The organism is Nonomuraea sp. NPDC004186 (assembly GCF_053603495.1).
This window is the reverse complement of the sequence record NZ_JBSGFQ010000075.1, coordinates 1-57352: the sequence shown is the minus strand read 5'-3', so window position 1 is coordinate 57352 and position 57352 is coordinate 1. Positions and strand designations below refer to the sequence as shown.

At 68.8% G+C, this 57352-nt stretch carries 48 protein-coding genes and 1 pseudogene (1 of these 49 cut by a window edge); 25 read left to right on the top strand and 24 right to left on the bottom strand.

What is annotated here, in order from left to right; genetic code table 11:
* Nucleotides 1-449 carry the 5' portion of an SDR family oxidoreductase gene (locus ACWEPL_RS43460; protein ID WP_452439640.1) on the bottom strand. 295 nt of this gene lie to the left of the window's left edge, so only the first 449 of its 744 coding nucleotides appear in the window; the start codon lies at nt 447-449; its stop codon lies beyond the left edge, outside the window.
* Nucleotides 450-531: 82 nt separating this feature from the next.
* Here ACWEPL_RS43460 and ACWEPL_RS43455 point away from each other — a divergent pair, with 82 nt between their 5' ends.
* The 3 genes from ACWEPL_RS43455 (at nt 532) to ACWEPL_RS43445 (ending at nt 5207) form a co-directional block, all read left to right on the top strand.
* A complete protein-coding gene (locus ACWEPL_RS43455) occupies nt 532-1032 on the top strand; it encodes an RrF2 family transcriptional regulator (protein ID WP_363978676.1) in 501 nt (166 codons plus the stop codon).
* A 61-nt stretch (nt 1033-1093) separates the two neighbouring features.
* Nucleotides 1094-1588 (top strand): hypothetical protein, encoded by a 495-nt coding sequence (locus ACWEPL_RS43450; protein ID WP_350724303.1) that lies wholly within the window; start codon nt 1094-1096, stop codon nt 1586-1588.
* Nucleotides 1589-1661: 73 nt separating this feature from the next.
* Entirely contained in the window at nt 1662-5207 is a 3546-nt protein-coding gene (locus tag ACWEPL_RS43445) for a WD40 repeat domain-containing serine/threonine protein kinase (RefSeq protein WP_452439639.1), read from the top strand.
* On the opposite strand, the gene ACWEPL_RS43440 is transcribed toward ACWEPL_RS43445, so the two are convergent.
* Both ACWEPL_RS43440 and ACWEPL_RS43435 read right to left on the bottom strand, forming a co-directional pair.
* Entirely contained in the window at nt 5208-6020 is an 813-nt protein-coding gene (locus ACWEPL_RS43440; protein ID WP_452439638.1) for an alpha/beta hydrolase, read from the bottom strand. It abuts the gene before it with no gap.
* A gap of 21 nt (nt 6021-6041) precedes the next feature.
* Nucleotides 6042-6587 (bottom strand): helix-turn-helix domain-containing protein, encoded by a 546-nt coding sequence (locus tag ACWEPL_RS43435; protein WP_452439637.1) that lies wholly within the window; start codon nt 6585-6587, stop codon nt 6042-6044.
* A 52-nt stretch (nt 6588-6639) separates the two neighbouring features.
* Here ACWEPL_RS43435 and ACWEPL_RS43430 point away from each other — a divergent pair, with 52 nt between their 5' ends.
* Nucleotides 6640-7800 carry a pyridoxal phosphate-dependent aminotransferase gene (locus ACWEPL_RS43430; RefSeq protein ID WP_452439636.1) on the top strand — a complete coding sequence of 387 codons (1161 nt, stop codon included), beginning with the start codon at nt 6640-6642 and terminating at the stop codon, nt 7798-7800.
* Between the two features lie 96 nt (nt 7801-7896).
* On the opposite strand, the gene ACWEPL_RS43425 is transcribed toward ACWEPL_RS43430, so the two are convergent.
* The 6 genes from ACWEPL_RS43425 to ACWEPL_RS43400 form a co-directional block, all read right to left on the bottom strand.
* Nucleotides 7897-8652, bottom strand: a complete 756-nt coding sequence (locus ACWEPL_RS43425; RefSeq protein ID WP_452439635.1) for a hypothetical protein — start codon at nt 8650-8652, stop codon at nt 7897-7899.
* Between the two features lie 65 nt (nt 8653-8717).
* Nucleotides 8718-8984, bottom strand: coding sequence for a hypothetical protein (locus ACWEPL_RS43420; RefSeq protein ID WP_350724289.1), 267 nt, complete (start codon nt 8982-8984; stop codon nt 8718-8720).
* Nucleotides 8977-9522 (bottom strand): RNA polymerase sigma factor, encoded by a 546-nt coding sequence (locus tag ACWEPL_RS43415; protein WP_350724287.1) that lies wholly within the window; start codon nt 9520-9522, stop codon nt 8977-8979. Before ACWEPL_RS43415 ends, ACWEPL_RS43420 begins: the two co-directional genes overlap by 8 nt.
* Before the next feature lie 249 nt (nt 9523-9771).
* Nucleotides 9772-10737 (bottom strand): MarR family transcriptional regulator, encoded by a 966-nt coding sequence (locus tag ACWEPL_RS43410; RefSeq protein ID WP_363978695.1) that lies wholly within the window; start codon nt 10735-10737, stop codon nt 9772-9774.
* A 130-nt stretch (nt 10738-10867) separates the two neighbouring features.
* Nucleotides 10868-11293 carry a roadblock/LC7 domain-containing protein gene (locus tag ACWEPL_RS43405; RefSeq protein WP_350724283.1) on the bottom strand — a complete coding sequence of 142 codons (426 nt, stop codon included), beginning with the start codon at nt 11291-11293 and terminating at the stop codon, nt 10868-10870.
* Entirely contained in the window at nt 11290-14049 is a 2760-nt protein-coding gene (locus tag ACWEPL_RS43400) for a nitrate- and nitrite sensing domain-containing protein (protein ID WP_452439634.1), read from the bottom strand. The genes ACWEPL_RS43405 and ACWEPL_RS43400 overlap by 4 nt, the downstream gene beginning before the upstream one ends.
* 413 nt (nt 14050-14462) lie before the next feature.
* Here ACWEPL_RS43400 and ACWEPL_RS43395 point away from each other — a divergent pair, with 413 nt between their 5' ends.
* Genes ACWEPL_RS43395 through ACWEPL_RS43380 form a run of 4 tightly spaced genes read left to right on the top strand, consistent with a single transcriptional unit; the run spans nt 14463 to nt 18014 of the window.
* Nucleotides 14463-15443 carry an ABC transporter substrate-binding protein gene (locus ACWEPL_RS43395; RefSeq protein WP_452439633.1) on the top strand — a complete coding sequence of 327 codons (981 nt, stop codon included), beginning with the start codon at nt 14463-14465 and terminating at the stop codon, nt 15441-15443.
* Nucleotides 15440-16216 (top strand): ABC transporter permease, encoded by a 777-nt coding sequence (locus tag ACWEPL_RS43390; RefSeq protein ID WP_452439632.1) that lies wholly within the window; start codon nt 15440-15442, stop codon nt 16214-16216. The genes ACWEPL_RS43395 and ACWEPL_RS43390 overlap by 4 nt, the downstream gene beginning before the upstream one ends.
* The gene (locus ACWEPL_RS43385) at nt 16213-16992 is read left to right on the top strand and encodes an ABC transporter permease (protein WP_350724275.1); all 780 of its coding nucleotides are present in this window, start codon (nt 16213-16215) and stop codon (nt 16990-16992) included. Before ACWEPL_RS43390 ends, ACWEPL_RS43385 begins: the two co-directional genes overlap by 4 nt.
* Nucleotides 16989-18014 (top strand): methyltransferase, encoded by a 1026-nt coding sequence (locus ACWEPL_RS43380; protein WP_452439631.1) that lies wholly within the window; start codon nt 16989-16991, stop codon nt 18012-18014. Before ACWEPL_RS43385 ends, ACWEPL_RS43380 begins: the two co-directional genes overlap by 4 nt.
* A 35-nt stretch (nt 18015-18049) precedes the next feature.
* On the opposite strand, the gene ACWEPL_RS43375 is transcribed toward ACWEPL_RS43380, so the two are convergent.
* Nucleotides 18050-18694, bottom strand: a complete 645-nt coding sequence (locus ACWEPL_RS43375; protein WP_363978710.1) for a TetR/AcrR family transcriptional regulator — start codon at nt 18692-18694, stop codon at nt 18050-18052.
* Between the two features lie 129 nt (nt 18695-18823).
* On the opposite strand from ACWEPL_RS43375, the gene ACWEPL_RS43370 reads away from it, so the two are divergent.
* The gene (locus ACWEPL_RS43370; protein ID WP_452439630.1) at nt 18824-20005 is read left to right on the top strand and encodes an MFS transporter; all 1182 of its coding nucleotides are present in this window, start codon (nt 18824-18826) and stop codon (nt 20003-20005) included.
* Here ACWEPL_RS43370 and ACWEPL_RS43365 read toward each other — a convergent pair.
* Nucleotides 19941-21170, bottom strand: coding sequence for an MFS transporter (locus ACWEPL_RS43365; protein ID WP_452439629.1), 1230 nt, complete (start codon nt 21168-21170; stop codon nt 19941-19943). The two genes, ACWEPL_RS43370 and ACWEPL_RS43365, sit on opposite strands and share 65 nt — an antisense overlap.
* A gap of 31 nt (nt 21171-21201) precedes the next feature.
* On the opposite strand from ACWEPL_RS43365, the gene ACWEPL_RS43360 reads away from it, so the two are divergent.
* The 4 genes from ACWEPL_RS43360 to ACWEPL_RS43345 all read left to right on the top strand — a co-directional run bounded on the left by ACWEPL_RS43360 (nt 21202) and on the right by ACWEPL_RS43345 (nt 25194).
* A complete protein-coding gene (locus ACWEPL_RS43360) occupies nt 21202-22236 on the top strand; it encodes a LacI family DNA-binding transcriptional regulator (protein ID WP_452439628.1) in 1035 nt (344 codons plus the stop codon).
* 93 nt (nt 22237-22329) lie between these two features.
* Entirely contained in the window at nt 22330-23625 is a 1296-nt protein-coding gene (gene nhaA / locus ACWEPL_RS43355; RefSeq protein ID WP_452439627.1) for a Na+/H+ antiporter NhaA, read from the top strand.
* Between the two features lie 155 nt (nt 23626-23780).
* Nucleotides 23781-23936, top strand: a complete 156-nt coding sequence (locus ACWEPL_RS43350; RefSeq protein WP_452439626.1) for a hypothetical protein — start codon at nt 23781-23783, stop codon at nt 23934-23936.
* Between the two features lie 40 nt (nt 23937-23976).
* Complete coding sequence (locus tag ACWEPL_RS43345) at nt 23977-25194, top strand: esterase/lipase family protein (RefSeq protein ID WP_452439625.1); 1218 nt, start codon at nt 23977-23979, stop codon at nt 25192-25194.
* Between the two features lie 65 nt (nt 25195-25259).
* On the opposite strand, the gene ACWEPL_RS43340 is transcribed toward ACWEPL_RS43345, so the two are convergent.
* Nucleotides 25260-25970 (bottom strand): hypothetical protein, encoded by a 711-nt coding sequence (locus ACWEPL_RS43340; RefSeq protein ID WP_452439624.1) that lies wholly within the window; start codon nt 25968-25970, stop codon nt 25260-25262.
* Between the two features lie 380 nt (nt 25971-26350).
* On the bottom strand, nt 26351-27229 hold the full coding sequence (locus tag ACWEPL_RS43335) for a potassium channel family protein (protein ID WP_452439623.1): 879 nt from the start codon (nt 27227-27229) through the stop codon (nt 26351-26353).
* Nucleotides 27230-27601: 372 nt separating this feature from the next.
* Between ACWEPL_RS43335 and dnaE the strand changes: the two genes are divergently transcribed.
* On the top strand, nt 27602-31156 hold the full coding sequence (gene dnaE, locus ACWEPL_RS43330) for a DNA polymerase III subunit alpha (RefSeq protein ID WP_363978733.1): 3555 nt from the start codon (nt 27602-27604) through the stop codon (nt 31154-31156).
* Nucleotides 31153-31494 carry a DUF6300 family protein gene (locus ACWEPL_RS43325; protein WP_452439622.1) on the top strand — a complete coding sequence of 114 codons (342 nt, stop codon included), beginning with the start codon at nt 31153-31155 and terminating at the stop codon, nt 31492-31494. The genes dnaE and ACWEPL_RS43325 overlap by 4 nt, the downstream gene beginning before the upstream one ends.
* A gap of 42 nt (nt 31495-31536) precedes the next feature.
* Here ACWEPL_RS43325 and ACWEPL_RS43320 read toward each other — a convergent pair whose 3' ends face one another.
* The 3 genes from ACWEPL_RS43320 to ACWEPL_RS43310 are packed head-to-tail and all read right to left on the bottom strand — an operon-like array spanning nt 31537 to nt 38206.
* A complete protein-coding gene (locus tag ACWEPL_RS43320; protein WP_452439621.1) occupies nt 31537-34002 on the bottom strand; it encodes an NACHT domain-containing protein in 2466 nt (821 codons plus the stop codon).
* Nucleotides 33999-34652, bottom strand: a complete 654-nt coding sequence (locus ACWEPL_RS43315) for a hypothetical protein (RefSeq protein WP_449909920.1) — start codon at nt 34650-34652, stop codon at nt 33999-34001. Before ACWEPL_RS43315 ends, ACWEPL_RS43320 begins: the two co-directional genes overlap by 4 nt.
* Nucleotides 34653-34681: 29 nt before the next feature.
* Nucleotides 34682-38206, bottom strand: a complete 3525-nt coding sequence (locus ACWEPL_RS43310; protein ID WP_452439620.1) for an nSTAND1 domain-containing NTPase — start codon at nt 38204-38206, stop codon at nt 34682-34684.
* 183 nt (nt 38207-38389) lie between these two features.
* On the opposite strand from ACWEPL_RS43310, the gene ACWEPL_RS43305 reads away from it, so the two are divergent.
* From ACWEPL_RS43305 to ACWEPL_RS43285, 5 genes are all read left to right on the top strand, one after another.
* A complete protein-coding gene (locus ACWEPL_RS43305; protein WP_452439619.1) occupies nt 38390-39688 on the top strand; it encodes an NB-ARC domain-containing protein in 1299 nt (432 codons plus the stop codon).
* A 467-nt stretch (nt 39689-40155) separates the two neighbouring features.
* Nucleotides 40156-40512 carry a hypothetical protein gene (locus tag ACWEPL_RS43300; protein WP_452439618.1) on the top strand — a complete coding sequence of 119 codons (357 nt, stop codon included), beginning with the start codon at nt 40156-40158 and terminating at the stop codon, nt 40510-40512.
* 132 nt (nt 40513-40644) lie between these two features.
* Complete coding sequence (locus tag ACWEPL_RS43295; RefSeq protein WP_452439617.1) at nt 40645-41124, top strand: hypothetical protein; 480 nt, start codon at nt 40645-40647, stop codon at nt 41122-41124.
* 316 nt (nt 41125-41440) lie between these two features.
* Nucleotides 41441-42784, top strand: coding sequence for a tyrosine-type recombinase/integrase (locus ACWEPL_RS43290; RefSeq protein ID WP_452439616.1), 1344 nt, complete (start codon nt 41441-41443; stop codon nt 42782-42784).
* Between the two features lie 75 nt (nt 42785-42859).
* Nucleotides 42860-43537 (top strand): DUF2637 domain-containing protein, encoded by a 678-nt coding sequence (locus tag ACWEPL_RS43285; RefSeq protein ID WP_452439615.1) that lies wholly within the window; start codon nt 42860-42862, stop codon nt 43535-43537.
* 248 nt (nt 43538-43785) lie between these two features.
* On the opposite strand, the gene ACWEPL_RS43280 is transcribed toward ACWEPL_RS43285, so the two are convergent.
* Nucleotides 43786-43992, bottom strand: a complete 207-nt coding sequence (locus tag ACWEPL_RS43280; RefSeq protein WP_452439614.1) for a hypothetical protein — start codon at nt 43990-43992, stop codon at nt 43786-43788.
* Nucleotides 43993-44162: 170 nt separating this feature from the next.
* Nucleotides 44163-44555 (bottom strand): hypothetical protein, encoded by a 393-nt coding sequence (locus ACWEPL_RS43275; RefSeq protein WP_452439613.1) that lies wholly within the window; start codon nt 44553-44555, stop codon nt 44163-44165.
* A gap of 1050 nt (nt 44556-45605) precedes the next feature.
* On the opposite strand from ACWEPL_RS43275, the gene ACWEPL_RS43270 reads away from it, so the two are divergent.
* On the top strand, nt 45606-46469 hold the full coding sequence (locus ACWEPL_RS43270) for a universal stress protein (protein WP_452439612.1): 864 nt from the start codon (nt 45606-45608) through the stop codon (nt 46467-46469).
* 33 nt (nt 46470-46502) lie between these two features.
* On the opposite strand, the gene ACWEPL_RS43265 is transcribed toward ACWEPL_RS43270, so the two are convergent.
* Nucleotides 46503-47384, bottom strand: a complete 882-nt coding sequence (locus tag ACWEPL_RS43265) for a universal stress protein (protein ID WP_452439611.1) — start codon at nt 47382-47384, stop codon at nt 46503-46505.
* 413 nt (nt 47385-47797) lie between these two features.
* On the opposite strand from ACWEPL_RS43265, the gene ACWEPL_RS43260 reads away from it, so the two are divergent.
* Both ACWEPL_RS43260 and ACWEPL_RS43255 read left to right on the top strand, forming a co-directional pair.
* Nucleotides 47798-48649 carry a universal stress protein gene (locus ACWEPL_RS43260; protein WP_452439610.1) on the top strand — a complete coding sequence of 284 codons (852 nt, stop codon included), beginning with the start codon at nt 47798-47800 and terminating at the stop codon, nt 48647-48649.
* A gap of 543 nt (nt 48650-49192) precedes the next feature.
* Entirely contained in the window at nt 49193-49480 is a 288-nt protein-coding gene (locus tag ACWEPL_RS43255) for an SHOCT domain-containing protein (RefSeq protein ID WP_452439609.1), read from the top strand.
* 63 nt (nt 49481-49543) lie between these two features.
* Here the strand turns inward: ACWEPL_RS43255 and ACWEPL_RS43250 are convergent, their stop codons facing one another.
* A complete protein-coding gene (locus tag ACWEPL_RS43250) occupies nt 49544-52096 on the bottom strand; it encodes a cation-translocating P-type ATPase (RefSeq protein ID WP_452439608.1) in 2553 nt (850 codons plus the stop codon).
* Nucleotides 52097-52306: 210 nt separating this feature from the next.
* A complete protein-coding gene (locus ACWEPL_RS43245) occupies nt 52307-53644 on the bottom strand; it encodes a phosphoribosyltransferase family protein (protein WP_452439647.1) in 1338 nt (445 codons plus the stop codon).
* Nucleotides 53645-53925: 281 nt separating this feature from the next.
* Between ACWEPL_RS43245 and ACWEPL_RS43240 the strand changes: the two genes are divergently transcribed.
* The gene (locus ACWEPL_RS43240) at nt 53926-54366 is read left to right on the top strand and encodes an anti-sigma factor antagonist (RefSeq protein WP_452439607.1); all 441 of its coding nucleotides are present in this window, start codon (nt 53926-53928) and stop codon (nt 54364-54366) included.
* An 87-nt stretch (nt 54367-54453) separates the two neighbouring features.
* Here the strand turns inward: ACWEPL_RS43240 and ACWEPL_RS43235 are convergent.
* The 3 genes and pseudogenes from ACWEPL_RS43235 to ACWEPL_RS43225 form a co-directional block, all read right to left on the bottom strand.
* A pseudogene (locus ACWEPL_RS43235) lies at nt 54454-55366 on the bottom strand (IS982 family transposase).
* A gap of 192 nt (nt 55367-55558) precedes the next feature.
* Nucleotides 55559-56134: an SRPBCC family protein gene (locus ACWEPL_RS43230; protein WP_452439606.1), complete on the bottom strand. Its 576-nt coding sequence runs from the start codon at nt 56132-56134 to the stop codon at nt 55559-55561.
* A 2-nt stretch (nt 56135-56136) separates the two neighbouring features.
* The gene (locus ACWEPL_RS43225; RefSeq protein ID WP_397371993.1) at nt 56137-56445 is read right to left on the bottom strand and encodes an ArsR/SmtB family transcription factor; all 309 of its coding nucleotides are present in this window, start codon (nt 56443-56445) and stop codon (nt 56137-56139) included.
* A 697-nt stretch (nt 56446-57142) separates the two neighbouring features.
* Between ACWEPL_RS43225 and ACWEPL_RS43220 the strand changes: the two genes are divergently transcribed.
* Nucleotides 57143-57337 (top strand): DUF1918 domain-containing protein, encoded by a 195-nt coding sequence (locus tag ACWEPL_RS43220; RefSeq protein ID WP_449907996.1) that lies wholly within the window; start codon nt 57143-57145, stop codon nt 57335-57337.
* The last annotated feature ends 15 nt before the right edge of the window (nt 57338-57352 follow it).

Sequence of the window (57352 nt, the reverse complement as noted above, 5' to 3'; positions counted from 1 at the left end):
GCCACGCCGTCCTGCTCGGTCCAGCCGGCCACCATCTCCGCGAAGTCATGGAACTGCGTGGCCGGTACGACCGTCCACGGCACCGGACCCGCGGCCACCAGGCGTTCCTGCTCCCGCTTGCCGGCGTAGTGCGCATTGCCGTCGATCCGGCCCACCCCGGCGATCGACAGCAGCACATGGTGGCGTACGCCGGCCCGTTCCTCGGCGGCGAGCAGGTTACGGGTGGCCGCCGCGAAGTAGGCCACCGTCTCGGCCCGATCCCCCTCCGGCCCGTTGGTGACGTCGATGACGGCCTCGACCCCGGCGAGGGCGTCGTCGAGCCCGTCACCGGTCAGCAGGTCCAGGCCGAGCGAACGGCTGACGCGCACGACGTCGTGCCCGTCCCGTTCGAGGGCGGCCACGGTCAGGGAACCGATGTTGCCGGTCGCGCCGGCGACGGCGATCCGCATGATGATCACTCCTTGTCCACGATCAACCAGGACCATATCTCGGACTTAACAGGTCCGCAATATCCACGATATCCTGGCGATCGTGAAGCTGCCCGTAAGCACCGAATGGCTGTTGCACTGCGCCACCTCGCTGGCGCAGCTCGAACCGGGGACCACCGCATCGGCCGCCCAGCTGGCGGACTACTACGACCTGCCCGCGCCCTACCTCGCCAAGCAGCTCCAGTCGCTCGTCAAGGCGGGCGTGCTGTCGGCGACGACAGGGCCGCGCGGCGGGTTCCGGCTCGCGCGCGAGCCCGCGGAGATCACGTTGCTGCAGATCGTGGAGGCGGTGGACGGCGCCTCCGCTCCGTACGAATGCCGCGAGATCCGCAGGCAGGGCCGCGGCGCGCTTCCGGCCGAGGATTGCCGGCAGGCCTGCATCCTCGCCGTGAAGATGGCCGAGGCGCATCGGGTGTGGCGCGGCAGCCTGGCCGGAGTCTCGCTCGCCGATGTCCTCGCCGACCTGCCTCCGTCGGCACCGGCCCGCACTCGATCGCTGCTCACCGGGCAGACCCGTCCCCCTGGAGAAGACGCCCTCCGCTGAGAGATCCATCCCATTGCGTCATGGCAGGATCTGTGGGGGACTGCGAAGTTCGGAGGACGTGATGAACGACGAGACGGCCACGTTGCTCTTCGACGTGATCGGCCGGCTGGAGAAGAGCATCCTCGCCCGCGACTGCCCGGCCATCGTCGCGCTCCAGGGTGAACGCCAACTCGTGCTCAGCGACTACGACTACCTTCGCGACCAGCAGTCGGCCACGGACTTCGAGAATCGAGCCGCCACCAGGGCCCAGGAGATCGCCGCGACGCGATGGATCTTCGCGGTCCCCCAGGTGTGGGTGATCACGCCGGACAAGGTCTTCAGCCGGGCCGTCTCCAACCTCCCGCTGCTCGAAGGGGAGCAGGAGGCGATCACCTGGATGAGCTTCGACCAGAGCGACGGCGTGGACTACGGGCGCGTCCCGTACGCACGCCGCCCGAACGGAGAGCCGGTGTTCGACGAGCCGGAGATGTTCACCGTGAGCGTGCGTCCGGCCGAACGCATGCCGGGCTACACGCTCCTTCAGGGGCTCTTCCCCGACCATGGCGCCGCCGGGTGATCGACGAAGGACAACTTCCGCCGCGGGGGCCGCATCTAAGGACGTAGAAGATCCGAGATGACGGGGTGATCAGATGGCGTCGGCCCTGCTGCCTGGGGATCCTCTTCGGCTGGGGGACTTCTGGCTGGCCGGGCGGCTGGGCGCGGGGGGCCAGGGGGTGGTCTACGAGGCGTACGACGCGCAGGGCGACCGGGTGGCCATCAAGGTGCTGCACGGTGATGCCGCCGGCGATCCGGATCTGCGGTCGCGCTTCGGCAAGGAGGCCACGGCGGCCCGGCGGGTGGCCTCGTTCTGCACGGCACGAGTGCTGGCGGTCGATCTGGACGCGCCCAAGCCGTACATCGTCAGCGACTACGTCGAAGGGCCGAGCCTGCGTCAGGCCGTCGCCGGCGGGCGCCGCTTCAGCGGCGACGAGCTGCACCGCCTGGCCACCGCGGTGGCCACGGCGCTGACCGCGATCCATGACGCCGGCGTCGTGCACCGCGACCTCAAGCCTGACAACGTGCTGCTCGGCCCCGACGGTCCGCGCGTCATCGACTTCGGGGTGGCGCGGACCCTGGAGATGTCGCTGACCGCCACCGGTCTGGTGGCCGGCACCCCGACCTACATGGCGCCGGAGGTGTTCACCGGCCAGCGTGCCGGTGCTCCCGCCGACGTGTTCTCCTGGGGTGCGATCGTGCTCTACGCCGCCAACGGCGACGACCCCTTCCGGGCCGAGAGCCTGGGCGCGGTCATGCACCGCGTCCTGTCCGCCGAACCCGACCTCTCCGCGTTGCCGCCTTCGCTGCGGCCGCTGGTCTCGGCGGCCCTGGCCAAGGACCCGCTCGCCCGGCCTACCGCGCGCGAGCTGTTGCTCGGCCTGATCAGCGGGTTCCAGGGCGGCCAGGCCGACCTGCTCACCGTCGGCAGCGCCGAGGCCGGGCTGCTCAGCCGGGGAGCCGCGGCCGATCCCGCCCTCGGCACGCTTGCGGAGGACGCCTACGGTTTTCTCAGCCCCGGCGAACGCGACCTGGTGCCCGACCTGTTCCTGCGCATGGTGGCCGTCACCGACGCAGGTGAGGTGACCGTACGCACCGCGTCGCATGAGGAGCTGTTCGAGGCGAGGACACCGGACGAGCGGGCCGCGCTCGAACGGGTCCTGGAGGTCTTCTCCTACGTGATCGCCGTTCGAGGCGACGACGTCGCGCTGGCCCGGCCCGCCCTGTTACAGGCCTGGCCGCGGCTGCGGTCCTGGGTCGGCGACGAGCGTGAGGGCCTGCCCACGCACGACCTGATCCGCGCTGCCGCGCGCCACTGGAACACCCACGGGCGCCGTGAAGGCGACGTCTTCCAGGGCAGCCGCCTGGAGACGGCGCTGCGCTGGGCTGCCACCGGACGCCGCCATCTCACGCTCAGCAAGCTCGAACGCGACTTCCTCGACGCCTGCAACGCCGCCACCCGCCACCGGATCCGGCGCCGCCGCCTCCTCACCGTCACTCTGTCCGCCCTGCTCGTCCTCGCCCTGATCGGCGGCGCCGTCGCCGTTCGGCAGAGCCTCGTCATCTCGGAGCAGAGCAGGGTCGTCGCCGCGCAGCGGGACGAGGCGGTCGCGGGCAAGGTGGCGGCCCAGGCCGACGCGATGCGCACGGCGGACCCGGTACGGGCGATGCTGCTCAGCGTCGCCGCCTGGCGGCTGGCCCCGGTCACCGCGACGCGGGCGACGTTGCAGAACGCCTGGGCACAGCGCGAGCGCGCGGCGTTCTCCGACCCGGACTCGGGCGCGGAGACCGTACGGCAGATCACCAGGGACGGGCGCACGTTCGTCAGCGTGTCCCCGCAGGGGGTGCGGATCTACGACCTGCGGACCGGGAGGAAGACCGGCGGCTGGGACGACCTGAAGATCGGCAGGGAGAAGTTCCTGGGCGCCGGCCTCAGCCCCAGCGGCCGGCTGCTGGCCGTGGCGGCGGGCGATGAGATCCATGTCTGGGACACGAGCACCGGCAGGCAGACCGGAGCCAGACGAAGGATCGATATGCCGGAAAACTTCAACGGGGTCAAGTTCCAGACCGGCGACCGGTACGTCAACGTGCTGGGATCCCAGGCCGGCGGCCTCTGGGACACGCGGACCGGCGCGGACATCGAGGCGGGGGACGGCATGCTCGAACCCTCCGTCACCCTGGCCAACGACCTGGTCGTGAACGGGGGTGTCATGGGCCGGTTCAGCCTGCTGAGGCTGCCGAGCGGGAAACCGGTGGCACCATGGCCCCGCTCGAACGGCTGCGCCAAGAAGGTGTGGACGGCGGCCATCAGCCCGGACGGGCGGACCATCGCCTGCGCCACCGATTCAGGGGTCTCCCTCGTCGACGCACACACGGGACGCGACCTCGCCGGCCAGCCGGCGCTCGGGGGGAACGGCTACGGCGGCACCAGAATGTGGTTCAGCCCGGACGGCCGCTACCTCGTGGTCAGGAAGAACAACAACCTTGAGCTTGTCCGGGTCTCGGACGGGAACACCGTGCTCTCCTACCGGAGCGCACCCGAGAGCGTGGGCTTCGACGGCACGACCCTGCGTTACCTGACCGACGAGACCGTGGTGAGCCTGGACATCTCCGATGTCCTCCACCTCACGCGGCTGCCCGGCCACGCCCCTGAGACCGCTGTGTTCAGCACTGATGGACGACTCCTCGCCACGCACCAGTACGAGGCGAAGCAGCTCGTGCTCTGGGACGCGGAGAAGCTCCGCCCGCTGGGATCGCCCCTGAAGATAAGGATCGGGGACGGCACCCTGGGCTTCGCGTTCAGCGGAGACGGGCGGCTGCTGGCGGCCTTCAGCGGCATGGGGAAGCCGCTGGAGATGTGGGACACCGCGCAGCCGTCGCGCGTGACCAGGGCCCAGTTGCCGGGTGAGTGGATGGCGGACGCCGTGGCCGTGAACGAGCACGGGACGCTTGTCGCGATCGCCGCCACCGATACCAGCGGCGCATCCCGAAACCGGCTTTTCGTCTGGGACGTGCCGCATCACAAGTGGTTGCGGCCCATCGACACGAACTACCTGGTGGGCATCGTGTTCCGGCCGGGCGGCACGATCATCGCTCCGATGAGCGACTCGGCCAACCACCTGATCGATCTCTCCTCCGGGCAGCCGGTCGGCCCCGCCTTCGGCCCAGGAGGGCTGAGCAGCGGTTTGAGAAGCATCGCCTTCAGTCCTGATGGAGCGAGCCTCGCCGCCTACAGCCAGTCGGGCAGGCTCGCGTTCTGGGATCTGCGCACGGGTAAGAGGCGTGGTCCGACGTTGCGTCCGTACCCCGGTGACAACAGCGGGATCATCCAGCTGGTCTTCTCCCGGACGGGCGACGTGGCCGCATCCATCACTGAGGGGGAGGTCCAGCTCTGGGACCCCATCACGCCTCGCAAGCTCGGGTCGTCGATCGCAGGGGCGGACGAGCCGCTGATGGCGACCGGGTTCGGAGCCGGTGGCGCGGTGCTCCGTACCATCGACGAGGCGGGGGTGCTGCGCGCGGTCTCCGTCGATCCGGAGCGCACGGCCGCGGCCGTCTGCGCCCGGGCCGGGCGCTCGCTGACGCGCGCGGAGTGGCAGGAGTATCTGCCCGGCCTGCCGTACCGGAAGATCTGCCCCTGATCACCGGCTTCGGCGCGTCAGGATCCTGATGTCCTCGAACAGCCGCTCGTGCGCGGCGGCCGCCTCGGCGGAGGTCAGGTCCATGTTCTGGATGAAGCCGTGCTCCAGGCCGGGCTCTTGCCGGTGCGTCACGTGGACGCCGGCCTGCGCCAGCCGGCGGGCGTAGGCGTCGCCTTCGTCGCGCAGGGCGTCGTGTTCGGCGGTCACGATGAGGGTGTCCGGCATGCCGGACAGGTCTGCGGCCAGCAGCGGGCTGGCGGGCGCGCGGTCGGCGGGGTCCGGTGTCCACAGCTCGATGGCCCAGGCGAGGAAGTCGGCGTCCAGCGAGTGGCCGGAGCCCTTGCCGACGATGCTGGGCTGGGAGAGCGTCAGGTCGGTGTTGGGGCAGATCAGGATCTGCAGGTCGGGCACCGGCTCGCCGGCGTCGCGCAGCCGCAGGCAGGCCATGGTGGCCAGATAGCCGCCGGCGCTGTCGCCGGCCACCGCGGTCGGGCGGGCCCAGCGCAGCACCGCGGTCACGTCCTCGACGGCCGCCGGGTACGGATGCTCGGGCGCGCGCCGGTAGTCGATGGCCAGCACCTCGACGTCGCAGGCGTGGGCGATGCGCCGGCAGGTGCGGTCATGGGTCTCCAGGTCACCGATGACGAAGGCGCCGCCATGGGCGAACACCATCAGCGGCCTGGCCTGTTCGGAGGGCCGGTAGTGGCGTAGCGGCAGCCCGTCCGGCCCGTGCAGGTCTTCCACCCGGGCCAGTGCGGGGCCTTGGGGGCGGTCGGCGGCTCGCCGGCGTGAGCCTTCACGGAGTTCGGACACATCGGGGACGGTCATAACGGGTCAGCCCTCCGGGTGGACCATGAGAAGTACGGCACGATTGTCCGGGGTGTGGCCTCGGTACAGGTGCGGGTGAGCGGCGTCGAACCGGATGGAATCGCCTTCGGCCAGGTCGGTGAGGGAATCAGCGGGTCCCGTGGTGACGCTTCCGTGGGTGAGCACGAGGCACTCCTCGACGCCGGGCAGGTGGGCGTCGGAGTGCTGGGTGCTCTCGGCGACGGCGATGTCGTAGACCTCCACGGTGCCGCGCACCCTGATGCGGTGCAGGAGACGCGCGCTGACCGCGTCGCCCTCGACCCGTGGCCGCCGGTCGTCGGCGCGTACCACCTCGACCGTCGAGGCGGGCGCTTCCAGCAATTCGCCGAGGGACGCCTTCAGCGCGGTGGCCAGGGCCCACAGGGTGCTCAGGGTCGGGTTGCCCTGGCCCTGCTCGATGCCGTGCAGCGTGGTCTTGCTGATGCCGCCGGCGGACGCCAGGTCGGCCAGCGATATCCCGGCCGCCGTACGCAGCCGGTGCACGTTCGTCCCCACCACTTGCGCGAGCTCCATGCGTATCAGCATAGTGGTATGGACGTACCAATAGAATGGTTTTGGAGGCGAGATGACGGTGACGCGGCTGCGCGACATCCCGGGCATCGGCGTGGACGCCGTCGGCGACGCGGCCGACGCCGTGGGCGACCCGGAGTTCCTGCGGCTGGAGAACCTCGACACCGACCTGCGGCCGCCCGCCGTCGCCATCGCCGCCACGCATGCCGCCGTCGACGACGACGCGGCCAACAGCTATCTGCCCTTCCAGGGGCGCCGCTCGCTTCGCGCGGCCGCCGCGGCGCACGTCGGGCGCATCTCCGGGCACGTCTACGACGCCGACACCGAATGTGTCAGCGTGGCCGGCGGGCTCAACGGCATCCTCAACACGCTGCTGGCGACCGTCGAGCCCGGGCAGGAGGTCGTGCTGTGCGACCCCATATACGCCGGCCTGGTCAACCGGGTCCGGCTCGCGGGCGGCGTCCCCCGCTTCGTCCCCGCGCAGCCCACCGCGGACGGCTGGACCGTCGACCCCGAACGACTAGCCGACGCCGTCGGACCCGGCACGGCGGCGGTCCTGATGATGGGGCCGGCGATGCCGACCGGCCTCGTCCTGGACGAGCGCCACTGGTCCGCCCTCGCCGACGCCTGCGAACGCCACGACGCCTGGTTGATCTACGACGCGGCCATGGAACGCATCCGCTTCGACGGCCGCCCTCCCAGCCACCCGGCGGCCCACGAGGGCCTGGCACGACGCACCATCACCGTCGGTTCGGCCTCCAAGGAGCTGCGGCTCATCGGCTGGCGCGTCGGCTGGGTGACCGGCCCCGCCGACATCGTCGCCGACATCCGCCTGGTGGGCCTGACCAACGTCGTCTGCCAGGTCGGCCTGGGGCAGGACGCCGTGGCCGCCGCGCTGGACGCGCCCGACGCCGATGCCGACGTCGCCGCCGCCACGGCCGAGTGGCAACGGCGCTGCGAGACGGTCCTGCGCCGGCTCGCCGCGTACCCGGTCGTCCGGCCGCACGGCGGGTGGTCGCTCCTCATCGACACCAGACCCCTGGAGCTGACCCCCGCCGAACTGTCCCGGCGCCTGTTCGACCGGGCAAAGGTCGCGGCCACCCCCATGGACGGCTGGGGCCCCAGCGGGGGGCACTACCTGCGGCTCGTGTTCGCCAACGAACCCGTCGAACGCCTCGTCGATCTCGGCGACCGCTTCCGCCTGGCCGTCGGCTGAACCATGGACGTTTGCGCCGCTGTCCCGGCTGCTACGTCGCCGGAGGGCTGTTCGTAGCCGTCCGGCGGAGCCGTGGGTGACCTCATCGAGCGTCCGTCAGTCGGCGTGAGTCAGCCGGATGTATCCGTACGGGTTGAAGAACAGATCGTCCTCGTCATAGCGGTCGCACGCGCCGGTGCGCAGCAACCAGCGCGGAGCGTCCTCGGCCATCCGGAACCCGGCGCCGTCCTCGATGTCCTCCGCGCGCGGATCGGTCAGCAGGTAGATGGCGAGCGTGTCCAGGTGCGCGACGAGCTCGGCCAGCCTGTCCTCCGTCGGAAGCTCCGCACCGACCTCGATCTCCACATCGGGCGCGCCGAGCAGGTGCATGCCGCAGCTGTAGAGCACCTGACCGTCGTGGAGCGGTCGCTGCACCCAGGCGCTGACCAGCGCGTCGGCCAGGGCCTCGTCCGTGGCGTCGGCCGCTCGACCGGCCAGCGCGAGCCAGCGGTCCCGGCCGTGCGCGATCCCGCTGCTCTCGTTCTTCACCGCCGTGGCTCCGGACCGCAGCAGCGCGGCCGTCACCGCCAGCAGCCGCCGGGAGGTGTCGAACGCCAGCTCCCGCATCATGGGAGCGGACAGCAGGTAGCCGACGGTGTCGTGGGACTCCACTGCGGCCCAGTCCGCCTCGTCGAACGAGGCCGCCGCCATACTGGCCTCGAACGCCTCCGGCATCCGAGGGTCGGGTTCGGCCTCGGAGTATTCGCGGTCGAGGACGAAACCGCCGAAGCCGGCCGCAGTCCGCTCGATCTCCGAAAGATCCAGCCCGGCGCCGAGCACGCACAGCACGTGCCGAGGAAACGCATCACTCATCCCGGCACGTTATCGATCATTGCCGACGCCTCGGGGCGATTCCCCCGATCTCCCGGAAGGGCCGGCTACGTCCGCTTGGCAACGTGCAGCTCGCACACGCCGTCCGTACACGACCGCCGCAATCGTCCCATCGAGACGGTCTGCGCCAGGCCGATCAGCCAGCACGTCGGGCACCCGCGGAAGGCCAGGAGCGCCACCGGCGCCAGCACCAGGCTGACCGGCCCGATCACCGGGATCAGCGCGACCGAGCCGATCAACGCCCCGAACCCCACCACGCCACGCGCCAGATGCCGGGGCAGCGAAGCGCTGGCGAACTCGTGTCCGTCAGTCATCGCACACCCCCTCGCCCAGCCGGTCCTGCACGGCCGCGCGGGCGCGGTGCAGGCGCGACTTCATCGCCGCCACGCTCAGGCCCAGCGCGTCGGCGGTCATCCGGCCGCTGAGGCCCTGGACGTCCCGCATGATCAGCACCTGCCGCTGGTCGGCCGGCAGCGCCGCGATGGCCGCCGCCACCCGCGCCGCCTCCAGCCGCTCGAACACCTCTTCCTCCGCGGACCGCATGGCGGCGCCGTGGAGGGGAGGCGGTGGCCGCAGCGCCAGCCTGGCCCGGCGTACGCATTCGTTGCGGATGATCCGGAACATCCACGACACCAGGGCGCCGGTGGCGCGCAGCGTACCGATCTTGCGATAGAGGACGATCAACGCCTCCTGCGCCGCGTCCTCGGCGTCCTCCGGCGTGGCGCACAGGTGGCGCGCGAAGCGCCGCACGTGCGGGTGCGCGCCCGACACCAGCGCGGCGATCGACTCGGCGTCGCCGTCGCGGGCCGCCGCGATCACCGCCTCGTCCGGCCAGGTCGTCGTCTCAGCCACGCGTACGCCTCCTCCGCCGCAGCACGACCACGCTACAGGTGCAGATGAGTACGACGGCGACCGCGACTCCCACAGCAACGATCACGACAACCTCTCCTTCGTCGGTGACGGAACGCATATGAGAGGCGCCGGACCCGCCAGAGGATTCACCCGCCACGCGCGACATCGATGGTGCGGGTTCGTGCCGGGGCGGCCACGCAGGCGGTGGGCCGGGACCGAGGCCGCGGTGTCGACGCCGTCGATCCGGGGTCAGGAGGTGAAGAGATCGAGAAGGGCCGCGCCGCGCCTGGTCAGGTGGACGTAGATCTCCCTGCCGTCGCGCCGCCGGGTGACCAGCCCCGCCGATTCGAGGCGCTTGCAGTGGTAGGTGATCACGCTGGGGTGGCATTTGATGCGCCTGGCCAGAACGCCCATCGACATCGGCTGGTCGACGCTGGCCAGGATGGTCGCCCGTGCGTCGCCGAAGAGGAACTGGAGCTGCTCCTCGGTGTCCTTCGGCCGGGGCGCCGTCAGGTACGGCGGGGGATAGCCGATCCAGACGGCGTCCGGACCGTCGAAACGGACAATGAGCGCGTCCGGCCCGGCGAGCATGGGGATCAGCACCAGGCCCCTGGACTCGATGGAGAACTCGTCGGGACCATAGTCGGGGACGCTCAGCGCGCCCTCACTGAAAGTGCAGTCTGCGTGCACGTCATTGAGCACGACATCGAGTGCTCCTCGGGCGCTGGCCACGGCGATCCGCTCGACTTCGCGATCGAACAGCGCGCGGGTCTGCTGCCATTCCGGATACATGGCGGACCATGCCTGCCCCAGCAGGTCGGCAAATCCGTGCAGCCAACGGCGAGGGTGCTTCATCGCGGGCTGCCAGTGGGGCGGCGGTCTCCCGTCGGTGATGGAGTCCAGCTCTGTTTGTAACGCGTCGGGCGACAGATCGCGAAGCATTTCGAGCTGCGTGGGAACGTCCAGATCTCGGCTGAAGTCTCCGGGGAACGCGACATCGGGAAATATGGTGTAACCGGGTGCCGAGAGCGAATCCACCACCATTCCGTCGGGTGCCACCGCGGCAGAGCGCACCAGTTGCCGCCATCGTTCGGGGGCACCCCTGTCCCGGCCCGCGAGCGCATCGCAGATCAGCGCGAGCATGGACAATCCGGGGACCATCGTCACGGTCACGGGTACCCGATCAAGTCGCTCAATGACCAGGCGCGTGCGCATTGGTAACTCTTCCTCTCGAGCTTCGGCAAATAGGAAGCAGCGTCTCACGGTGGCGCATACAAACTTGCTTCAGCGGTCGGCCGGGATACCGGAAAGCGGTGATCGCCCGCGTCCTAATCACACGTCCGCATCACCTGATCTGGCTGGCGCGCAGATGTTCGCGTACGGCGGGAGTCAGCACCTGACCCGCACGGTCCGCCATGAGCGTCATGTGGTACGCGACAAGCGCCGCGTCGCAGTCGGGCTCGGAGAGCACGGCCAGGCAAGCGCTTTCGCCGATCGACATGGTGGTCAGCATCATGCCGTTCGCCATCTCCACCATGCTCTGAACGACCCCACCCCCGTCGAGGGCGCAGGCCGCGGCCACCGACAGGCCGACCAGCCCAGAGGTGATCGCGGCCAGCCGGCCGGCCCGGTCGACGGGGAAGCCCGAGGACGTCGCCAACGGCAGACCGTCGGCGGAGAAGAGGACGACGTGGACGACTCCTGGAACGATGCCGACGAATTCGCTGATCAGCCAGTCGACCTCGTACGCCATGTAGCTCACGTCGTTCATGCGCCCTGTCCTCTGTGCTTCGGGTCAGGGGCGGCCCTGCCCATGCTGATGTCGTCGCGAGCGGACCGGTAGCCCTGCTGGAAGCTGGACAGGCGGCTGCGTACCCGGTCCGCCGAGACGGACGGCATCGGCGGGACATCTTGGGGCGTGGAGGCCGTGGTGGCCGAGCCCGGCACCAGGTTGGCCTTGGGCACCCGCTTGGGCAGCCCGGTCGCGGTCTCGCCGTCGCGCACCGGCTCCACGGCGGCGGCTTTGGCGGCGTTCCATCCGGCGTCGGCCGCCCCCCAGCTGACTCCCTGCTCGAACCACGCCGACTCGATCGAGGCGTAGATCGGCAGATACTCGTCCGAGGCTGCTTTGGCGGCCGGAATGGGACCGGTGGACGCCGACGCCGTGTCGGGGAAGTCATAACCGGACGGCCGCTGCGGCGCGTCGTCCATGCCGCCGCGCAGGCCCAGGTTGGGACGCCTGGGGAAGAGCGTTTCCTGGCTCGGCGGGTCGTACGGTCTCCTCGGCGGCGCCCACGGGTCGGCGGTGGCGTACGAGCCGGTGTCGGAGGACGGCCAGCCGCCGGATCCCCCCGGCCTCTCCGACGGCGTGAGCCAGGCGCCGGACGGGTGGGACGGGTGGGACGGGTACGAAGGATGGGCCGGACCCATCTGGAACGAGCCCCACTGCGGTGGGGTGGGGACAGCCTCGGCGGAGCCGCCGGGATAGCTGGGCGCCTGCGCGGCGAGCATCGCCTCGGGCATGAGGATCATCGCGGTGAGCCCCCCGGATTCGTGCGGGCGCAACTGCACCCGGACGCCGTGTCGGTGGGCCAGCCGCGCGACCACGAACAGGCCCATGCGCCGCGACACCGACACGTCCACGGTGGGCGCGTCGATGAGGCGGTCGTTGGCGATGGTGAGCTCGTCCGGGGTCATGCCGATGCCGGAGTCGGTGATCGACAGCATCATGCCGCCCCCGTCGATCCTGCTGCCCGACACCGTCACCTGGGTCTCCTGCGGCGAGAACGACAACGCGTTCTCCACAAGCTCGGCGAGCAGGTGAATGATGTCGTTGACGGCCTGGCCGGCCACCGCGACGCCGTCGGGCACCTGGAGGATGACCCGCTCGTAGTTCTCGACCTCCGACAGCGAGGCGCGGGCGACGTCGACCAGCTTGACGGGCTTGCTCCAGCGGCGGGGCGTCTCCTGGCCGGCGAGAACCAGCAGGTTCTCGCTGTTACGCCGCATACGGGTGGCCAGGTGGTCCAGCCTGAACAGGTTGCCGAGCCGCTGCTCGTCCTGCTCGCCCTGCTCCAGCCCGTCGATCAGGGTGATCTGCCGCTCCACCAGCGTCTGGCTGCGGCGCGACAGGTTCACGAACATCGCGTTGACGTTGGCACGCAGGCGGGCCTCCTCGCCCGCCAGCCGGACCGCCTCACGGTGGACCTCGTCGAACGCCCGCGCCACCTCGCCGATCTCGTCCTTGGAGGAGATGGCGATCGGCGGCACGTGTATCGCCTTCGTGTCGACCTCGCTGTTGCGCAGCTGCCGCACGAGCTCGGGGAGCCGCTGGCTGGCGATCATGAGCGCGTCCCCGCGCAACCGCCTGAGCGGCCGGACGAGCGAGCGGGCCATGACCGCGGTGATGGCGAGGACCAGGAGCAGCAGCACGGCGAGGATGATGATGTTGAGCGTGGCCGCGGACCGGTCGCTGGACTGAATGTCGGCGCTTCGGGTGCCGACCTGCTCCAGCAACGCCCGCTGAACGGTGTGCAGCCGGTCGACGGTGTCGCTGATGGCGTTGAACCACAGGGTGACGTCGTTGGAAGTCGAGGTGTCGAGCCGCCGCAGGGGCAGGCCGGCATTGGCGAGGAACACGGCCCTGTTGATGTAGAACTCGCCCCGGCCGACCTCCACGCTGGCGACCGTGTTGTCGTGGAACTGCCGCTGCGCCAGCGTGGCCACGGCGCGAAATGAGGCGCGTTCGCTCTCGCGGTTGGAGCGGGCGTCGAGAAAAGCCTTGCGCTCGGGCTCTTCGAACGACCCTTTGACAAGCGCGATCGTCAGCAGCCCTCGCAGCTTGGCGGCCTCCTCCTCCGATCGGGCGACGGCTCGCAGCGCGGCGCTGGTGGAGATCAGCTGCTCGTCCGTCGAGCCCTGCCCCACCTCGTCGTACAGTTGCAGCATCTCCGCGATGACCTCGGAGTACTTCTCCATCGTCGGGAGCGGCGGCAGCTGCGCGTTCTGCCCGGACACGGTGGCACGCAGCGAGGCGAGCTGGGTCAGCCTGATGCGGACGAGGGCCAGCTTCCTGCGACCGAGATCGGACAGCGAGTCCTCGACCTCCGCGGCCGTCGCGCTCGTACGCTGCACGCTGGAATCGACGATCCGCCGCTGGGCCGTGAGCCGCTCCAGCTGCGCCGATGCCCTGTCGGAGGCGACATAGTACGCGGAAAGGTCTCGCTCGAGTGCCATTTCGCGGGACAGCTCGCCGAGCTGCGTCACCAAGGAGCCCACATTGCTGATGCGCTGATTCTGCTCCGCGCTGCTGATCGATATGCCGACCCGCAGCGCGCCCAGGACCACGGCCACCAGGGTCGGAATGGCGATAAGCGTGATGAGGCGGGTTCGCACCCGCCAGTTCCGCAACGCCATCGGGTTCCCATGAGCGGGAACCTGCTCCACCGACGCCTGCTCCGGTGACTTCTCGTCGGCCACGAACCGTTCCTGCAGAACGGGAACGCCGGCACGACCAACTTGGGTCATCTTTGTCCTTACCGATGGCAAGCGTCCCCCGGACGGCCTGCCTCGGGAGACTTCAGCCACGTCGCTGACTGAACGCGGGCAAGCTCCGGCGCCACTGACCGAGCACGGGCAAGCTCCGGCGCAATTCGACCACAAACCCCATTAGCTGGCCAACGCCAATCAAGGTACTAGATAAATCAACATTTGCACGTCTCTGCAAACATCACACACAGTAACTCGGCAGTTCGATCCCAGGAGCATCGGATCATTCGGCGCCGCACCCGCTGTTAGCGCTGGTGACGCAATTCATTTGCAGAGAAATCCAAGAGAAACGTCATCCGTCGCGCTTCAGCATCGATCTCGCCTTCGGTAATCTTCACGCTCGGTGCCCCGGTGCCGATCACCGGAGGCTTCCTGTGTTAGGAGAACCTCAAATGACCTGCAAAGTGCGCCGTCGCACTCTCGTGCTCGGCGTTACCGCCACTCTGTTATTCACCGGCTGCGGCGGAAACGGCCAGTCGGCCGGCTCGGGCGGCAACGGCCTGGAGAAGGCCACCATCAGGGTCGGCGCCATGCCGATTCCCGACCCCGTCTCCCTCTACATCGCCATCAACAAGGGCTTTTTCAAACAAGAGGGCCTGACGGTCGAGCCGGTCGCCATCGTCGGCGGCGCCGCGGCCCTTCCGCAGATCAAGAGCGGTCAGCTGGACATCACCCAGACCAACTACGTCTCGACCTTCCTGGCGGTGAGCAAGGGCGAGAAGTTCAAGCTCGTCGCGGACATGTACCAGGCCGGCCCGAACACCTACAACATCATGGTCCCGAAGGATTCGCCGATCAAGACCGTCGCGGATCTCAAGGACAAGACCGTCCTGGTCAACAACTTCCGGAACATCGCCACGTTGGCCGTCACGACCCAGCTGAAGGTGGCCGGTCTCACCGAGAACGACGTCAAATTCGCCGAGAAGCCCTTCCCCGACATGGGCAACGCGCTCCAGGCCGGACAGGCCGACGCCGCCTGGATCACCGAGCCGTTCATCACCGCCAACCAGAGCAAGCTGGGCTTCCGCAAGATCGCCGACACCATGACGGGGCAGACCGAGGACCTGCCGATCGCAGGCTGGATGGCCTCCGACGACTGGGTCAAAAAGAACCCGAAGACGCTGGCCGCCTTTCAGCGAGCCATCGCCAAGGCGCAGGAACTCGCGTCGAACGACCGTAAGGAGATCGAGGCGATCCTGCCCAAGTACACGAAGATCGATGCGAAGACCGCTTCGGTCATCACCCTGGGCACCTTCCCGAGCGCGCTGAGCGCCAACAGGCTGCAAAAAGTCGCCGACCTCATGCTTGAGTACAAGTACCTCGAGAGTCCGATCGACGTGAAGTCGGTCATCGCGACGCCGTCGGACGGATGAGTCATTCGCGGTCATTCCGCAGCGTCGCCGGCGTTGCGGCGTTCCTCGTCGCGGGAGAGCTGGTGATCCGGTTCGGGCTGGGCGACGGCGTGATCTTCCCCGCGCCCTCCGTCATCCTGATGGAGGCCGTGCGGCTGGTGGTCGACGGAGAGTTCCTGCTGGGAGCGCTCACGACGCTCACGAACTGGGCACTCGGCCTGCTGGTGGCGGTGGCGGTGGCGGTCCCGGCAGGCGTCCTGCTCGGCGCGCTGGCCCCGTTGGAGCGCGCCGCCCGGCCCGTACTGGAGTTTCTGCGGCCCATTCCCTCGGTCGCGGTCATCCCGCTGGCGATCCTGCTGATCCCGGTGGACGGCCTGATGAAGGTCGGCGTCATCGTGTACGCGTCCGTCTGGCCGATCCTGTTCAACACGTTGTACGGCATGCACGACGTCGACCCGCTGGCGAAGGATTCGCTGCGTAGCTTCGGATTCGGGCCGGTGGCCGTGCTCGGCAGAGTGAGCCTGCCCAGCGCCGCGCCTTTCGTCGCGACCGGCGTCCGGATCGCCTCCGGGGTCGCGCTGATCATCGCCGTCAGCGCCGAGCTGTTCGCCGGTGGAACCGCGGGCCTGGGCGTCTTCGCCATCCAGGCGGGCAGCGCAAACAGGACCGACCTCGTCATGGCGGCCACGCTGTGGGCCGGCATGTTCGGCCTGCTGGCCAACGCCTCGCTGCGGGCGGCCGAGCGCCGTCTGTTCGGCTGGCACCTGGCGCGGACGGGTGCGGCGCAGACGTGAGATCACTTGCCGGGGTCCTGGTGATCCTCCCTGTCATCGCCGCCTGGGAGCTCGTCACGCGACGGCTCGGAGACACCGACTTCCCACCGCCCACGAGCATCGTCGCCCGCATGCACGAGCTGTGGTTCTCAGGCCCGGCCGCGCGCCTGTTCCTCACCGACGACGCCGTGGACAACATCCTGCCCAGCATGGGACGCATGTTCTCCGGCTGGTTGCTGGCCGCGTTCATCGGAGTGGTGGCCGGCGTGGCACTGGGGCGCTCGCGGGTCGCGGCCGACTACGTGGACGCGCTGATCGAATTCGGCCGTGCCGTTCCGCCGCCCCTGCTGCTGCCGCTGTTCCTGGCGCTGTTCCAGGCCGGCCTGGCCATGCAGCTCGCCGCGATCGTCTCCGGCGTGATCTGGCCCGTACTGCTCAATTCGATCGACGGAGCCAGAAACGTCGACCGCACCTACACCGAGACCGCCACGGTCTTCGGACTGTCGAGACCGCAGCGGCTGCACCGGATCGTCATCCCCGCCGCCTCGCCCAAGATCTTCGCGGGCCTGCGACTGAGCCTGTCCCTCGCGCTGATCCTCATGGTGATCTCCGAGGTGTTCGGCAGCACGAACGGCATCGGCTACCAACTGCTGGTGGCGCAACGGAGCTTCGACACACCCGGCGTCTGGGCGACGATCGCCCTGCTGGGCATTCTCGGTTATATCGTCAACGCGCTGTTCGTGCTCGCGGAGCGCCGGCTGCTGATCTGGCACAGGCAGGCGAACCGTACGCCATGACTTCTGGAAAAGGACACATGCCGTCATCCGACAAGCTCCTCTGGGAAGCGGTCTCCGGTATCTCCCGATTCGCTGCACTCTTGACCATGGCGGAGCTCGGCGTGGCCGATCAGCTCGCGCATGGGCCGCTCGACACCGAAGAGCTCGCCGCACGGTGCGGGGCGCACGCTCCCTCGCTCCGCCGGGTCCTGCGCGAGCTGGCGGGCATCGGAGTCGTCCGTCCGTCCGGCGCCGACCGATACGCCCTCACCGAGGAGGGCTCGGCGCTCCGCTCGGACATCCCCGGCTCGATCCGCTCCTCCATGCGCATGCTGGGCGAGGAGAGCTTCTGGTACGCCATGGGCAAACTGCCGGACACAGTACGCGAGGGCAGCTCCGCGTTCGTCACCAGGTATGGAGAGCTCTACGAGCACCTGGCCCGCCATCCCGACATCAGCCACATCTTCGACGACTACATGACCGCCAGGGCCGACGCCTTCACGCGGGGCCTGGTCACGCGTTATGACTTCACCGGCGTCGGCACCATGGTCGACGTCGCCGGAGGCAGCGGCTCGATCCTGGCCACGGTCTTGCGCGCCAACCCCGGCATGCGGGGCATCCTCCTCGATCTCGACCACGTGGTGGCCCATGCCGGGGACGTGCTGGCCGCCGAGAACCTGGCTGATCGGTGCGAGGTGGTGGCCGGGAACTTCTTCGACTCGGTGCCCTCGGGAGGGGACGTCTACCTGCTTGCCAGCGTCCTGCACAATTGGGGCGACGACGACGCTGTGCGCATTCTGCGAAATGTCCGGCACGCCATGAAACCCGGCGGGCGCGTGCTGATCCTGGAAGTGGTGCTGCCCGACGACGCTGAGCCGCATCTGGGCAAGGACCTGGACCTGCGGATGCTGGCCATCTTCAACGGCGGCTCGGAACGGAGCCGACAGGAGTACGCGCAGCTCTTCGCCTCGGCCGATCTGGAACTGGGAGAGGTTGTGGAGTTGGGCGCGGGAGCAAGCCTCCTCGAGGCCAAGCCCATCTGACCCGGTCCGCATCGGGTGGCGCCTCAGGGTTTGTGCTACGCGGAGGAGGGAGCGTAGCTACGGAGGAAGGCCCGCACGCCCGCGGTGACGAGCCGGTCGACCTCCTCCTGGGGTAGGGGGACGGCGCCGTAGAACGTCCGCTGGTTCACGTCGGTGATGGTCAGCAGGGTGAGGTGGGCGGCGGCGAGGTCGGCGTCGTCGATCCGCAGCAGGCCGCGCTCGGCGATCTGGCGCAGGTACGGGGCGAGGCGCAGGTGCCCGGTCTGCGGTCCGGCCGCGATCCACGCCTGGAGGATCGGCGGCGGGATGTGGGCCGCCTCCGCCTCGATGGCCCGTACCAGGGCGAAGTGGTCAGGGAAGGCGGTGACCGCGGCGACCCTGTCGAGGGAGAAGTCGATGAGGTCCCGCTCCAGATCCACGATCTTGTGCAGGTGCCGGTCCATGATCTGCGCGATCGCGGCGGTGACCTCGTCGGCGCCCTCCAGCGCGACGGTCAGGAACAACTGCTCCTTGTCGGCGAAGTGCCGGTAGATCGTCCGTTTGGACACCCCCGCCTCGGCGGCGATCGCGTCCATGCCGGCCCGGGTGTAGCCGTCGCGGCCGAACACGCGGCGGGCGGCCCGGGTGATCGCCTGACGCTTCTCCGGTCGGCCGTACGGCTCGGCCTGGCGCAGGGTCATCAGCGTCCTTCCGGCTGGAAACTCCTCGATGCAGTGTAGGGGCGACCCGCGCGCCGGTGGGGCCTTGCGGGCCAGTCAAAGTATACCAATCAGTGTCATTAGGAAACTATCTGGTGTACTTTGGGCCGTGTGATCGCCGAACCCCTACACAAGGGACAAATCGCAGTCCGGTACCTCGCACTCCTGGCCACGCCGACCTCACTCAGCGCCAACAGCACCACCACCGCCATCCCCGATCTGGCCCGAGCCCTGGGCGTCTCGGCGGCCGACGCCACCTGGGCCGCCACGGCGTTCGGCTGGGGCGGAGTCCTCGGAGCCCCGCTCACCGCCGCGCTGCTGCGCACCCGCGGCATCCGCGCCGCCACACTCGTCAACAGCGCCCTCGTACTCCTCGGCACACTCCTGGTGGCCGGCGCACCGACGCTGCCGATGCTGCTGGCCGGACGCGCCGCCCAGGCCGCCGGCGGAGGGGGCCTGGTCACCATCGCCATCTCCCTGGCCGGGACCGCCTCGCGAGCAGGCGCCGTCACCGCCGGGGTCGGCCTGATCGGCGCGTTCGGCCCGCCGGCCGGCTCCACCCTGTCGGGGATCTCCTGGCGGCTGCCGCTGCTGCTGTCCCTGCCGGCGCTGCTGGCCGTCCCCGCCGTCCTACGCCACGCCCCCGTGCACCACCACCAAGCCGCCGCCACCCGTACCGACACCATCGGGATCCTGCTCGTGATGACGCTGGTCAGCACATTCGTCCTGATCCCGCGCCTGGAGCTGGTGGCCGTTGCCGCCTCGGCCGTCGCGGGCCTGCTGCTGACCCTGCACGTCCGCAAGAAGCCTGCCGGGTTCATCCCTCATCCGGTGATCCGCTCCCGGGCGTTCGTGACCGCGGCAGCGGTGGCGAGCACGCTGTCCACCTCCTACTTCGCCCTGCTCTACACCGTGCCCCGGCTGCTGGAACACCACTGGACGACCGGGCGGATCGGGCTGGTGACGCTCATCATGCTGGCCACCGGCTCCATCGCCTCGCTGTCGTTCACCCGGCGGGCCGCTCGGCTCGGTCCCGCCGTCACCCGATCCGTCCTGCTGACCGCGGGCGCCACGGCCGTCGCCCTGCCGTCGATCGCCCCGTGGCCGGTGCTCGTCGCGGCGTCCACAGCGTTCGCGGTGTTCGCGGCCACAGCGGCGATGGCCTGGTACGCGCCCCGCGTCGGCGCCGTCGTACCGGACGAGCACCGGGCCACCGCCGTGAGCCTGCTCACCCTGTGCTACCAGCTCGGCGGCGCCTTCGGCCCCGCGCTGGCCATCCTCCTGCTCGCTTGAGCGCCGGCAGCGCCGGGATCGCCGCCAGCACCACGGCGGTCAGCGCGGCGATACCGAGGAACGTCCTCTGCACCCCGGTGGCATCGGCGAGCAGCCCGAAGTACGCCGGGCCCGCGAGGTAGCCGAGATAGGCAACCGTGGAGATGGCGGACGTGGCCCGTCCTCGTGACCCGTCGGGAACGGGCCGGAGCCCGTAGGACAGCAGGGTGGGAAAGAGCGCCGAGGTGCCGACGGCGGCGGCGATGACGCCTCCCAGGGCGAGCGGCAGCGTGGCCGCGAACGCCGTCAGCACGCCACCGGCCGTGGCGATCGCGCTTGCCACGACCAGCGTGGCGATCGGGCGGCGCAGCGTGACCGTACCGGTGGCGAAACGGGTCAGTGCCGCCGTGGTGGCGAACGCCGCCGGCGCGACGGCGGCCAGCGCCGGCGAGGCGGTGAACGCGTCGGTCAGCAGGACGGCGCTCCAGGACTGGTAGGCGTTCTCCGCCGCGAACGCGAACGCGCCGATCGCCCCGACCATGACCAGCGCGATCCACCCCGACATGCGACCAGGACGCGTGGCGGCGCCCTCAGGTGCGGCGGCGTCGTCATCAGCAGGGGCCGGTCGCGTCGCGATGACGACGGCCAGACCGAGCGCCACGACCACCACCGCGCCCGCGGCGAAGTTCGCCAGCAGGCTGTCCGCGATCGCGGTGAGTGCACCGGTGGCCAGGCTCGAGAGCGCGACCGTGGCGGAGAACGCCGCGTGCGAACGGGTCACGACGGGACGTCCGGTTCGCTTCTCGACCGTCGCCGCCAGCGTGTTGAGCGCCACATCGGCCGCTCCCGAGCAGGCTCCCATCAACAGGATGCCGGCGCACAACGCGGCATAGTTCACCGCGGCGGCGGAGAGCACGACACCCATGACACCCAGCAGCGCGAGCAGTACTCCGGTGACACGCAGACCGAGCGCGTCGACGAGCCGCCCGGCCAGCAGCATGGCGGGCAGAGCTCCGGCGGCGATGAAGAGCAGTACGACGCCGAACCCCGCATCGCTCACACCGGCCTGGTCTCGCAGCAGGGGCAAACTGGCACCCCACACACCCCAGAAGGCGCCGAACCCTGCGAAGCCGAGGAACGGCGCCGCGCGAAACATGCCCGCGGAGCGAGCGATCACTGTGGACACCTGTGTAACGCTACACAACTAGAATGGCACCGTGCCAACCGACCGCAGACGCGTGACACTGAAAGATGTGGCGGCTCGTGCCGGGGTGTCACCCATGACCGCCTCCTACGCCTTCACCCGGCCTGCCCGGGTCGCGACCGACACCCGCGAACGCGTGCACCGCGCCGCCGACGAGCTGGGATATCACCCCGACGCCGTCGGCCGCGCGCTGAAATCCGGTCGAACGCATCAGATCGGGGTGGTCTTCAGCGAGCATCTGGCGTACGCCTTCGACGATCCCCAAGCAGCGCAGTTCCTGGCCGGGGTCGCGGAGGTCTGCGTCGAGGAAGGCCGGGGCCTCACGTTCATCCCCACGCGGGGCGATGCCGCCGACGCCGATCGCGTGCTGTCCGCGGCGGTCGACGGCTTCGTGCTGTGGACCACCGCAGAGGACGACCCGGTGCTGGCGGCAGTCGCCGACGACCCCCGGCCCGCTGTCATCCAGGGCGGCCCACCACGCCAGGGGATCGCGTGCGTCACCCAGGACGACTACCGGGCCGCGCTCGCGGTCGCCTCCCTGGGACTCCGTGAAAGCCGTACGCCCGTCGTGATCTCGTTCCCGCTCGATCGCGACCGCGAGCACATGGTGACGACCGGCGCCGATCTGCCGCCACGCGCCCCGTTTCCCGTCACCGACGCCCGCCTGCGTGGCTACCGCACCGCCATCGAACAGGCCGGGCTCGACTGGACGAGCACGCCGATCGCCGTCGTGGCCCGCAACACCCAACAGGACGGCCTCGTCGCGGCACGAGAACTCGCCCCCCAGCTCACCCCCACCGCGCTCATCATCGCCATGAGCGACGAACTCGTCCTGGGAGCCCACCAGGCCCTCCAGGAGACTCACCCGGAGGCTGCCTACCTCGGCTGGGATGCCTCGCCGGCCGGCCGCCGGCTCGGCATCACGTCCGTCACCAACCCGCTGCGAGACCAGGGCCGCCGCTGCGCGCAGCTGGCACTCAACCCCGGCCACCCGAACGACCAGGAGATCCCGTGGACCATCCGAACCGGACGAGAGTCCGTTATGTAGCTCTTTACGTGTCCTGATACCTTATTTATAGGTGTGCCGGGAAGTCTGGTCGGCAAGTGAGCGACCCGACCCCTGCCGAAGGAGCGGAGTTCCATGCCCGGCACCAGCGCCACGCGCGTTCCCCGCCTGTTCAACCGGAGCACCTGGCCCGAAGCGCGCCGCATCGCCGACATCCTGCGCAAGGAAACCATCGGCGGGGCACTGCTGCTCGCCGCCGCGCTCACCGCGCTGATCTGGGCCAACTCGCCGTGGGCGCAGACCTACCAGGACCTGCGCGCCATCGAGGCCGGCCCTGCCGCGCTGCACCTGAACCTCGACCTGGCCACCTGGGCCGCGGACGGGCTGCTGGCGATCTTCTTCTTCGTGGCCGGTCTGGAGCTGAAACGGGAGTTCGTCGCCGGCGATCTGCGTGACCTGCGCCGGGCCGTGGTGCCGGTGGCCGCGGCAGTCGGCGGCGTGGTGGCGCCCGCACTGGTGTATCTGGCGGTCGCCGGCGGAACGGCGGCCAGGGGGTGGGCGATCCCGACGGCCACCGACATCGCCTTCGCGCTGGCGGTGCTCGCGGTGATCGGCCGCTCCCTGCCGGACGCGCTGCGCACGTTCCTGCTGACCCTGGCGGTGGTGGACGACCTGATCGCCATCGTCATCATCGCCACCTTCTACACCTCGCACCTGTCGGTGCTCCCGCTGCTGGCCGCTGTGGTGCCGCTGGCGATCTTCGCCGTGCTGGTACGGCGTGGGGTACGTGCGTGGTGGCTGCTGCTGCCGCCGGCGTTCGCCTGCTGGGCACTGGTGCACGCCTCAGGGGTGCACGCCACCGTGGCCGGGGTGCTGCTGGCTCTGACCGTCCCCGTGCTGTCCCGGACACCGCCGGGCGGCACGGAGGGACCGGGCCTGGCCGAACATTTCGAGCACCGGTTCCGCCCGCTGTCCGCCGGTGTGGCCGTGCCCGTGTTCGCGTTCTTCTCCGCCGGGGTCGGCCTGGGTGGGTTTGGCGGGCCAGCAGGAGCGTTGAGTGACCCCGTGGCGATGGGGATCGTGGCCGGGCTGCTGGTCGGCAAGCCGGTCGGCATCCTGGCCGCCACCTGGCTGGTGGCCCGCTTCACCCGCGCCACTCTGGACGAAGGGCTGGCCTGGATCGACATGGCCGGGCTGGCCGTCCTGGGCGGCATCGGGTTCACCGTGTCGCTGCTGATCGGGGAGCTGGCGTTCGGCACGGGCGAGGCCGACGCGCGGTTCAAGATCGCGGTCCTGGCCGGTTCCCTGACCGCGGCCCTGCTGGCCACGGTGATCCTTCGGCTGCGCGCCCGCGTCTACCGGCGCATCCACCGATCCGAGACCGCCGACTCCGACCATGACGGGATCCCCGATCTCTACCAGCGGCCCTAGCTCGTCGCCCGCGACACCCTGGCTGCCCTCCGCGGATGTGCCGCACGCACACGTCCGGTGCGGCAAAGGTGTGGCGGGCGGCACTGGAACGGCCGCGGCGCTCAAGTGACGATGGCGGCCGGTCTCGGGGTTGCCGACCGACTCAGGGAGCACTCATGCCCGACACGACCGTCATGCCCGCCCTGCCGGCCTCCACGGCCTCGCCGCCATGCCCCGGCCCCCGGATGCCGGCGCGCACCGTCGACGACACCGGCCACCACACGATCCTGCTCGCCGCGCGCGTTGCCGCCGCGGTCGCCGAAATCCCGTAGACAGGAGGCCCGAATGCGTTGCTTATGGACGGTCGCGGTGATGCTGACCGCACTGCTGGTACCGACCGCGGCCCATGCCGCGACCCCCTCGTACCTGACGCTGGAAGCCACGTACGCCAACGTCGCGAACGGTTGGTCCTCGGTGGAGCGGTACCTGGACACCACGTCCGGGTTCACCCAAGAGAGCTACCCGCCGGACGGCCGCGGAGATCAGGACGGCCAGCGGCTGAGCTTCTTCGGCGGCGTCAAGCGGCCGTTCTCCGGCCGGTTCCTGCTGTACCACGCACCCGGTTGGAACGCCAACCCCAAGGCCACTCCGGTGCTGCTGGTCCACGGCGCCAACGACAATCCGGACCGGGCGTGGGCCAATCCCGGCGAGTCGGGCGGCTTCGGCTGCGGCGCCATAAGCTGCCCGAGCACCGGCCTGATGCAGCACCTGTCGAACGCCGGATACCGGGTCTTCGCCATCGGGTTCGCGCACAAGGAAGGCGACAACCTGATGCAGGCCCAGGAGGTCGGCGACGCGATCGCGATCATCAAGGCCAAGCTCGGTGTGTCCGCTGTGGATCTGGTGGGCTGGAGCAAGGGTGAGATGTCGGCGCGGATGTACGTGTCGTCGGTCAAGCCGAGCTGGGGCCGTTCGTACGCCGGCGACGTGCGCAAGCTCATCACGCTCGGCGGCCCGAACGCCGGCTACGACTATCCGTTCGCTCACGGCTGGGCGCACGACTTCTCGATCTGGCCGGAGTGCGGCGGCAGCGTCAACTCCCCCGCGCCGCACACGTACATGACCTGCTACGGCATCTACGCCAACCATCCGGAGTTCTCGTTCGTACCCGCCGGCGGGTTCGACTGCTATCCCGGGCAGCGGCAGATGCTGGCGCGCTTCGACGGCACCTACGGCATCGACCAGACGCAGCAGGACTGGTACACCACGTACTACGGCGGACAGGGCTTCTACACCTCCGGGCCCGGCATCCAGGCCGCGATCAACGCGGGCTCGCTGATCTCGCGCATCCAGCAGGCGGGTGTGCCGGCGTCGGTGGCGACGTACCTGCTGGCCGGCGGGTCGCCCAGCGTCGTGGGCATCTACAACGAGAACCGGGGACCCAGCGACGGCGTGGTGTTCGTCAGCAGTGCGCTGTCCACGGTGGGCATCGGTACGGTGGCCGGCACCGCGCTGATCGCCGGTGCCAACCATCTCCAACTCGGCTGGTACCCCGCGGTCGAGTCGCAGGTCGCGAGCTGGCTCGGCTGACAGGAACCGTACGACCTCTCGGACCCCTGGGGCTTCAGTGGCCTATGCAGCCTCCCCCGCCACGTTCAGAAGAGCTTTATGTGCACGGTGCCCGGCGGCGTGGCGGCGGGCGAGCCGGCAGGCCCACCCTGACCCGGCGCCGGGGGCTGCCTGGTCACGTCGGGAGTCCCTTCGGAAGTGGAAGGTTCGGACGGCTCCGGCACGCTCTGCGTCGGCTTCGGCGTCAGGGTGGGTGCCGGCGTGGGGGTGCGGGTGGTCGGTGACGTGGAGGGGGTGGAGGACGGAGACGCGCCTGTCGGCGTCGAGGTGGCTGACTCCCGGTACGGCGCCGGAGCCGGGGGCTCGGCGTGCCTGCTCTTCTTGGAAGATGGTTTGCGGGGTTCGGCCCGTTTCCGGGACTTGCCGGTCACCTGGTCGGCCACCGTCTGATCAACGATCACCTGGTAGGTCAGGATGCCGCCCATACTGACGCAGAACACCAGCGCGGCCGCCACCCCCAGCTTGGCCCACGGCAACGCCTTCAGAAGTGCCCCGGCCCGCGCGGACCGCCGCGCCGCGCCATCACCCGCCTCGGCTGTCCGCTCGTGCCACGCGCTCACGGCATGCTGCCTGACCTTGTCGCCGGTGCGCTTGAGATAGTGCGTGTAAACGTCGGTGGCCACCGTGCTGGCCAAGCTCATCACGGCGGCGCCGATCACCGTGCCGGCGACGCCCAGGTACGACGCCGCGACCGCCGCCGTGACCGCGGCCATCGCGCTTCCCACGATCTGTGGCACGCTGAGCGCCAGCCTCCGAGGCTTTCTGCCCGCTTCTCGGATCCGGTCCCTCTTGGTCATGCGTGTGGTGGAAGCCTTCTCGTTCATGGACGCGCACGCGCCCTGTCGTGCCTGTGTCGTGCGGACCTTTCAGGGCCACGCGTGGCTCGGCGGACCGGTGGTGGAGACCGGGGTCCAGACCCGCTCGCTTGAAGAGGCAGCTGGCTCGACCACTATGGCCCGGCGGACAGAGGCGGCTGATGCGACACACGGCGCCATGTCGGATCGTGACGGCACCCTTGCATTTATGCGGAATTCGCCCGCCGCACCGCCCCGAGTCCGGCACACCCGTGCTGGAGGCGTTGCCGAGCGGGTCGCCGTACCGATGGGATGGGCAGCGCTCAGGCTCCGGTGAGGGCGCGGCCGTGGTCGGCCGCGTACGCGGCGAATACCTCCGCAGGTGATCCATTCGTGTGGAGGAAACGCTGGTCAAGGATGGTGGCGAGGTCGTCCAACGCACCGGCGAGCAGGTCGGCCGTCAGGCGCACATCTGCCCGTCGGGCCGCCTGCCCGCGCTGGGCGAGGCGGGTGGCATGGCCGATCGTGGCCGCCAGGGACGAGTGGTCCTCACCGTCATGGAAGTAGTAGGCCTCCGCGTACTGGGTGAAATCGATACGGACCCGCACCACCTCGGTGGCCAGGCTTCCCAGCAATGACGCACCCGCAGCGCAGTCGAGCTGCCGCATGGACGGGTCCGAGCGGTGCAGCAGCGCCAACCGGATCGCGAGGACCCGCCGGCGGGTCAGCGTCGGATAGATCTCCAGCACCCAGGAGACGGTGGCCGTCAGCAGGACGAAGCCGACGAGGGCTTCGACGGGCGAGACCACGCGGAGCCAGCCTGCGACAGGCACGATGTCCCCGAGCCCGAGGGTGGCGACCATGACGAGCGACAGGTAGACGGAGTCGAGGAGTGCCGGCTCCTGCGACAGCCCGGAACCGGGTGCGAAGGCGAACGCCTCCGGCATGTGGGGCCAGTAGACGATGGCCCAGCCCAGGATGATGGTGACGGCCCACATGCCGACCACCGTCGCCATGGCGAGCGGACCGACGAGCCCCACAACCCGCCTGCGCGCTCGGAGATGCCGGGCCAGTTTCCACAACGCCGCCATGACGAGCCGGCTCAGCCCTCCGTGGCGGGTGGGGTGCCAGAGCGTGTGGAACAGGTCCCGTAGGGCGGCCATGATGAGCGCGGCCCCGAGCAGCGAGACCAACCACTCCATTCGTCTCTCCCGCAGTGGCTGTCCTGTGGAGCGGCTGGACGATCCGTGCAGCCAAGGCCGGGGGGATCTGCCGCCCGAGCCGGGCCGCGCTTGGAGCCTAAGCCGCGGGCACCGTGGGTGAACGCAGACTCGCCGAATCGGAGGTGGTCGGGCTGCGTAGCTCGCTCATACGTTCGAGTCTGCCGAACAGCGGGTATGGACCGAAGACGCAGGCGTTTCCCCAGCTCACGGTCGGTGTGGTATGCCCTTCACGCAGCGTCAACAACAGCCTGGCAACAACCTTCCCGCCCTCCGGGCGCGATGCCCCATGAGCCTCGCGAGACGGAATAGGCTCATGCGAGGATCCGGGCCGATGCGAAGTTGGGGGAACGGGTGAGCAAGTCGTTCGTGCATCTGCACGTCCACACCGAGTACAGCATGCTGGACGGGGCGGCCAAGCTGAAGCCGCTGTTCAAAGAGGCCGAACGATTGGACATGCCGGCGATCGCCATGAGCGACCACGGCAACATGTTCGGTGCGTACGAGTTCCAGAAGGTCGCGTCGGGCACACCGGTCAAACCGATCATCGGGATCGAAGCGTATGTGGCCCCGCACAGCCGGTTCGTGAAGAAGCCGGTGTTCTGGGGGCAGCGGGCCGAGACCGGCGTGGCGGACGGCGAGGGTGGCAAGGACGTCTCCGGCGGTGGCCGGTTCACCCATATGACCATGTGGGCCAAGGACGCGAACGGGCTACGCAACCTGTTCCGGCTGTCGTCCCTGGCGTCGTTCGAGGGCTACTACTCCAAGCCGCGCATGGATCAGGACCTGATCTCGCAGTACGCGACCGGGATCATCGCCACGACCGGCTGCCCGTCCGGCGCGGTGCAGACCCGGATCCGGCTGGGCCAGTACGACGAAGCCGTCAAGGTCGCCGGCGAGTACCAGGAGATCTTCGGTAAGGAGAACTACTTCCTGGAGCTCATGGACCACGGCATCAGCATCGAGCGGGAGGTCCGGGAGGACCTGCTCAGGTTGGCCAAGCAGCTCAACATTCCGCTGCTGGCCACCAACGACTCCCACTACGTGACCGAGGACCAGGCCGACGCCCACGACAGCCTCCTGTGCGTCGGCGTGGGCAAGAACAAGGACGACCCGAACCGGTTCCGGTTCAACGGATCCGGCTACTACCTCAAGCCCGCCGACGAGATGTACGCCCTGTTCCCGGAACTGCCCGAGGCATGTGACAACACGCTGCTCGTGGCCGAGATGATCGGCGACTACGGCGACGTGTTCGCCCAGGTGGACCGGATGCCCGACTATCCGGACGTGCCCGAGGGGGAGACCCAGGAGTCGTGGCTGCGCAAGGAATGCGAGCGCGGCCTGGAGATGCGGTACGGCACCCCGATTCCGGCCGAGGTGATGGATCGGTACGAGACCGAGATGAAGGTCATCGGTCCGATGGGGTTCTCCTCGTACTTCCTCGTCGTGGCCGACATTTGCAAATATGCCCGTGACAACGGCATCCCGGTCGGGCCCGGCCGTGGATCGGCGACCGGTTCGATCGTGGCGTACGCCACCCGCATCACCGAGCTCGACCCGCTGGAGCACGGCCTGCTGTTCGAGCGGTTCCTCAACCCTGAGCGGATCAACCCGCCGGACGTCGACCTCGACTTCGACGACCGCCAGCGCGATCGCATGGTGGCCTACGTCACCCAGAAGTACGGCAGTGAGTTCACCGCGCAGGTCAACACGTTCGGCACGATCAAGGCCAAGGCCGCCGTCAAGGACTCGAGCCGGATTCTCGGCTATCCGTTCGCGATGGGCGACAAGATCACCAAGGCGATGCCGCCGGACGTCATGGGCAAGGGCGTCCCCCTCGCGGACATCTTCAACGAGAGCCACCCCCGCTACAACGAGGGCACCGAGCTTCGCGCCCTGTACGAGAACGACCCCGACGTCAAGAAGGTCATCGACACCGGCCGCGGCATCGAGGGGCTGATCCGCGGCACCGGCGTGCACGCCGCCGCTGTCATCCTGTCCTCGACCCCGCTGCTGGACCTGATCCCCATGCACATGCGGGACAAGGACGGCGTGGTCATCACAGGGTTCGACTACCCGTCCTGTGAAGACATGGGCCTGGTCAAGATGGACTTCCTGGGACTGCGGAACCTGGGCATCATCGACCACGCCATCAAGATCATCAAGCAGAACCGGGGCGTCGAGCTCGACACCCTGACGATGCCGCTCGACAACGCCAAGACCTACCAGCTTCTGGCCCGCGGCGACACGCTCGGCGTGTTCCAGCTCGACGGCGGCCCCATGCGATCGCTGCTGAAGCTGATGGAACCGACCCGGTTCGAGGACATCGCCGCCGTGCTCGCCCTCTACCGGCCGGGCCCGATGGCGGCCAACGCGCACACCAACTACGCCCACCGCAAGAACGGCCGCCAGGACATCGAGCCGATCCACCCGGAGCTCAAGGAGGCGCTCGAACCCATCCTCGGCCCCACCTTCCATCTGCTCGTCTACCAGGAGCAGATCATGGCCGTCGCCCGCGAGCTGGCCGGCTACTCCCTCGGCGGCGCCGACCTGCTGCGCCGCGCCATGGGCAAGAAGAAGCCCGAGATCCTGGCCAAGGAGTTCGCCAACTTCCAGGCCGGCATGCGCGGCAACGGCTACAGCGACGAGGCGATCCAGGCGCTGTGGGACGTCATGCTGCCCTTCTCCGGGTACGCGTTCAACAAGTCCCACACCGCCGGCTACGGTCTGGTCGCCTACTGGACCGCGTACCTGAAGGCCAACTACCCCGCCGAGTACATGGCCGCCCTGCTCACGTCGGTGGGCGACGACAAGGACAAGGCGGCCGTCTACCTGGCCGAATGCCGCAAGATGGGCATCCAGGTGCTCCCGCCCGACGTCAACGACTCCCAACTCGACTTCGTCGCGGTCGGGGACACGCAGGTCCGGTTCGGGATGGGCGCGGTCCGCAACGTCGGGGAGAACGTCGTCGAAGGGATCGTGAAGGCCCGCAAGGAGAAGGGCCGCTTCACCGACTTCAACGACTTCCTCGGCAAGGTGCCGCTCACCGCCTGCAACAAGCGCGTCATCGAATCGCTGATCAAGGCGGGCGCGTACGACTCCCTCGAACATCCGCGCAAGGGCCTGCTCATGATTCACGAGCAGGCCGTCGAGTCCGTCATCGACATCAAGAAGAACGAGGCGCACGGCCAGGACTCGCTGTTCGGCGGGATGGACGACACCGGCGACGACGCGGCGTTCACGATCGCCGTCCCCGAAGGCGAGTGGGACAAGAAGACCAAGCTCGACTTCGAGCGGGAGATGCTCGGCCTGTACGTGTCCGACCACCCGCTGGCCGGCACCGAACGCCTCCTGGCCAGGAACCGGGACACCACGATCGCCGACCTGCTGGACAGCGGCCGCGACGACCGCGGCGACGTCCAGGTGTCCGGCCTGGTCACCAAGGTGGACCGGCGGGTGAACAAGGCAGGCAACACGTGGGCCATCCTCACGGTCGAGGACATGGACGCCGCCGTCGAATGCCTGTTCTTCCCCCGCAACTACGAGCTGTACGGGCCGGAGCTGCGGCCGGACATCGTGGTGTCGGTGAAGGGCCAGATCAACAACCGGGACGGCGCCATCTCGGTCTTCGCCCAGGAGATGGCCCTCATCGACGTGTCCGGCGTCAACAGCGAGTCCGGCGCCCCGATCACGCTTCTCCTGCGGGAAGAACGCATCACTCCGACCCTGCTGGACGAACTGCGCCAGGTGCTGAAGATGCACCAGGGCCGCGTACCGCTGCACATCAACCTGCGGCGGCCGGCGGGCAAGGTCATGGTGATGTCGCTACCGGAGTGGCCGGTCAACGCCGAACCGAGCTTCGCTGCCGACATCAAGGCGCTGCTCGGGCCTGAAGCACTGTCGCTTTGAGCCGGCGGATCGAGGTCATCAGCTCCGACGACGCGCCGGGGTGCCCCCGCTGCGGCCGAGCGGGGTTGCTGTACGCACGCGTGCCGAACGGCTGGTACAACGCCGTCGGCACGCGGGTGGAGGGCTACACCGGGGTGGTGCTGTGCTCGGACTGCGACACGGATGATCTGCACGCCGCCCCACTGATCTCGTGGTTCCACGTCAACGGTGAGCCGAACGACGAGGACCACGAGTTCGTGCGGTTGTTCACTGCATGGGCGACCAACGTGTTCGTACCGATGCTGAATGAGCAGGCGTTGGAGGACGAGATCGAGCAGTGGCGGCGCAGCGAGCTTTGACGCCCGGCCAGGCGAGCCGCACGCAGCCGAGCGGCCCTGAGCTCACCGGTCACCGTCGGAGGGGGTCAGGAAGTCCTGGAGCTCCCGGTGCCGGAACTGGTACGTGGCGCCGCTGACCCGGAGCAGCCGGGCCTCGCAGGCCCAGTCGAGAAAGGCCCACAACCGCAGCGGCAGCAGGCCGCGCATGGCCGCGACGACCAGCCCGATCATCGTACGGGCCCAGGCGATCGCCCCGAAGGACAGCCCGAAGGTCACGCCGCCGACGAGCGCGCACACCAGCGACTCCACGACGCCGGTGTTCATGACGAACACCAGGAAGGCGCCGACGCCGCCGGTGAGGCCGAAGGCCAGCCCGATCGTCGGGTTGCGGTGCAGTGCCTCCCGCGGGTGGGCCAGCTCGGCATCCCTGCTCCAGCCCCCGGTAGCGATCTTGAAGACGACCCCCAGCGTGAAGGCGAGGGCGAAGGTCCCGGCGAGCCCCACGGCCAGCGGCAGCGGGCCGGCGTGGGCCAGCCGCAGCGGCACCAGCCCGATGATCGCGCCGCACAACCCGAAGCCCAGCAGCGTGATGGGCTCGGCGTGGAGCACCTCGGGGACGGTCATCCGCTCGGCGCCCCGCTGCCCTGCCGCGGTCAGCCCGATGACCGCGCCCAGCACCAGCCCTCCGGTGCCGCCCGCGGCGACGGCGAAGACGGGCCCGAAGACCTTGCCCCCGGTCAGCACGAGTCCGGCCAGGCCGCCGAGCACCCCGACGGGCGTGCCCGCCAGGGCGCCCAGCAGGCCGCCGATCACGCGCCGCCGGCGGGGGACCTCGCTGCGCCCACCGGCGGCGGCGGGCCAGGGCGACAACGACAGGCCGGTGGCGATCACCACCCAGCCCGCCATGAGCGTCAGGGTGAGCAGCCGCTCAGGGCCGGCTCCAGCATCGTCAGCCGCCGACCCCGTCCAGTACGCCAGCATCGCGACGACCGCGAAGAGCGCGCAGACCAGGCAGTGCAGCGCCCAGACCCGCCGCCTGCCGCCGATCGGCCACAGCAGGTGCGGAACGATGTCGATCGCCGTCAGGCCAGGCGGCGGCCGGTCCACCTCGGCGCCCCGGGCGGCCTGCCAGCGCAGGTGGGCGGCCAGGTGCACGAGCCACGACCGCACCTGTTCCGCCTGGTACGGAGCCCCGTAGGCGGTACGGGGCGTCAGCACGGTCGCCGCCGGCACGTACGCCTCCAGCAGCCTCCTGACGATCCGCGCCACCCCTTCACCGGTGTCGAGCCCCGGATCCACGCGGAGCAGCCCGGCGGGATCGGCGCCGGACTCCACGGCGGTCACGGTCAGCACCAGCCGCCAGGGCGTGGCGAGAGCGGCGTGCACGGCCTTGCCCGCCGGCCCGGACAGCGCCCCGTGGATGGCCTCGCGGTGCGCGCCGTAGGGGTGCCCGTCCGGCCAGCGGGTGCGCAGGTACGCGCCGATCTGCTGGCCGGTCAGGTTGTGCAGGTGGATCCTGGCGGCGTTGTCGAGCCCGGCCCCGGCCTCGCGCAGTTCGGCGTGACGGTCGGCGCGGCAGGTCACGACGACCGCCCCCGGTCGCCGGCCGGACAGGTCGCTGTAGCGGTTGAGCTCGGCCAGCAGCCCGATCGCCCGGCGCGGCGGGCCCCACGCCGGCTCGGGGTCCAGCTCGTCCAGCCCGTCCACCACCGGCAGCACCCGGCGATCGCGTACCAGCCGTTGCGCGTCCCTGGCCGCGAGCCCGAAGTCCTGCGCCAGTTGCTCGGCCAGCCAGGCCTCGAACGGCCTGCCGAGGGTCCAGCGGGCCGCGCTCAGCCGTACCGGCACCAGTTGCCCCTGGTCGAGCCGGCCGCCGGCGGCGAGCACGGGCTCCAGCAGTTGCAGCACCAGCTCGATCGCCAGCACCGTCTTGCCGGCCCCCGACTCGCCCACGACCAGCAGGCGCCGCGGGCCCAGGTCGCCGAAGAACCGGCCGATCGTGTGCAGGTCGCACTCGGTCTCGCCGGTGTCGCCGTACAGGCTGAAGGAGAGCGCCGCGAGGTTGTAGCCGCCGAGCAGCCCCTTGCGCGCCCGGTCCTCCTCGCGGACCACGCGGCGGGTCAGCAGCTCGACGGCGGGATCGGGCGTGGAGACGGCCGGCGTCGCCGGCGGCTCGGGGACGGGGGCGGACGGTTTCGCCAGGGCCGTCCTGGCCGCCCGCCAGCGTTCGAGCTCGCCGGGGATCAGCTCGGCCGGGTAGTCGCAGTAGTGGAAGCAGGCGGTGACGAAGGCGCGGACGAAATCCCACCGCGGCAGCCGGTCCTCCTGCCGCAGGACGTGCGAGACCGTGCTCTTCGGCAACGCGTCGACCGTGGCGCCGTCCGTGGCCGTCGTCTGGCCGCCGAGCGAACGCAGCTTGCTCAGGGACGGCTCGCCCGCCCACTGCTTGAGCCGGGCCAGCGACCGTACGAAGTCGGCCGTGCTGCCCGCCTCGGCGGGATCGGGCGGACGGGGACGCTCCTCGATCATCCCTCTCCCGCCCGCACCAGCGCCCAGCCGAACTCGTCCCTGCCGCGCCGCGGCCACCGGCCCTCCAGGCACCGGCCCTCCAGCGTCTGCACGTGGCGCGACTCCATCAGGAAGTTGCGGGCCTCGTCGGCCTCCACCAGGTCACGGCCGACCGCGATGGGCACGAACCCGTGCCGGGGGATGTACACCCAGCGGCCGCGGTCCCAGTCGTAGGGGTCGAACCAGCGGTGGCGAACCGTGCCGGACACGCGTACCTCCGGTCCGTCCCTGGTCAGCACGAACGACCCCTGCGAGCGCAGCAGGCTCATCCTGCTGACGTAGAACAGCTCCGTACCGATGAAGGCGTTGATCCGCGCGTCCCAGTAGTCGTGCAACCAGCTCGACTCCCCCTCCCGCAGCTGCCGCGCCGTGCGGGCGAGCTGCCGTTCGAACCGGCGCTGATTCTTGCGCTCGGCCTTCTTGATCACCTTGAACGAGCGCAACCACCGCAGTGACATCGTCCTCGACGCGCCCGCGCCGTCCATGAAGTGCTCCAGGAAGTCGGACGCGATCGGGTGGAAGTCGCGACCGCCCTCGACGATCGAACGGAACAACGCGACCAGTTCCGGGACGGGCCTGCCTGTCCGCCGCCGTAAGCCTCGCAGGAACATCCTTGTTCTCTCCGTGGTCGGGTCCAGGGTCACGTGCACGTCTGGCGGTACTCCTCCTGGGGCACGAGATTCTCCCACTCCTCTCGGGTGAGGGAGCGGCCCGCGTTGGCACACGCCGCGGCCACCAGGTCGGGGGGTGTGCGGACGTTCCACAGCCGCGCGGTCCTGTCTCCCGAGGCCGTGGCGACCGTCGTCCCGTCTTGGCTGTAGACGAGGTCGGTCACGCCCTTGGTGTGGCCTTTCATCGCGGAACCGAGCCGCCGGTAGGTCAGCAGGTCCCAGAGTTGCACCTCGCCGTTGGTGAGGCCGGTGGCGAGGACCTTCCCGTCGGGGCTGAAGGCGAGCGAGGTCGTCATGCCCTCCTCGGCGATCAGGCCGATGCCGACCGCACGGCGGTGCGGCACGTCCCACAGGCGCACGCTGTTGTCGTAGGCCGTGACGGCCAGCCGCTGCCCGTCGGGGCTGAAGGCCAGGTCGTTGACGAATCCGCCGTGAGCCGTGAACGTCGGGCCGGGCAGCTCCCGGCCGGTGGCGACGTCGAAGAACCGGATCCGGTTGTCGAAGCCCGCGGTCGCCACGATCGTGCCGTCGGGGCTGATCGTCATCGCCGTGATGACGTCGGTGCCGTCGCGTACGGTGATGCGCACTCCGGTGTCCCTGCGGCTCGCGATGTCCCAGAACACGATGGACTTGTCCCGCTGGGCGGCGACGAACCTGCCGTCGGAGCTGATCCTGGCCCACGCGAGCGACTTCTCGTGCGCGACCTCGCGGCGGCTCGCGACGTCCCAGAGCCGTATCCCGTCCAAGCCCTCCGACAGAAGTGTCCGCCCGTCGGGAGTGAACTCCACCCGGTACGCCGCCGCACGGCGGGCGCCCTCGGGATGCAGCGGCGGGCCGAGAGGACGCTGGGTGGCCGCGTCCCACAGCTGGAGGTCGGGGCTCTTCTCGTCGGCGACGCCGGTGACCAGAATCCGCCCGTCCGGGCTCAGCGCGACGGCCCCCAGCGCCGGCACGCGGGTCCCCTTCTGCTGGAGGACCTGCGGGTCGGCCAGCCGGACCACGCCGTCATTGCTGGCGGCGGCCAGCACACTCCCGTCCGGGCTGAACGCGATGTCGTCGACACTGGCGTAGTTGTCCCAGAGCGTGAACAGCTGCTGCCGGCTGGCCGTGTCCCACACCACGGTGCGGCCGCTGTCCCCGCCGGTCGCGATCCGCGTGCCGTCCGGGCTGAAGGCGACCGAGTAGTAACCGGCCGTGCGGTCCTTGAGCATCCCCTTCGGCTTGCGCGTGGCCACGTCCCACACCCGGCCGGTACGGTCCCAGCTCACGGTTACCAGGGTCGACCCGTCCGGGCTGAGCGCCACGTCGCCGAGAGCCTGGGTGTGCCCCGTGAAGGGGGCGCCGAGCTGGCGGGACGCGGCGGTGTCCCAGAGCCGCGCGGTCTTGTCCTCCCCAGCGGTGACCAGGATCTTCCCGTCCCTGCCGTACGTCACCCCGTGGATGGCGTGCCCCTCGTCCGGACGGCCCATGGGAGCCCCGTGCGGGAGGTGCGTGGCCACGTCCCACTGCTGGACCACGCCTTTGCTGTCGCCGGTCGCCAGCGTTCTCCCGTCCGGGTTGAACGCGAGCGCCGTCACGACCTCCTCGGCCTTCACCTGGGCGCCCAGCTCGCGACGGGTGACCACGTCGTAGAACCGGACGCTGTCGAGGCACGCCGTGGCCAGCGTCCGGCCGTCGGGGCTGAAAGCCAGCCGCACGCTCGAACAGTCGTACTTCGCCCGGGTGATCGGAGCGCCGAGCTGCCGCCGCGTCGCCGTGTCCCACAACCGCGCCGTCCCGTCGGCGCCCCCCGTCGCGATGGTCGCGCCGTCGGGAGTGAACGCCACCGCCGTGACGCCCTGCTGGTGCCCGGTGAGCGTCCCCCTGCCGGTACGGGTCGCCGCGGTCAGCACCCGGTTCCTGGCCTCGTTGGTGTGCGCGATCCGCCACGCCGCCACGGCGAGCATCGAGGCCAGGGCGGTGTCGCCGGTGACCTCGCTCTGCGCCGCCAGCTGGCGGGAGCTGGCCAGACCGCGTTGCCAGTTCGCGTCGGCAGCCGCGTTGACGGCGGTGCCGGCAGCGGCGAGCGCGAGGACCGACAGCGCTGCCAGACCCGACATGACGAGCCGGCGGCGCCGGGTCACCCGCCGCGCCTCCCGCGTGGAGGCCGCGACGAAGCTCTCCACGGTGGCGCCGGGCGGGGGGAAGCTGTCGGGGTCGCGCTCCCAGCGGGGCCGGCTGTCCTGGACCGCCAGCAGCCGGGGCCCCCGGTAGAGAAAAGCCGGGTCGCGGTGGTTCTCCGCCCACTGGGCGGCGGCCTCCAGGAGCCCGTCGTACACCGTCTGCGCGGCGAGGTCCGGTTCGAGCCACTGCCGCAGGGTGGGCCAGGCCGTCAGAAGCGCGTCGTGGGCGATCTCGGCGCTGTCCTCGTGCAGGGTGAGCAGGCGCCGGTCGGCGAACGCGGACAGCAGCGCCGCCGTCCGCTCCAGGTCCTCCACCGAACGCGCCGACGCGGCGGCGTGCAGCTCGGCCAGCGTCGCCCGGCGCCGCGCCACCCGGCCGCCCGCGGTGATCGTCGTCATCCGCCGGAAGAACCTGAGCGCCGCCTTGCGATCGTCCGGCCGCAGCCCGTCGAGGGCCTCGTCGGCCGTACGTTGTACGGAGTCGCGTACCCGGCCGGAGTCCTCGTACCCCCGGACTGTCAGGGTGCCCTTCTCGCGCCGCTCCCAGGTGTTGCGCAGGGCCTGGGAGAGCAGGGGCAGAGCGCCGGCCTCGTACCGGTCGCCGGCGCGCAGCTCCGCCAGGATGATCTCCACCAGCCCCTGTTCGAGCTCCAGGCCCGCCGCGGCCGCCGGGCCGGTGATGGCCAGCCGCAGGTCCGGCTCCGTCATCGGCTCGACGATGACCTGACCGTCCTGGATCGCCTCGGCGAACTGCGGGTAGGCGGCGCACCGGTCCCAGTAGTCGGCGCGCACCCCGACGATCACCCCGCCGCCGTCCGCGCCCTCGGCCAGGGCGTGCAGGGCCCGTACGAACGCCTGCCGCTCCCGCTCGTCGCCCACCAGGGTGAACAGCTCCTCGAACTGGTCGACCACCAGTACGAACCGCCCGGTTCCCGCGACGACCTCCCCCGGATCCTCCCGTAATCGCTCGGCCACGGTCTCGACCAGCCCGCCGAACTCCCCCGCCCACACCCCGGCGAGCGCGCCGAACGGCTTCGCGCTCGGCGTCACCAGCAGGCGCGGCCAGTCCCGCGACCCGGCCAGCGGCAGCATCCCCTCCGCCAGCGCCGGCATCAGCCCCGCCCGCAGCAGCGACGACTTGCCCACCCCCGAGGCGCCTGAGACCAGCAGGATGGATCCGTGCCGCGCCAGCCGCCTCCCCAGGCGATCCAGGAGGCTGCGGGTCGCCCGCGTACGCCCGAAGAACAGGTCGGCCTTCGTGCCCTCGAACGGCACCAGACCTTGGTAAGGGCACACATCGTGGGATCGGCCGCCCCCGCCTCGCTCGCCCATGGCGCTCATTCTGGCCAATCGCCCGCACGCCCTCAATCACGTTTGCGCGGATAGCCGGATTCATCCGCCCCGTCCGATTCCGTCCAATGCCGTCCGACCAGTGGCCTGAACAGCCGGGACGCGGTTTCGATGGTCGTGGTTGTGCGCGGGGGCAGGACCGACGAAGAAGACGGGGGTGTCGGGATGTCATTGGGGGCGCTGCTACGCATGTGGCGCAGGAGGGCGCTGCTGACGCAGGAGCAACTCGCCGAACGGGCGGGTCTGAATGTCAGGACGGTGCGTCGGCTGGAGAACGACGGGCTGTTGCAGCCGCGGACCACCTCGGTTCTGCAGCTGGCGAAGGCGCTGGAGCTGGACGGTGCGGAACGGGCGACCCTGAACGCGGTCGCCCGTGGCCGCCCCACCACAGCCCTGGCTGGCCCGTCTGCGACCGGCCCGAGGCCGTGGACCATCCCCCGGCAGCTGCCCGCCGACGTCGCCGCGCCGGGCGTCCGGGAACGCGAACTCGCGATCGTGGAGGACCACACCACCACCATGCCTGAGCTGAACGAGGCCGTCATCTTCGTCAACGGCATGGCCGGGACGGGCAAGACGGTGCTGGCCGTACACGCCGCCCACCGCCTCGCCCCTCGCTTCCCCGACGGGCAGCTCTTCGTGAACCTGCACGGCCACGCCCAGGCGACGGCACCGGTCGAACCGGGCGCCGCCCTCGCCCGCGTACTCCGCACCATGGGCGTCCCGGCGGAACACATCCCGTGGCACCTGGACGACCGCGCCGCGCTGTACCGCAGCGTCCTGGCCGGCCGCAGGCTCCTGATCGTCCTGGACGACGCCGCCGACGAGCGCCAGCTCCACCCGCTCCTGCCCGCCACCCCCGGCTGCCAGGTGATCGTCACCAGCCGCCACCGCCTGACCTGCCCAGGCAACGCCCGCATCCTGTCCCTGGACACCCTGCCCCTGGCAGAGGCGATCACCCTGTTCACCCGCACAGCCGGATGCGACGGGGACACGCCTCCGGACGTCCTGGCCGAGATCGTACGCCGCTGCGGCCTCCTCCCCCTGGCCATCCGCATCGCCGCCGCCTACCTCCAGGCCCACCCCGCCTGGAACGCCCACCACCTGCTCGACCGCCTGGCCGCCGACCGCCTCACCGAACTGACAGCCGGCCACCAAAGCGTCACCGCCGCCTTCGACCGCTCCTACGAACGCCTGCCCACCGACCAGCAAGAGGCCTACCGGCTCCTGGGCTCGGCCCTCCACCCGGCCTTCGACCTCGACACCGCCGCTGCCCTGCTGAACACGACCACCACCCAGGCGATCCGGCTCCTGGACCACCTCCTGAACGCCCACCTCCTGCAGGAGCCGGCCCCGGGCCTGTACCGGCTCCACGACCTGATCCACGCGCACGCCTCCGCGCTGTGGCCGCCGGACGGTGTCAGGGCGCCCCTCCGGGTCCGCTGCCAGACCGCCTTACTGACGTAGCCGGCGGCGCCTGGCCAGTACGCGGGCCGCGCCGATCCGGAGGCGGGGAACGAGCCCCCGGCACCGGCCGCGTTCCACCCACCTCATGCGACCCGCACCTTCCCGACCCACTTGGTCTGCGTTACACCCGGCCGGTTGGGTGCGATCACGGCAACATCTCCTTCGAGCATTGTGCCGAGGTCTTCACCGCCCTGGACCTGGACGGCTCAGGCGCGCTGGATCGCACCGAATTCCACCAGGCGCTCGCGGAGTACTTCTACGGCAACGACCCCGATGCTCCCGCCAACCACTTGTTCGGCAGAGTCGCCGACTGACGGACCCCGAAGAGCCTCCGGCTGTCAAGATGCAGCGCCCGCAGCGAAGCGAGGACGAACGATCTTGACGCGGGACGAGCCGCGGCGATCGTCGCAACGTCGAGAAAGTCCAACGACCAGCCAGGAGCCCCTCACCATGGCCACGCTCAGCACGTGATGTACCCGACGCCCGAGGCATACCTAGGCCTGATGCAGTCGCCCGCCTCCGGCGGCGCGACCGGGTTGTATGTGGCACTCAACCCGCTGGTGGAGTGGCTGCTCATGCCCGCGGCACTGGCCCTGGCCTGGCACCGCTCCCGGCGGCGCCGGCTGCTGCTGGCCGCCGGCGGCGTCTACTATCCGCAGCGCCTGGCCACTTACCTGTACTTCGCGCCCACCGTGCTCGGCTGGACCCACGGGGCGACGCTTGCCGAGGTGGGCCTGTGGATCACCCTTGACGTGGCCAGGATGGCCCTGGACCTGGCCGTCGTCGCCATCCTGGTCACGGCGATCGTCGCCGACAAGCGCTGAAGGCGTCGAGGGCCACGAGTAGATCACTGTGGCTCCACGTCCGTAGCACTCGGACATGTCTCCACTGTTTGATCGGGGTGCTGCCTTCTACCGTGAGTGCAAGCGTGTGAGGCGGTGGTGACGATGGGCTCGTTGCTGGAGGAACTGGCGCGGCAGGAGGCTGTGGCCCGGCAGCGGATCGAGGAGATCCGGGAGCAGATCATCGCTTTGGAGTCACGGCTGGAGGCCGAGCAGGATCGGTTGTCGCGGCTGGTGATCACGCGGGAGACCGTGGAGGAGATCTTGGGCGAGCCGGCCCGACTGGTCGACGAGCCCGCAGGTGCTGTCGAGGTCGTCGATGTGGCCGCGTCGGTGCAGGTGGGGCCGTCGGCGCTTGGGGTGGTGACGGTGCCTCCGTGGCAGCCGGGCGTGACGGTGGCGGTGTTGCCGCGGCGTATCGGGACGCGGCGGAGATCATGGTCGATGCCGGGAGAGCGTTGCGGGCCGGGCAGATCGCGGTGGCGATGGGGTTGCCGGATGAGGCCGCCAAGCGGGAGGGGCTGCGCTCCAAGCTCAAGCGGCTGGTGGAACGCGGATGGGCGCGTGAAGAGGGACCGGGACTGTTCACGGTGACCGAATCGCGGCACTGCGCGGTACGAGGTTCGGCGCGACAGTCAAACGATCAAGAGGCCAGATCCACGATCTTGGGATCTAGCCTCTGAGCTGGTGAAACTCTGTGGGGCTACCAGGACTTGAACCTGGGACCTCTTCCTTATCAGCCTTTACCAGGCGTTCAACCCTACGTGGCCAACTGACTATCGAAGCCGTAAAATCGCAGGTAGGACAGCGGTTGAGTGCCCAGCGCGTGTCGTCGGAGATCGGTCCGTGCCGCACCGTCCTGATGGCAAATCGGTGGCAGGTGATCACACAGTGAGGGGAGTGGACGCCGGTGGGATTCTCTCGGCAACGCATCGGCAAGGGCGGCAAGGTCCGTTACGCGGCCGTCTACCGGGACCTGAAAGGCCAGATCCGGCACGCTGGCACATTCACCACAGAGAAGCAGGCCGACAAGGCATGGCAGCGCGCTGAGTCCGAGGCCGCAAAGGGACGCATCTGGGATTCCAAGCGAGGCCGCCAACCATTCAAGGACTACGTCGAAGATACCTGGCTTCCAAACCATGAAATGGAAGCCAGTACCCGTCAGAACTACACGTACGTCATTCGGAAGCACTTGATCCCAGAGTTCGGATCCATGCGGATGATCGACATCATGCCTGAGCACGTCCGGGCATGGATCGCTTCAGCGAAAGCCGCCGGGACGAAACCGGTGACCATCCAGAAAGGGAAGATCATCCTCAGTGCGATCTTCACGACTGCCCTGAATGACCAGGTGACGTTCCTACACCCCTGCAAGGGTGTGAAGTCCCCACCCGTCGCGGCCAAGCCCCGCACGATCATCACCCCAGAGCAGTTCGACATCCTCTATGAGGAGCTGCCCAACGAAGACGCTCGCCTGCTGGTCGAAACCGACATCGAAACCGGGCTGCGCTGGGGCGAGCTCACCGAGCTGCGTGTGCGAGATTTCGATACGAGGACCAGGATCCTGACGATCAGCCGAGCCGTTGTCGAGCTGAACCCCAAGTTCCACCCCCAGGGTGGGCGCTTCCTTGTCAAGGAATATCCAAAGGACAAGGAGTTCCGCCGCTTCAAGATCAGCAAGCAGCTGGCGGACAAGCTGGCAGCTCATATCAAGCAGAACAAGCTCGATCCGGACGATCTCCTGTTCACCTGGCGGGTAGAACTCACGACCGCAGCTCCCCTGCCGGCCTCGTCACCAATCGCTCTCGGATTCACAAAGCCTGACGCCACGGGAAAGACCTACCAGCACGGCACCTTGATGGCCTACAACATAGGAAAGTGTCGATGCCCGCACTGCCGGGCCGCTCTCGCTCAGTACCGTGCCGAACGACGCCGGGTCAATGGCAAGGACAAACCTCGCCGTCCCCGGGCAGTCCGAGAGACGGATGGACACATTCCCGCCGAAGCATTCCGCAAGCAGGTATGGAAGCCCGCCCTTGCCAAGGCCGGACTCACGATCAACGTCCGAATTCACGACCTTCGTCATGCACACGCCTCATGGCTGCTGTCGGGCGGTGCCGACCTTCAAGTAGTCAAAGAACGCCTCGGCCACGCCTCCATCGCGACCACCGAGAAGTACCTGCACACCCTGGACGACGCGGATGAGACCGCCTTGGACGCGTTTTCAAGGATCCGCAACCGTTCAGCGCGATAAGAAAGCGGTCTGTCCGAGTGCGGGCACACCCGGACAGACCTTGATCCTCAACCCTGACAAGGAGGACCAAGTCTCTTGAAGGACAGTACGCCTGGCCAAGGCTGGAGGGCGCCGACCTCAGATGCGATCATTCGCCGAACCACAACGGCAGCGGTGGCGATCCTTGCCGGGATTGCCGCGGTTGTCAGCTACCGCCACATGCACGAGCTCGCCGTTCGACACGGCGAGGAGGCGTGGTCAGCGGCATTGGTCCCGCTGAGCGTCGACGGCATGATCGTTGCCTCTTCCATGTCCATCCTCTACGCGAGCCGACGGGGGAAGCGGGGTAGCCCTCTTGCTTGGACGCTCCTGATCATAGGCAGTCTGGCTAGTCTGGGCGCCAATGTCGCAGTCGCTGATCCTTCCATAATTGCCCGTATCGTCGCCGCCTGGCCTTCCTTCGCCTTGATCGGCGCTTACGAGATGTTGATGGGTCAGGTGAGGCAGGCTCGTGAAGCACAGAAGAGCGCCGAGGAGCACGCCCCAACCTCAGTTGGTCACTCGTCCGCTGAATACGATGCAGGTGATGGAGGCCACAGTTCACCGCGAGACCGTATCCGAGATCTCCACCGATCGGCCTGGCAATGGGCCCAGGCCAACCGCAGACAGGACGGTAACCTCCCTTCCGGGAGGGCCATAGCCCAAGCCTTCGACCGATCTGCTCGCTGGGGGCGACTCATCAAAAAAACCGGCCTCGCCGGCGACCTCGGTTGACTTGGCGACTTCGTCTTTCGTGGCGCTTTCCCAGCATCACCGTGCAGGAGAGTTAGTGCGCAGGGCGGATGTCCCAAGAGCCGCACTAATCTTCGACGCAGGCGTTCAGGACTTCAGGGGAAGCATTGCGGCTGACCAAATGCACGCGAGCCCAACTCTTCGAACGGGTAGGCGTGCACTACGGCCTCTGCTCTTGATCGCATCTAAAACGTGGGACCTTCGCGTCGATAAGCCTTACCTCGCGAGGCTTATCGTTGGGTGTTGAACGCCTTCTCCAGATTGCCCATTTCCTGCCCAACGAGGCTCTTGATCAGCAGGGCGAGTGCCATCGCCACTCCAGCGATTACGGCGGTAATGATCACCCACTCAACCGCTGACGCGCCTCGGTTTGGCGCGTTACGGGCACGCTGAACACGCACATCCAGGTAGGCCTGGATGTAGCTCCACGGCGTCATGGCCTCAACCATAGGTCCACAGAGCCCGAGTGAATACAATAAGTAATGTAACCGTTACTTTAAGTCATGCCTCGTTGGCGCCGTCAACGCGAGCCAGGGGGGAACCGCAGCCCTCGACCTCGATACCGTGCAAGATCAAGGGCTGTAGCGGCACCAAGAACGGTGTCGACCTAGTGGCCACCTGGCCATACTGACGCCTTGCAGCCATCCCAGACGACCAGTCTGTTAGCGCCGAGGTTCCCGTAGCAGAGCTTGAAGACCTTGACCGACCCCCAGAAGGAGTCGTCCGTAGCGCAGCCGCCCTGGGGTGCCCGTACCTCGAATGCCTTCCTGGCGTCGATGGGATTGTCGTTGTGCCAGACCGCCTTGTAGACGTGGCTGTCGTCCTTGCCGTCGCATACCCTGATCGACGATCGGTCGGCGGGGACCGTCACACCGCCGTCGGCGTAGCTGTCTCGCCAACCCGACGTCCCGGCCGATGCCGGTACGGCGGCGCTCAGGATCAGTCCGCTTACGAGTAGCGCGATCGATCCAATTGCCCGTGGTGCCATCACGTCCTCCATCCCTTTGCAGTTCCAGGAGAATTACTTTAAGTAGTTATCCGACTACGTCAAGTAGGTAGCGCTGATCGGGCTGCATCGTGGCAGGCACCAGTCGGGAGAGATCACGTCGCCCGCTTGCGCGCCATAGATCGCATCCGGTAGCTCCGACTCCATTGGACGTCGAGGATCTTCACCGGGGCCGCCTCAGTGGTCGCTGGGTGAAGAGTGACTCAGCCACCATGGATAGTCGGGCGAGCTACGTGGTGGGCGGAAGCTGGCGCGCCGCTCCACCGCTTCCAGCATCAGGGTGATGTCGTGGGACCTCAGGTTGGCGCGGTCCGCATATCTTCTTAGGAGCTTGGCGGTTCTGAAGATCGAGGTGAGACCGAGGTCGGCGGCGACCCTGATAGCCAGCCGATCGTCCGTAGCGAAGGGCAGCGCGCGGTGCATGGCGAGGGCAAGGCACTCGGCTTCGCCACCATCGACCTGGCCGGCGAGGCGTACGAAGGTGGCGGTCGCGTCCCCTGGAATATTGTCAATGTGTTAAGAGGTCGCTATCTGGCACCGCGCAGGGCAGGCGCCAGCGGCGAACCGGAGGCCACCAGGCCAGGTGAGCGGCGTTCGGCGAACCCACCATCGAGGGTGGGGCGGTACAGGACCACCAGTGCGCCCAGTCGGTGGCGCCGCCCTGGAGATAATGCGGGCGCCCTTGCGGCCAGCAGTAGGTCGTCGATGTCGAGGCTGAGATCTCCTCGGCACGAGGACACGTGTCATACAGGGCCGCCACAGCGTCTTGTCGCACAGGGGTGCCTTCAGCTCGAACAGCGCGGCGATCTGTCCACGCGACAGCGCCCGAGTGCGGTCTGGCGACGCGACCCATCAGGCCACCGCGGCCTCCAGCAGCGCTCCGTCCCGCCGCCGATGAGCGCCATGCCCTTGGCCGCCGTTGCCCTACCGGAGCGCGAAGAATCGCCAGGGGACGACCAAGATTTCTTCATCCGTGGGTCTCATCTCGTAGGCCGGGGAAAGCCCATCCGGCTAAGAGGGGAGAACTCTTCTTCCGAGGGAGGCATGATGGGACGGCCCATACTGGTCGGCTACGACGAGTCACCAGCGAGCACGCTGGCATTGTGCTGGGCGATCGAGGAGGCGCGGCTACGCAAGTCCTCTGTTCTGGTGTGTCATGCCTGGCAGTGGCCGTACCCGCTGCGTCCTGTGGAGCAGGAACTCCTGGCACGGGTCGAGCAGGTCGCCGCCCATGTGGTGGACGGGGGCGTATACCGAGCTCGGAGCCTGGCCCCTGACATGGACGTCCGGCCACGACTGGCGAGAGGGACGGCCTCCACGGTGCTCCTGCAAGCCGCACGCGAGGCAGAGCTGACAGTGCTTGGGTCAAGAGGGCAAGGTGGTTTCGAAGACCTGCGGGTGGGATCTGCTGCTGTGCAGGTGCCCGCGCACAGTGCCGGGCCGGTTGTCGTCGTCCGGCCTGACGCGATGCCGACTGGTGACGGAACGCGGATCGTAGTCGGTGTCGATGGCTCGCCAGCCAGTCTGGCGGCGTTCGGTCTCGCTTTGGAGGAGGCCGCGCTCCGCGGCGGTGCTGTGATCGCGATCTGTTGCTGGCGAGATGATGGGCCGCCCGCCGGGACGGACTGGCAGCCGTTCGTCGATTCCCAGGCGATCAGAAGAGGGGCGGAGGTTCGTTTCCACGAAGTGACGTCCCATCTGACCGCCAAACACCCGGGGGTTCCTGTCACTACAGAATTCGTGGCCGAGCGACCGGAGAAGGCTCTGATCGACGCGACCAAGGGCGCGGCCCTACTCGTGCTCGGCAACCGGGGGAACGATTCGCCCCCTTGTCTTCTGCTGGGACCGGTCACTCAGATCGCGCTGGCCGAAGCCCGATGCCCGGTGGCGGTGACCCCGCCGCCTTGATTTCCGCCGCAACTGGGTGATGTTCCCGCCCGACTATGGACCGCCCGGGGAGAATGAGCGCACCCCGTGACGTGAGGTCCAAGATCCGCTGCTTGTCGGTGGTTGCCATGAGTGAACCGCTGCTACCGAGCAGCGAGCGTGGAACAAGACGCCGCGGCTGACCGAGCTGAACAGCCGCGGTCCGACAGTGCCGAGTCCGTGCGAGCCCACCACCAGTAGGTCCGCCCGTTCGGACGCATCGACCAATGCGTCCACGGGCTGCTCGGATCGAACGTCCTCGATTACCGTCACCTGGGTGTACTGCTTGCGGAGCGCTTCCAGCCGATCGTGGACGATCTGGTGGACCTCGTGCATGTCATAGGCGGCCTCCGGTGCGAGGGCATGTACAGCCCTCAGGGTGGCGCCGCGCAGCCTCGCCTGCTCGAAGGCGTAGGCCAGCGCCGGCTCGCACACCAATGAGGTGTTCACCCCGACCACGACCTCCTCGTACGCAGGTCTCAACTCGCCGCTCACCACGACAACCGGGCAGGTGGCCTGGCCGGCCAGATCAACGCTGACCGAGCCTGGCAGCAGGCCATTGAACCCACCCAGCCCACACCTGCCGACCACGATCTCGGTCGCGTCCTTCGCCAGCTCGCGCAGGGCCGGGGCAGCCGCGCCCTCAGCCTCCTGTGTGGTGACCTCTACCGCAGGGCAGCACTCCTGGACGAGGGCTTCCGCTTCGCGCAGGATCCTTTGCCCTCTACCGAGCAACTCGTCGGCCAGGTCGGGATTGGTGTTCTTGCCGATCTGACTTGTGGAAGGGTCCATGGCATGCACGATCCTTAGCGGTAGGCGCATCCGGAAGGCGTCGCCGATTGCCCACTTCACAGCGGTCCGCGACGCCGCCGAGCCGTCCACTCCTACGATGATCACCGCGTCTGCTCCTTCGCTCACACCTCCATCGGACCGGCCGCCGGTTCGCGATTGCAGAGCCGGAAGTCAGTCCGGCCAGGGCCGAAAGCCCTCGCCACGTTGTGCGACGGAGTAGTGCTCACGGTTACTGTGCCGAGGGCTACGTAAAGGTCGAGAACTCTGTGACCGTCTGGCACCCGTCACAGGTCCTCATCCGGCTCTATTTCTTCCACGAGATCTTGTATGGATCGATTTCCCGCAAAGGGACCAAAGGGCGCGATTTTAGGACCTTTGCCTCACGTCTACGGTCTGGACGCCTCCCAAGCTGAAAGGGACAGAAACGCATCATCCCCTCGAGGGGATTCAGCACCGGAGTGCCGATCGGGGCTGTTGCTCGACTGGCAAGCCTTCCGGCGGATCTCAGGAGGTGTGCCGTGATCATAGTTGGGGTCGACGGATCGCAGGCAGGCATGGAGGCCGTCAGCTGGGCGGCGAGAGAGGCCACGCTTCGCCACGTACCGCTCATCGTGGCCCACGCCATGCCCCGATGGATCTGCGAGACCAAGAACGGCCGCCTTGCCGAGGTGGCCACGTGGATGCGCGAGGGCTGCGAGACCGTGCTCGCCGGGGGCAAGTCGCGGGCAGTCCATGAACAGCCGACGGCCGAGGTGAAAACCCTCGTACTGCCAGGGGATCCGCGTCTGGCCTTGATAGAGGCATCGCAGGACGCCGAACTCCTGGTGGTCGGCAGTCATGGACTCGGAGGCGTACGCGGCATGCTGGTCGGCTCGGTGGCCTACGGCGTCGCCGGCCACGCCGCGTGTGACGTCGTCGTGGTACGCGCGTTGCCGTCGCTCCCCCATGGTGAGGTCGTGGCAGGCGTCGACGGCTCGACCCGATCCCGTGCGGTGCTGGACTTCGCATTCGCCGAGGCGGAGCTGCGAAAGGCGCGGTTGCGTGCCGTACACGCATGGGCCTGGCCACGGCTGGGCGGCTTCGCACCCGCGGACCCCGAGAGCGAGCAGAAAGAGTTGCTCGTGCTCAAGGAAGCGCTCGCCGGTCACCAGGGACAACATCCGGACGTCGAGATGATCGCGGAGAACGTGCATGGGCATCCCGTCGAAGTTCTGCGCCAGGCTGCGACCGGAGCCGACCTGCTCGTGGTCGGGTCACGCGGGCACGGAACGCTCACCGGGATGGTCCTCGGGTCAGTGAGTCACGCGCTCCTGCACCATTCGCCATGTCCGCTGGTCGTGGTTCGGGACAGCGGCGGCGGCCAGTGGTGATCGGTCAAGTGTCATGCGTCTCTTCACATGTCCCGTCTGGCTGCACGGTCCATGTCATGGTGTCGCTTGCCTCAGGCTCCTCATACAGCATCCGCCTCGTATGCGACCGGCCATCTGCTCGGCTCCGGCGGATGTGCCGCCCAGCCAGACGGCCGAGGTAGAAGAGAACAACCGCAGAACACGACGTTCGGAACGTCTGCAGAGAGAACTGGAGGCGTGTTCGTAGACCGCCACGAGATAGGGGTGCTGTTCCAGCCGGAGTTGAGGCTCGCGACGTGATCTGCCTGCCCCTCAACGCCATGGCGGTCGACGTGTCTGGGTGGGCTCAGTCGGTCTTCCTGTACTCCGGTCGAAGGTGACTGCTGACCCGCGATGTCATCACCTTGGTCATGCTCGGCCTGGGCATGATCGTCCTTCAGGAGCTTTCACGTGGGTTGAAAGAAAGGCCGAAAGCCCCTTCTGACCTGGGACGTTGGCCGCTATCCGAGCGACGCCGCACGCCGCCACTGTGAAGCATGAAGGGCACTGCGTGAGGAGGACGTCATGGGTATGACGCTTTTCACTATCGATCCTTGGGACGGCTGGGATCACATGGGGGGCGCTGGATGGGGATGGCTGTGGAGCGGTTTCATGATGCTGTTCTGGCTCGCTCTCATTGCACTGGTTGTCTGGCTGGTCGTCCGGGCTGCTATGGAGCGGCGTCAGAGCTCTCCCGTCGAGCGTTCCGGCGCCGAACGGGCACGGGATGTGCTGGCCGAGCGGTACGCACGTGGCGAGATCTCCACTGAGGAGTACCAGGACAGGCTCAGCCATCTCGGCGGAGCATCCTAGGCCCCGGATAGCAGGAGCGGCGAACGTCGGCCATGGCACACCTGGTCGATCACCGTGATGTGATCAATGGGCATGGGCGGCTTTGTCCGTGGGGTGGGTGGGTCGTTGAGGGCGAGGCGGGTGCAGGATCCGGTCGAGGCGGACGGCGGCGTAGCCGAGGACCGACAGTGCGCCGACGATGAGCAGGTCGCCAAGGGCCAGCGGTTGGGTGCCGAGCAGCTCTTGGAGCGGTGGGAGGTACAGCCCGGCGAGTTGCAGGACGAGCGCACCGACGACGGCGAGCAGGAGCGTCGGATTGGCCAGCGTGCCCGGCCGGGTGCGGGAGCCGAGCGCGACACCGAGCTGGGTGGCGCCGAGGGCGAAGAAGGCCATGCTCTGCCAGGGGCGGCCGGTCTGGTGGGCCCAGATGGCGACGCCGAGGGTGACGGCGGTCAGGATGACGGCGATGCGGATCAGGCGCTGCCACAGTCCCGCACCCAGGATGCTCTGGCTGGGCGGCCGCGGTGGGGTGGCCATGGATCCGGGGATGGCGGGCTCGCCGCCGAGGGCCACGCCGGGCAGTCCGTGCGTGAGCAGGTTGATCCACAGGATCTGGGCGGGGAGCAGGGGCAGCGCGAGCCCGGCGAACGGTCCCAGCAACATCACCGCGATCTCGGCTGCCCCGCCGGACAGGCCGTAAACCAGGAAGCGGCGGATGTTGGCGTAGACGCGACGGCCCTCCTCGACGGCCGCGACGACGGTGTCCAGGTTGTCATCGGCGAGGACGAGGTCGGCTGCCTGGCGGGCGACCTCCGTGCCGCGTTCGCCCATGGCGACACCGATGTCGGCGCGTCGAAGCGCCGGGCCGTCGTTGACGCCGTCACCGGTCATCGCCAGGGTCTCGCCGTACGCGCGCAGGTCCTCGATGATGTCGAGCTTCTGCCCGGGTGTGGCGCGGGCGTACACGCTGACCTTGGCATGGCCTGTCGTCCCGGGATCGCGGAGATCCGCCACCGGATCACCGGCATTGATGATGCCCAGATCGGTGGCGATGGCCCGGGCGGTCCCCGGATGATCACCGGTGATGAGGAGCGGTCTGATGCCGGCCTGCTTGCAGGCGGCAATCGCGGTGGCCGCGGCCGGGCGCGGCGGGTCCAGGATCGCGACCAGCCCGAGCAACGACAACCCGCTCTCCGGCGTGGTTTCCGGAACAGCGGGCAGGTTGTGACTCGCGACCGCCAGGACTCGGTAACCGTCCCGGGCCAGTTGCTCGGCGCGTTCGGCGGCGCGGGCCAGAAGCGTCGGATCGTCGGTCAGGACGGTCGAGCTGAGGAGCACATCGGGTGCACCCTTGCAGATCACGCGGCCATGCCCGCCGGGCAGGCGATGCACGGTGCTCATGCGCTTGCGTTCGCTGTCGAAAGGGCGCTCGGTCACCCGTGGGAATCGCTCCTGCAGGTGCTTACGGTCCAGACCGAGCTTGGCGGCGGCGGCGAGCAGGGCCGCCTCGGTGGGATCGCCCAGCGCCGTCCAGTCCGCGCGAGGGTCTTGGGGTGGTGACAATCTGGCGTCGTTGCACAGTACGGCCGCCGTCAGCAGGTCGGTGAGGGTCTCGATGTCGAGGGAGTCATCACACACGATCTGGCCGTCGGGTGCGTATCCGGATCCGGTGATCGTGGCCTCACCCGTAGGAGTCCATAGGCGCCGGGCGACCATCCGGCCCTCGGTGAGGGTGCCGGTCTTGTCGGTGGCGAGGACGGTCACCGCGCCGAGGGTCTCCACGGCGGGCAGCCTGCGGACGAGCGCGTTACGCGCGGCCATCCGGCGGGCCCCCAAGGCCAGGCTCAGGGTCACGACCGCGGGCAGGGATTCGGGTACGGCCGCGACCACCAGGCTGATCGCGGTCACCACCATCAGCTCGACCGGTTGCCCGCGGACCAGTCCCAGCGCCAGCACCAGCGCGGACAGCGCGACCGCGACGCCGGCCAGCAGGCGGCCGACCCCGACCAGGCGCCGCTGCAACGGCGTCAGACCGGCCCCCTTGACCATCATGGACGCGATCCGGCCGCTCGCGCTCGCCGCCCCTACTGCGGTGACCACTGCCCGGCCACGCCCCCGTACCACGACGGTGCCCGAGGAGACCGGATCGTCGCCGGTCTTGTCCACCGGCACCGACTCTCCCGTCAAGGACGACTCGTCCACGAGCAATGCCGCCGACTCCACCACCGTGGCGTCGGCCACGACGATGTCGCCTTCGGCCAGGACCAGCAGGTCTCCCACGACGACGCCGGCCGCCGGGACCTCCGTCTGGGAACCGTCGCGGATCACGCGCGCCACCGGCGCCGTGAGCTGTGACAACGCGGTTATTGCCCGGTCGGCGCGGACCTCCTGCGCCACGCCGACGGAGGTGTTGACGACGATCACGAGCATGATCACGGCGGTGTCGGTCCAGTCGCCGGTGACGATGGTCAATACCGCCGCCACGAGCAGGACGATGATCAGAGGATCGCGAAGCTGGGCGGCGACCCGTCGCCACAGCGGTACGGGCGGCTTCTGCGGGAGCGTGTTGGGCCCATCCTGCTCCAGGCGCACGGCCGCCTCCGCAGACGACAGTCCGGAGCGTGTGGGGATCACCACGTCTTCCTCCTTGATCCGCGGTTGGCCAAGGCGCCGCATCATCCCGCCTACCTGTTTTCGCAGGAAACGAACCCGGAGCCCAGGGACGAAGGTCCCGCCCGGCAAGGCCGGACGGCAGGCCGCTTACGCCGAGAAGCTCATACGCCACAAACCGGCAGGATCAGCGCTTTCCGTCATGGAGCGCCAAGGCGAAGGGACTGCTCACCACTCTCATCCCACGCGCGTCCTGCTGAAATGGTCGGTGAACCAGTCGCATGCCAGGCCGCCGACGGTCTCCAGCGTTCCGGGCCCTTCGAACAAGTGTGTGGCATCAGTGATGACCTGCAGGTCGTTCTCACACTGCAACCGCACCTGCGCCGCCCGATTGAGGCCGAGCACCAGTTCGTCACGATCGCCCACGATCAGCAGCGTCGCCGCTCGCACCGCCGACAACCGCGGCCCGGCCAGATCTGGTCGTCCACCTCGTGAGACAACGGCGGCCACCTGGTTGCCCGGTTCCGCCGCAGCCCACAGTGCGGCCGCCGCCCCGGTGCTGGCTCCGAAATAGCCAACCGGTAGCACCGCGGCCCGAGGCTGATCACTCAGCCAGTTCGTCACCTGCATGAGCCTTCCGGCCAGCAACTCGATGTCGAACACGTTGCCGCGGTCGTACTCCTCCTCGACCGTGAGCAGGTCGAAGAGCAAAGTACCCAGACCCGCACGGTTGAGTACGGAGGCCACGTACCGGTTGCGAGGACTGTGCCGGCTGCTACCACTACCGTGCACGAAGATCACTATCCCTTCGGCCTCCTCCGGAATGACGAGCTGCCCCGGCAGCCGGACATGACCCGCATTTACTGTCACCTCGTCGGCAGGTTCCGGCGGATCAGATCTTGCCCCTCGCCCCTTTCCACGCACCGTGCCCTCGGCGGTAGGCGGTGCGGCCCGCTGCAGCAGTTCGACCACCTGCTCGTCGGTGTTCTGGGTGAAGTCGGTGTACCAGGAGCCAATGGCCCACAGAGTGGAAGGCGTCTCCAAGCAGGTCACCTCGTCGGCGTCCTCGCGCAGACCCTCAAGCGTGTCCGGCGTTCCGACAGGGACCGCCAAGATCACTCGCGCGGCCCCGCGCGCACGAGCCACCTGGCAGGCGGCGCGAGCGGTGCTGCCCGTGGCGATCCCATCGTCAACCAGGATCACCGTACGGCCCGCAAGGTCGATCGGTGCGCGATCGCCGCGAAAGCGGCGGGCACGGCGCGACACCTCTGCCTGCTCGCGCTTCTCCACTTCGGACATCTCCTCATGCGTCACCTCCGCCAATCGGACGACATCCGAATTGATCACGCGTATGCCGCCCTCTCCGATCGCGCCGAATCCCAGCTCGGGCTGGAACGGCACTCCCAGCTTTCGGACCACGATCACATCCAGCGGCGCGCTCAAGGCCCGAGCCACCTCGAAGGCCACAGGTATGCCGCCTCTGGGCAGCCCGAGGACGACCACGTTCTCATCGGTGATGAGTCCAGCCAGCCGTTCGGCCAGACGAACGCCCGCATCATGACGATCAACAAACATCAAGCCTTACGCCTCCCCAAACCCTGCAGCGGTTGATCACCTTGCCTATCCATCCTCGCCTCCATCACATATCGTCACCCTTCATTACATTTTGTAGTATCACCAGGCTAGTCGGCCTGAATCGCGCGTTACCTTCCTAGGTTCGTCAAGTACGCAAGTGCGGCCGACGCCACCCCGGCAGCACCAGTTGGGAAGCCTGACGCCGTTACCGGCCGCCCCTTGGTGACGGCTTCGTGGCAGGCGTGGCGTCCAAGCGGAGGGAGCTCAGCACGGACTAGATCATGCTGCGCGCAACGCATCCGGCCTTTATCCGCGGAAGTTCTATCGTGGAGAGTATGGGTGGGATCACCCTCAGGCGGCAGTACCTGGCAGGGGTCACCATCATCATGGTCAGCGGGGAACTCGACCTGGCAACTGCCGATGAGCTAGAGGAGTTTGTACGCCGAGTCCACCGGGCCGGCGATGAAGTCGTCATGGACCTGGCCGGCACCTCCTTCATGGACTGCACCGGGTTGAACGCGTTGCTGCACCTACGGCAGGAGATCAGCCGCGATGGCAGCACCCTTCGGCTGGCCGGCCTACAGCGTGAGCCCATTCGTGTCCTGCGGCTCAGCGGAATGGACCGGTGGTTGCCGACGCACGACAGCCTTGAGCAGGCGCTCACCGCGGCCACTGGGCGCAGGCACCGGGGCACGCCAGGCGGCCTCATCGGCAGCACCTAACGGCCCTCACGTCGCGGTGGTGCCACGGCTGACCACATCGAGAAGGCACCTTGCTCTGATCCCTCTAGATGATCTATTCCAAGGGGTTTAGTGGTCGTAGGCGGTCAGTGCGCGCATGACGGGCTGTCTGGTGTGGTCGTTGTGCCAGATCGCAGCAGTCAGCGCGAGGATCCGCTGGAGCACGCGCACGATCACTCCGCCGGGGGTGCGGCCACGGTGGCGTTCGAGGTCGAGTTGGCCCTTGAAGGTCTCATTGACCGACTCGATGACCTGCCGCAGCGGCTTGAACAACTGGGCTCCGGCCCGTTCGGGCTCGCCCTCGCGGGCCGGTCGCAGCAGCCGGAGTTCCCACTCGGCGAGTTGGCGCTCGAAGGCGGCGCCGAAGTAGTTCTTGTCGCCGATCAGCGCCTGCCCGACCCGGTCGCTCAGCAGGCCGGGCTCGACGTCGAACATGGCCAGCAGCGTCTGGCGCTCGTCGGCTTTGGCCCCGGTCAGCGCGAACGTGACGGGCAGGCCGTGCAACGTGCACACCAGGTGCAGCCGCAGCCCCCAAAAGAACCGCGAATGGCTGGCGCAGTAGCCGTACTCAGCCCATCCGGCCAGGTCGGAACGCTTCGGTCCCGCGGGAGCGGCCGCACTCCACCGGGGTGGAGTCCACGATCCACACATCGTCGCTCCACAGCGTGGTGTTGACGGCGAGCAGCCGGGTGACCTGCTGGATCAGACCCGCGGCCTTGCGCAGCCGCTTGTTGTAGCCGGGCTGTTTGGGCAGGTAGGGGAACAGATGCCGGAGGTGAGCGCGGGTGCGCCGGATCCAGCGGGCCTCGGAGGTGAAGCCGAGCATGGCCTGCATCACCGCCAGGGTGACCAGCTCCGCGTCGCTGAGCTGCGGTGCGATGCCCCCCGCCGGGCGCCATGGCGCGAGCTGCGGCGATCCCTCCAGCAGGTCGTCGGTCTTCACGTAGAGCGCGGTCGCGAGGGAGTCCAATTCTGTCTTCACACACCGACATTGGGCTCCCTCACCTCGTGCGCGCAGGCGATCCCTTGAAACGATCATCCTGGAGTCGGCGCCGCGGAGGACATGGCCGCCCTGTGCGAGGTTCCCGCACCGCGCAGGCGCCGCGCGGCGAGCGGTACGCCGCTGCGCCGCCGGGAGCGGCGCAGCGAAGCCATGCAATGTGCGCCCGATCGATCAGGACGCCTCGTTCTGAGGCTTCAGGTGATCGGGCAGGCCGGTATTGGGGATGCCGAACTTGTGCGCGTACTGATCGTTGAGTTCCGACCAGCCGAAGTCGACTGCCGCGGCGCCGCGGATCGGCGGGATCGGATGCCCTTCGAGCAGCTTCTCGACCACGTCGAGGCAGATGTGCCAGCCGGCCGCGACCTTCGGGATCCAGTCGCGGTCCTGAACGGTGTGCCGCAGTGTCAGCCGGGCACCGGTGTCGGTGGCCGCCAGCTCCCAGCGCAGCAGATCGGTGCCGAGGGTGTACTCCAGCAGCGTCGGTGGTTGGGCGCGCACAACCTCGGCCGCCATGTCCTGGGGCTTTTCATCGTCGATCATCGTGATCGTGGCGCCGCCTGCCTCGGAGAGATTGCGGTCAGCAGTATACGGCGCCCACGCTGCGAGTTGTTCGGGCTCGGTCAGCGCGGCCCACACTTTCTCGGGCGGGTGGCGCAGGTCGCGGGTGAAGACCAGGGTCCAGCGGTCTTCCGTCGCCTCGCAGTCGACCTGGGCCGGCGGGCTCGGGTGGTATGCGTTGGGGGTCATGACTACTCCAGGTTGTCGAGGTGGCGCTCGAGAGCGTCGAGATGCCGGTCCCACAGGGCGCGATACGGCTGAAGCCAGTCGTCGAGTGCCTGAAAGGGGCCTGCGTGAATGCGGTAGATCCGCCGCTGCGCCTCCGTACGGCAGGTGACGAAACCGGCCTCCCTGAGCACCTTCAGCTGCTTGGACACCGTGGGCTGGCTGACGTCGAGCGCCTCCACCAGTTCGTTCACGCTGCTCTCGGCCGCCAGGAGCCGGTCGAGAATCCGACGCCGGGTTGGTTCGGCGAGCACAGAGAACGTATCGACGGACATGCCCACTATATTCCTCATCCAGCATATGCCTGTCAAGGCATATGCGCGCCCGCTGGGGCTGCCGCACCAAGCGAGTCCGCCCAGTGGACCATCCGCCAACCGGTCATGCGGGCGTCGACGACGCGACCACTGAACACCTTGGAATAGATCATCTAGGAACCTCAGCTGCACTTTCCGCTGGCGTGGTGGCGAAAGCGGGCTCTACCGATGTCGTCGTCCCGGCCCTGGCCAGCGGGACGCATGCTCCATGCGCTCATTTAAGCGCCCCGAATCGGGTGGCCGACCGCTCAGCCTCTATGATCTTCGCTCTCGATCTGGCGAAGCCGCTGAGACTGCCTGTGATGGACCGCTGCCCCTGTCTTTCCATCCAGATGAGGAAACCGATGAACAACGCGAACGGCAGGAAGCCAACAAGTGAGGTGATCAAGGCGTTTCCTCCCTTCGTTCCGTTGATCTCGACATGATGAGTCCGAAGTCGGGGTTCCAGCTGGCTGGCGTTGAGCGCTGTCGAGATCTGGCTGGTGAACCGGGTGCCGTTGCTCAGACGCCCTGAGACGTGCCCTGGTCGTCGATCGTCACTGCCTGCACCTGTCCGACGGTCACGTGACCGCCGGCCGACGCTCGGGTCCTGCCTCCGGAGTCGGCATGCCGAATGTGGGAAGAGCGTCCCTTGAGGGGAGAGGACCAACGGAGGTGCATGATGAAGGCTGTCGTTGGAGACAAGCTGGTCATCGAGGGCCGTCACGAGAGTGATCCGCGCCGGGTCGGCGTCATCACCGAGGTGGAGCACACGGACGGCTCGCCGCCCTACATGGTGCACTGGTTCGACTCAGAGCACGACACCCTGGTGTTCCCAGGGCCCGATGCGAGGGTCGAGCACGTGAACGCATGAGGCACCCCAGAGTTC

What these genes read in the sequence shown, in the direction of transcription:
- ACWEPL_RS43270 (WP_452439612.1), top strand. Translation starts at nt 45,606, where the DNA reads ATGATGGGACGGCCCATACTGGTCGGCTACGACGAGTCACCAGCGAGC.
- ACWEPL_RS43240 (WP_452439607.1), top strand. Translation starts at nt 53,926, where the DNA reads ATGCTGCGCGCAACGCATCCGGCCTTTATCCGCGGAAGTTCTATCGTG.
- nhaA (WP_452439627.1), top strand. Translation starts at nt 22,330, where the DNA reads ATGCCCGGCACCAGCGCCACGCGCGTTCCCCGCCTGTTCAACCGGAGC.
- ACWEPL_RS43425 (WP_452439635.1), bottom strand. Translation starts at nt 8,652, where the DNA reads ATGAGTGATGCGTTTCCTCGGCACGTGCTGTGCGTGCTCGGCGCCGGG.
- ACWEPL_RS43380 (WP_452439631.1), top strand. Translation starts at nt 16,989, where the DNA reads ATGACTTCTGGAAAAGGACACATGCCGTCATCCGACAAGCTCCTCTGG.
- ACWEPL_RS43430 (WP_452439636.1), top strand. Translation starts at nt 6,640, where the DNA reads ATGACGGTGACGCGGCTGCGCGACATCCCGGGCATCGGCGTGGACGCC.
- ACWEPL_RS43445 (WP_452439639.1), top strand. Translation starts at nt 1,662, where the DNA reads ATGGCGTCGGCCCTGCTGCCTGGGGATCCTCTTCGGCTGGGGGACTTC.
- ACWEPL_RS43405 (WP_350724283.1), bottom strand. Translation starts at nt 11,293, where the DNA reads ATGAACGACGTGAGCTACATGGCGTACGAGGTCGACTGGCTGATCAGC.
- ACWEPL_RS43220 (WP_449907996.1), top strand. Translation starts at nt 57,143, where the DNA reads ATGATGAAGGCTGTCGTTGGAGACAAGCTGGTCATCGAGGGCCGTCAC.
- ACWEPL_RS43400 (WP_452439634.1), bottom strand. Translation starts at nt 14,049, where the DNA reads ATGACCCAAGTTGGTCGTGCCGGCGTTCCCGTTCTGCAGGAACGGTTC.
- ACWEPL_RS43230 (WP_452439606.1), bottom strand. Translation starts at nt 56,134, where the DNA reads ATGACCCCCAACGCATACCACCCGAGCCCGCCGGCCCAGGTCGACTGC.
- ACWEPL_RS43435 (WP_452439637.1), bottom strand. Translation starts at nt 6,587, where the DNA reads ATGGAGCTCGCGCAAGTGGTGGGGACGAACGTGCACCGGCTGCGTACG.
- ACWEPL_RS43305 (WP_452439619.1), top strand. Translation starts at nt 38,390, where the DNA reads ATGTCATTGGGGGCGCTGCTACGCATGTGGCGCAGGAGGGCGCTGCTG.
- ACWEPL_RS43320 (WP_452439621.1), bottom strand. Translation starts at nt 34,002, where the DNA reads ATGATCGAGGAGCGTCCCCGTCCGCCCGATCCCGCCGAGGCGGGCAGC.
- ACWEPL_RS43345 (WP_452439625.1), top strand. Translation starts at nt 23,977, where the DNA reads ATGCTGACCGCACTGCTGGTACCGACCGCGGCCCATGCCGCGACCCCC.
- ACWEPL_RS43255 (WP_452439609.1), top strand. Translation starts at nt 49,193, where the DNA reads ATGGGTATGACGCTTTTCACTATCGATCCTTGGGACGGCTGGGATCAC.
- ACWEPL_RS43450 (WP_350724303.1), top strand. Translation starts at nt 1,094, where the DNA reads ATGAACGACGAGACGGCCACGTTGCTCTTCGACGTGATCGGCCGGCTG.
- ACWEPL_RS43410 (WP_363978695.1), bottom strand. Translation starts at nt 10,737, where the DNA reads ATGCGCACGCGCCTGGTCATTGAGCGACTTGATCGGGTACCCGTGACC.
- ACWEPL_RS43225 (WP_397371993.1), bottom strand. Translation starts at nt 56,445, where the DNA reads ATGTCCGTCGATACGTTCTCTGTGCTCGCCGAACCAACCCGGCGTCGG.
- ACWEPL_RS43350 (WP_452439626.1), top strand. Translation starts at nt 23,781, where the DNA reads ATGCCCGACACGACCGTCATGCCCGCCCTGCCGGCCTCCACGGCCTCG.
- ACWEPL_RS43375 (WP_363978710.1), bottom strand. Translation starts at nt 18,694, where the DNA reads ATGACCCTGCGCCAGGCCGAGCCGTACGGCCGACCGGAGAAGCGTCAG.
- ACWEPL_RS43245 (WP_452439647.1), bottom strand. Translation starts at nt 53,644, where the DNA reads ATGTTTGTTGATCGTCATGATGCGGGCGTTCGTCTGGCCGAACGGCTG.
- ACWEPL_RS43280 (WP_452439614.1), bottom strand. Translation starts at nt 43,992, where the DNA reads ATGACGCCGTGGAGCTACATCCAGGCCTACCTGGATGTGCGTGTTCAG.
- ACWEPL_RS43275 (WP_452439613.1), bottom strand. Translation starts at nt 44,555, where the DNA reads ATGGAGGACGTGATGGCACCACGGGCAATTGGATCGATCGCGCTACTC.
- ACWEPL_RS43335 (WP_452439623.1), bottom strand. Translation starts at nt 27,229, where the DNA reads ATGGAGTGGTTGGTCTCGCTGCTCGGGGCCGCGCTCATCATGGCCGCC.
- ACWEPL_RS43315 (WP_449909920.1), bottom strand. Translation starts at nt 34,652, where the DNA reads ATGTTCCTGCGAGGCTTACGGCGGCGGACAGGCAGGCCCGTCCCGGAA.
- ACWEPL_RS43390 (WP_452439632.1), top strand. Translation starts at nt 15,440, where the DNA reads ATGAGTCATTCGCGGTCATTCCGCAGCGTCGCCGGCGTTGCGGCGTTC.
- ACWEPL_RS43395 (WP_452439633.1), top strand. Translation starts at nt 14,463, where the DNA reads ATGACCTGCAAAGTGCGCCGTCGCACTCTCGTGCTCGGCGTTACCGCC.
- ACWEPL_RS43420 (WP_350724289.1), bottom strand. Translation starts at nt 8,984, where the DNA reads ATGACTGACGGACACGAGTTCGCCAGCGCTTCGCTGCCCCGGCATCTG.
- ACWEPL_RS43310 (WP_452439620.1), bottom strand. Translation starts at nt 38,206, where the DNA reads ATGGGCGAGCGAGGCGGGGGCGGCCGATCCCACGATGTGTGCCCTTAC.